Raw genomic sequence first — 57,671 nt, forward strand, 5'->3', positions numbered from 1 at the left:
CCCCCCGTAAATAATTGCCGTGCGCCGTCTGAAACCAGCCCGCTCCCGGGCTGCGATAGGAGGGTCTAAGGTAAAAATCCTTGGCATGAACCATCGAGGCATAAGGGATGTTATTTTTCACAGCGCTGACAGGATCTTCATCTACACAGAGGAAATTGCCGATGTCCAGCGTCGTTTTGAAATTATCCCGCGCTGTTTCATGCAATAATCGTTGGATTCGCTCACTGGATTGTACATAATACCCATGATTCTCTACGCTTGTTGTAATGCCGAAGCCTGCTGCATAATCAGCAATGGTGCGGCATGCCTCTGCAAGAATCGGCAGATCCGCCTCATACTGGGCGATCGTTCCCTCATGCGCGGGGCGGAAGGCGACGTCATGGCGCATTTTGGTGACACCCAGCGCTCTGGCTACATCGACATGCTTCTTGACGGCTTGAATTTCGTTCTCCAGCGCTTCGGGGCCGTCATTTGCAACAAAATTAGCTCCGATGGCATAATTGGAAATATCGATGCCCACTTCCTTGGCTGTCTGCACAATTTGATCAACCAACTCCGGATTGTCGATTAGGCTGTAGCCAATAGGAACGATTTCCACATGTTCCCCGCCTTGCTCGGCGATAAAACGAATCGCATCCGGTACGGTCATTTCTTTTTTATCCAAAGCTTGCTGAAGACTATATGTGCTGAGTCCCACCTTCATCTTTTCCCTCATCCTCTCCCGCATGTTTGTATCCTCACACCAACGTATACCCTTTTCCCGGTATTACACAATTCGCAATAATCGTCTACTACTCTATTTTCCAGTCTAGCCGCTCAAATCTGGGGCATCTACAATTGATTGCTCAAATAGACGCCCATCCAAGATAAAGTCGGACACCATCTCGATTCTTGTACGGTGAGACGGATTTTCCTCGCGGTTACCGGATCAAAGCAGCAAATGCGCTTATAGCCCACTATCGTCCCTTCATATAAAGGCTTCCAGCCATCCTCTTCAAAATATTCCAGCTGGAAACGTTCGATTCGTTGCCCCGTCTTAATATGTTCCTGGAGCACGATTCGGTCAAAGCGCTGTTCTTCCTGCAAATCCAGCTCGACCCAAGCCTGCTCCGTTCCTTCGCGAGGACACCAGAACGTATCCAAATCATCATTTAACAGCTGTGACACTGCGTGAGCGGCCCCAGCAGCATCCATCGTTTCCGACGCTTGTATTTCCACTTGAGGTTGTGCCGCTAAATTATGAGCAAAGGTGCTTCGCAAGGCGTCGCCCAGCTGCTGTAAGCGCTCTATATCATTTTCGTGAACGAGCCCGCGCTTATCCGGCGGAAGATTCAGCAGAAAAGTGGCATTGCCGCCGACCGAGCCATTATAAATGCTGAGAAGCTCTTCCAGCGATTTTACTTGATCATCCTCAGCTTCATGATAAAACCAGCCCGGACGGATCGATGTATTCACTTCCGCTGGGTACCAGATTAATTCGTCGTACTGTTTAGCAATCTCTCTGCTGCCTAGATCACTTTCCTGCGAGTTGATTCTATTCGCAAACTCACGATCATCCGCCTGTTGGGATTGCTCTTGGATTTTTTCATTATCCTGCAAATGGGCTGGCACGACACTCCACTCTGAAGCTCTTGTATGTCCCGCTTCATTGCCGCACCAGCGCACATCGGGGCCGCAAACGGAAATAATGGCATTGGGCTGCAGCTCGCGGATGACCGCATAGTAGCCGTCCCAATCATAAACCTGCCGTTTGCCATTAGGCCCTTCCCCGCAAGCCCCGTCAAACCACACGCAAAAAATATCTCCATAATTCGTCAACAGCTCTTTAAGCTGATTTTTGAAAAATTCATTATAACGCTCCGAGTCCCCATAGGAGGCTTCATGGCGATCCCATGGCGACAAATACACACCGAACTGGATTCCACCTTTTCGGCATGCCTCGGCTACTTCCCGCACCAAATCGCCGGAGCCATTTTTCCAAGGGCTTGCCGCTACCGTATGATCCGTATATTCACTAGGCCACAGGCAGAAACCGTCGTGATGCTTGCATGTCAAAATTAGCCCCCTCATCCCAGCCGATTTGCACGCCTCTACCCATTGATCAGCACTTAGCTCCGTCGGGTTAAAAACAGCGGGGTCTTCATTGCCTAAGCCCCATTCCTGATCTGTAAAGGTGTTTACCGTAAAATGAATAAAGGCATAAAACTCCAGTGACTGCCATTTAAGTTGACGTTCTGATGGCGACACGCTTGCCGCCGATTTTACCCATTGCGCTTGGATCATTGGGACCGCCTTCCTTCCTCGGTTCTATTCAGTTTAAATACCGCTTTATTGGTACCTACAACAAGACCGCCGTCGTTCTTGAGCTCCCGCGACGCAAGCTGGTACATCAGGTCAATTGTAACCCGATTGCTATAGTTTATCTGCTCCAAAACGGATGCAATAATCAGTGCCCATTCCTCTTCAGAGCCGTCCAGCACCTTCAATGCGAATGCCACTCTTTCCTTGCGAAGCGCAAACCCATAAATGCCTTTGGCACCGCCCTTCGCCACGATATTGCTATCCTTTAATAGGTTCGAGCATATGAACCAGGGAGCCGAAACCATATTATGATTTTCGTTCATCAGCCTTCCTATTTGTGAGGCCGCCTCTCGCACGCGATGATTCTCCAGCAAATCCGGGCAAGCAAGCTTTAGAAACATATTCGCTATTTGCCGCAGCGGCAATGCAAATACCGGAAAGCCGCAACCGTCCGTGCCTAACTGGATCTCTTCCGCTTTCGCCCCCGAAAATTCAGCAATTGTCCGTAAAATCTCTCTCTGCGCCGGGTGCTCAGGGTCCGCATATCCCTCTAATGGATATTCTTTTGCTTGGCATAACGCTAGCACGCCTAAGTGCTTGCCTGAACAATTATGATACAGACGACGCGGCGGCTGACTGCCCTGCAGGAGTGCATCCCGCGCCTGCATACTTAAAGGATACGACTCGGAGCATACTAGACACCGCTCCTCTACGCCTATTTTGGCAAGCATTGATTCCAGCGCTTCTACTTGATAGGACTCAGCGCGGTGCGAGGCTGTCATCAGGGTTTGTTCCTGATCCGTTAGGCTGTAAGTTTCTGGAACGCCATGCACAAAAGCTGGAATCGCCTGAAACGGCTTGGCCGCAGAGCGCATATAGGACACCCATTCCGGGTCACCCACACTATAGATGACTTCACCCTTATCATCGATTCCGCAAATATGACCGTGATGAATATTTTCAAGCGTGCCGCCTCTATATTCCTCTACCAAATGTGGGGCCATAACCTGCATAACTGAATCACCTCTTGTTATAGGATTAGGGGATTAACAATTTTAAAGTTCATTTGCCGCGTTCATTAAGTGCTGCTTTGCCCTTGCTACTAAATTTAGATTAACGGGCGAATGAAAACTGCCCTCGTGGCGTACTCCTGAGCCAAAATGCAGCTCCGTAATACCCGTATGCAAGACGAAAGAATGGATTTTATCTATGCTCAACCCAGCCCCGGCCATTACTGCAACGTTTCGTTCCTCGCCTCGTTTGTACAGCTCCTTTAATTCGTCTTTTGCCTCCAAAGCGGTACTCTTGCCACCCGATGTGAGTACCCGTTCAATCTGAGAGAACGCGCTTATGGCGTCTAACGTTCGGGTTAGGCTAGCACTCTCATCAATCGCTCGGTGAAAAGTAACGCCTAACCCTTGAGTCTCAGCCAAGCACTCCTGCAGCATCGAGAGATCCGCTTCACGCTTATCCGTCAAAGCACCTATAACGATTCCGGAGGCTCCCAGCCTACGGGCCGTATGAATATCTTTTTTCATTGCCTTCCTATCATCCTCGTTGTAGCAGAATGAGCGACTATGCGGCCGGATCATGACATACACTGGAATTGAAACGCTGGAAACCACCTGCTCGATGATACCAAAGCTAGGTGTGAGCCCGCCTTCTGACATAGCGCAAACCAGCTCGATGCGATCCGCGCCGCCCGTTTCTGCCGCTCTCGCGTCGGCCGCATTCACTGCGATTACCTCTAATAAGGGCTGCTTACTGGTCATAAAAAACACCGCCTTTGCTTTCCTGCGAACCATGCTGCCAGCACATCTCCATTCGGCAGCACCGCCACCGTAGAGGCATGGCTGCTCTGGAACGGCTGCCCTTCCCGGAAAATATATGGCTTGATCGCTTCGATCCGCATGATTTAGCGTATCCTCCTTCGTTAAAATAAGGCTTGCCAGCATGATTCATTTTTTGTTATTTTTGTTATGTAATATATAAGTGTCGTTATGTACCATCAGTCTAATAGGTTAGGCAGTAAACGTCAATTAGAAGTCATTAATGGTTTGCGGTACCGGAGTGAATTTCATGGGAAGGCTTTTTTATTGTTCCTCTTTTTTTATATGTATGGGTAAATACAAATAGTGCGCACCCAAAAGGATGCGCACTCGAACTTCATTTTTCATGTTGAATTAGGCTCAAAATCTCAAAGTAGGCAAACGCCCTTTAAGAACAGTCTTTATTTATTTTTTCAGATCGGCAATTTCCTGCTCCGTTAGCCCGGTGGCTTTAGATATCGTTGCTAGGTCCAGATTTAGGCTTAACATATTCTCCGCCACTTCTCTTATACCTGTCTTCATGCCTTCCTGTAGGCCTTCCTGTAGGCCTACCTCCTTACCCGCCTTTATACCTTCCTTCATACCTTCCTCCATGCCTGCCTTCATACCCGCTTTCATACCTGCTTGCATACCTGCTTGCATCGCGCTATCCATCATGGATGCTTCATCATGCAGATACTTCTGCCTGGCATCGTACAATCGTCTGGCGTCTGAATCTTGGCTCAAATATTGCAGTGTATCCATCGCCTTCTCTAAGCTCGGCTCATTCATTCTCAGTACCTCCCATTGTGATGTATTGGCCCCTTTTAAAAACAGCAGCCAGTTGATCAACCCACCCTCTGATGGAACAATACGTTCATCCAGCTTAGGAAGCTCCAAGAAATGAACCTCAATATCATCATTTAAGGATATTCCTGTCCGATCCTCACGCAGATGAAACACATTGTGATATTGATCGTTCTTCAAGAACGAATAGTTTAAAATGTTGATCGTCACGCATTTTTTAAGCTCCAGATATTTGTCGCCCTCACTAAGTTGGCTCGCATATCGTTTGCTCCAATAAAACAGCGTTCGTTTCTCTATGTCATACTTATTGAAAAGCTGCATCTCAATATCAATCAGCTTGCCTTCCGCAGTCTTGGCATAAACATCAAAAATAGACTGTTTATCAAGTGGATCGTCTTTATCCGTATAGGGATTCATAAGAATAATCTCAGTCAGCGGAGGTTCTCCAGCTTCAATAAAAATACTGTTCAAAAACGCTAACAACACATCTTTATTGTTTTCGCTTCCAAATATCCGTTTGAATACAAAATCCACACGCGGGTCCAACAAATCCATCGGCATCAGCTCCATTCGTTATTATTATATCATTTTTCCGTTTATTTGAACCTCGTAAAGATGTGTAGAGTTACTCTCACACCTAGTTAAAAAATAATGTTCAAATGAAAAAGGCACCCTTTAGGGCGCCTTCACTGATTCTAATTATGGAGTCTAGAGGTGGTCGATAATCGCCGTTTGCTCAAAAAGCTCCCAATGACAGCAGCTGTCATCCAGCTTATCCCCCGTTTGCTGAAAACAATAAAACTCTACAACCTCAAGGAGGCTATAGAGTTTCTATTGGTGGAGGCAAGCGAAAAAAATTCCACGGTGCCTACCGTTTTTTTATGTTTACTTCCTTGTCACGGTACCCAAACATCCCTTTTGTAAAAGGTTACGCTGTAAGCTGCCGTGTCGCTGTATCGTCCATCTTTGCTTATTACTTTAAAATATACATTATCGTAGTCGACAAGAACCGTATCTGTTCCTGACGTATTCGTAGAAGAAGCAACCAAATTTCCAGCACTGTCATAGGCGTATAAATCGTAATCATAGCCGGAAGGAGAACCCAGCACGACAGATTTGCCATGCCCTCTGAATGTAAAGTAGTCTACATCTGTTGGGGATGATAAATAGGACCAAGCACTTCCTCCCCAGTATGCCAGACCATAAGGAGTGGACACCGTTTGCGTTGGAATTTTATATGCTGTGCTTAAAGTGTCATTCGACTCGTAATTATCCGCCCAGGCGGCACCTGCAATTGAGCCTGATAACAGTGTTAACATAATAGCAGAATACAATGTTTTCTTCATTTCATTCTCCCTCCATTTCTTTTGATAGATTAGTAAGGCAACGAGACTTCAAGCTTCTCACCTTTCATAGAAACGCCTACTCTTAAAAGGCCACCATCTACCTCCTATCAAAATATGGAATTAATTTGATTATAATGTAAACGGATACATATTGTCCACTTTTTTGTTTTCACTTGGCGGCCATAAATTGACAACGGACATTCGAGATGATAAGTTGGCGTAATACCCATTTTTGTGGGTCATATTATAAGGGGTGTTTGATATGTTTTTACCTGTGCACGAAAGATTCATCCATCAAGCAAAGGAAAAACTCAGCAAGGATCAACGAGTTCGCGGCCTTCTTGCAGGCGGCTCCATGATGACGAATACGATGGATGAGTATAGCGATTTAGACTTAATCATCGTTTATAACTCAGCCTACCAGAATCAAATCATGAATCAACGGATTACCATTGCTGAAGGCTTGGGCGAGCTGCTTTCTGGATTCACAGGTGAACATGTCGGCGAGCCTCGTGTGGTGATTTGCTTATACGGACCAGAACCACTGCATGTCGATCTTAAATTCGTTACATTGGAAGAGCTTGAAATACGAATCGAAAACCCTCTTATTTTATGGGAAAGGGCTCAGGAAATCAGCAGCATTTATGAAAAAACCTCTCCCTCCCATCCTTACCCGGATGCCCAATGGATAGAGGACCGTTTCTGGGTCTGGGTCCATTACGGCGCAACGAAGCTGGGAAGAGGAGAATGGTTTGAATTCATTGACCATCTAACCTTTATTCGCGGCTCTGTCTTAGGCCCGTTGGTATTAATAAAGAATGGCCAGCTGCCTAGAGGCGTCAGAAAACTGGAACAGTACGCCATTAGTGAAATAGAAGAGCTAAAAAAGACAATTCCTTCGCATCATTTCGAGAGCTGCTACCATGCATTAAAAAGCACAATCGATCTATATAAAAGCTTGCGTCAACAATCGGATACACTCGTTTTAAAGGCTCAAGCGGAGCAGGTTTCTATTGCATACCTCGATAAGGTGTATGCTTCTTCGGATCATTAGAAAGCAAAAAGAGCACCTGACACGGTGCTCTTTGCTCTTTTACCGGATAATCGGTTACAACTTCTTTGCGAATTGATTGAGCTGCTCCGACATGCGATGAACCTCTTCGATAAAATCCAAAACCTGTCGGGATGATACGGCCTGCTGATCAACAACGGATGTCATACTTTCGATAGATGCACGCATTCCGCTTATTGCCTCTTCAAATGTTTTCAGAGTATGCTGAATCGCGTTTGTAGAGGTAAGCGTCTCATTGGACAATTTCCGTATTTCACTGGCTACAATGCCAAAGCCTTTGCCTCGATCCCCTGCATGGGCTGCCTCAATCGCCGCATTAATACCTAATAAGTTCGTCTGATCCGCTACTTTTCTGACAATCGACACCACTTTCCCCGCCTCATCTACCTGCTCTACCGTCCGATTGGCGAGTGAAAGAAGCTGCTGGGCAGACGCTGCCAGAGTAGCGGAGCTATCGGCGACTTGTGAGAGTTGATTGTTGGCCTGCGATAGTGAAAACGAAATTTGATCGGCAATTGCTACTAACTCGCTCTGTTTTCGAAGCTGAATGGCTATGCCGCCGATCACATTGCCATTGATGTCATGAAGCGGTGTTGCCGTCCCAATAAATTCAAAACCGTAAAAGGTTGCAGGAACCTCTGCCCTTAGCGTTACATTATTTCGAATTGCATGCATTAACGGTTCCTCATGGTGCAGCGGTTGACCAACACGTATGTGCAAATCAATATTTTCGCCAGCCCAATAAGCAATAAATTTCTCTGTATCACAAATAGCAATCGATAGTTCAGCAGGAACTGCCTCTTTAAAGATCGGAACCAATGCAATCATAGTTTCCAGAGATTCAATACGGTTCATCTTGGATTTTCCCCAATCCGTGTCTATATATAGAAGCTTCAATATTTTAAATATAACGCATAAGCTAAAAATACGCCATTTATTCATAGGTAATGGAGAGTGGAAGCAATCTCACATTTTTCTATGTGGGGAAATATCCCAAATTATATGATATAATCACCATAGATAATGAATTACATATGATTAGGAGGATTCTACTTTAATGAGAAAGTTTGCATTACATATTCAATTGTTAACTCTGATTGCCATTGTGACAACCTTCTTTTCGCATAACGTATCTGCTGCTGACTTTACAGAGCTTCCCGAGCCACGATGGACCATAACGGTTCCAGATCACGCATCAACAACTATTTTAGACAGAAATTACTACTTTCTAGGAAAAAAATATTTTCCTATCGTATCTGATCATAACGGTTCTCGTACTGGATATATGTTTCAGGATTACAGCCCCGGCGGAAAAAGCAAATCCACTTACAGGATGATGGCTTTTGACGATACGACGGGAAAACAAAAATGGATACGCAACTCGCCTCACGTGTACAATGCATTCGATATAGACCGTAACGGGAACTTATATTATGTAGAACAGGTGAAAATTGAAAAGAAAAATGTCAGAAAGCTAGTCGCGCTTGATTCAAACAATAAGCAGCGATGGTCGAAGACTCTTGACTATAGTTTTAATTGGTACGTGCTTGATGATGGACGCATTGCTACTATTGATACAATTCAAGATAAGAGCCATTTAGTTCTTTATTCAACGGAAGGCAAACAGCTTCTTAATCGAGAATATGATGGTGTTATACGCCACATCCAAGGAAATTATGTCGGCTCCGCTAACTATGTAGGGGCTGCAACGATTTTAGATATCTATTCTATTTCGGCTAACAAAAAAATCACGACTGCAAAATACCCGCAGGATTATTTTAGCTATATACATGCTGACTTTGATGTTCTCAGTGGTGGAACGCTACTTGTTCCGCTATTAGATGCAAAGACCGGAATCGAAACTCTATACGGCTATTCACCTGAAGGTAAAAAGAAATGGAGCCGCATTATGCCGACACCTGAGTCTGATCGTAAAGATAGATTGTTCATGTCCCTAGGCAATCACTATCTGGTTCAGGATAAAAACACGCTTACCGTCTACGATACAAATAATAAGCTTATCGCAACGAGAACCTTCGTTGACTTACCTGACCAATACACGCTGCAGCTGCTAGGAAACCAAAGTATCGCCTTCGGTGGTGTCGTGTCCAAAGGCTCTTGGTTTGATTTTGAAAAACCATCAAAAGCAGTCTTCTACGTAGTCGATTCTCGCACGCTCAAAACGCAAAACTCGTTAATACTGGAGCAAGCTCGGTTTGCCGAGAGAAATATTCGATTCTTGAATGCAAATACCTTTTATCTGGATATGGGTACGAGTCTTGCAAAGTATGAGCTGAAGTAAGAATATGAATGTCGCTTTGTAGCTGCGCACTATTGATAAACAAACAGTGACTCTCCACGGAAGAGAGTCACTGTTCGTTTTTTATCTTACCCATCAAGCAGGGTCATCTGTTCTTGCATATATCGAGTACCATGAACGACATGTTTAGGACTAACATCTTCAATACGAAGCAGGTCCTGAGCCGTTAGTTCAATATCCACGGAAGCGGCATTTTCCTCTAAATATTTTATTCTTTTGGTGCCCGGGATCGGTAGCGTACCATTTGCCAAGGTCCATGCGATTGCCAATTGTGATGGAGTACCATTTTTTTCTTGGGCAATTCCCTTAATTTTGTCTGCGACTTCTACATTTTTATTGAAATTATCACCCTGGAAACGCGGCATATATCTACGAAGATCATTAGGTGCTAAATCTTCAAAACTTCGAAGCTCACCTGTAATAAAGCCCCTGCTCAGTGGACTGTAAGCAACATGGGTAATTCCTAATTCTCTTACCGTAGGGAGAATCTCGTCTTCAATATCCCGGCTCCAAAGCGAATATTCACTTTCTAACGCCGAAATGGGATGTACCGCATGTGCACGACGAATGGTGGAAGCCGATGCTTCCGAAAGACCGAGATAACGAACCTTCCCCGCCTTAACCAACTTAGCCATTGCTCCGACTGTCTCCTCGATAGGGATATTGGGATCTACACGATGCTGATAATAAAGATCAATATACTCTGTATTTAATCGGCGCAAGCTATCTTCCACTGCTTTTTTTACATAATCGGGGTGTCCATCAATTTTTTCATAATTCGGCGTATAGGAAAACTTTGTAGCAACAACAGCCTGATCTCGCCGTCCTTTGAGTGCTTGGCCAAGCAGCTCTTCATTATGCCCATTCCCATAAACATCCGCGGTATCGATCAGCGTAACACCTAACTCTAGAGCACGATGTATGGTATTGATGGACAGCTTGTGGTACTTATTCTAGGGCAAAATGTAGATGAAAAGCAAAAATCCACAACCTTAAGCGGTTGTGGATTTACATAGCAGAGACAGGAAGCATTTATTTTTTCATTTATTTGTTACCTTCAACCAGCAAATCAACGATGATATCCAACTGATGTTCGACTGAGATCGGATCACTGAGAAGAAATGTATTGAAATCAATATTGTAGATCTTTCCTGCTTTCCCTGCTGGAGAGTTTTTAATGAGCTTCTCCACTTTCTTCAACTCTTCCTCTGCTCCTTCATTTACAGCTAGAAATAACCGATCGCCTATGAAATCAGGAATGACCTCGGTAGATATTTCCCATGTTTCTCCATTAATAACATCCGTCTTTATTTTTTCGGTTGGCTTCAAGCCCAGGTACCTGTAAAGAATGTTGCCTCCCATATTGGTATCACCGTAAATAAAAACAGCATTAGGACGCACATTCAAAATCGAGAAGGTTTCATCAGCCCCAATAAACGGGGTAATCTTCTCCTTGTAATCGGCTATTTTTGCCGCAAATGCCTCATTCCATTGCTTGGCTTCCCCTTGCTTGCCGAGAATATCCCCAAACATTTCAACATCCTTTATCGGATCGTTGTGCTGCTCTACAACAATGGTTGGTGCGATCTGGCTCAGTGCTTCGTACCCGCCCTCTACTGCCTCTGCGAATGGTACCGTTGTAACAATCAGATCAGGCGCAAGCGAGAGAATCTTCTCCGGATCAGGCGGAATACCAATATCTTCAATACCGGAAGTATCGCTTAACAGCGGGTTACTCAGAATGTAGGTGGTTGCACCTACTGGCTTTACCCCAATTGCCATTAGCTCACCCAAATGAAAGAGGCTGACCACCCGCTGAGGGTTCACAGGAATTTCCGTTTTGCCTTTCAGATGCTCGTAAATACGTGTTTCTGCAGCTGTGCTTTCTGTAGCGACACCTGCTGAAGCAGGCTGGGAGGCTACTGCCCCTGTATTGCTGCCTGTCTGACATGCATTCAGCAGCATGGTTGTGCATAATAGCAACATTGCTCCGAACGCTGGTCTTGAAAATCTGAACATCGATGTGTCCCCTTCCCCATTGCATTGATAACAAATCTCATTCTCATTATGGGAAACAAGCTTCGGGGATACAATAGACGATTTTAATAGACGTAATGGATTATTCTGAACCGCCTGCCGATTGTTCTCTCTAAATTGAAGAGGTGAGCAGCCCGTGTGCTTTTTAAATAAGCGGCTAAAATAATAGACATCCGCATAGCCAACGCTGCTGGCTATTTCCTGAATACGCGCCTCCGATTTGAGCAGAAGCTGCTTCGATTTGTGAATGCGTACATGAATCAGGTATTCAATCGGACCGGTTCCTATCTGGTTTTTGAACAAGCGAGATAAGTAGCTCGCACTGCAGCTGTAGATCCCGGCTAATTCCTCGGCTGTAATCGAATTCCTGTAATGCTCTTGAATGTAATGAATCGCTTCGGTTACCAAGTTCGGCCTGCTGTTTTCCGTTTTTAACGTGCGGATTTGCCGCATAACCTCATATACAAACGGCAGAAAGACAGACTGCGCCTGAAGCTTTTCCATTGGGGTAGCTTGCTGCCACAGGTGATTCATCGTTTTACACTTCTCCTGCAATGGCAGCAACGCATAAGGCGTGAATGCATAAGGCATATGGAAGCTCTCCCGATCCTCCGGCAATTCACAATCAGCTTTGTACAGAATCAAAAAGCATTCAAAATCGTTTCCTAGCGGCATAATACCCAGCTCCGCTTCCTTTCCTCCGTGCAGAATGTGGTGGGATTGGGCTCGATAGACCGCTCCCGATAGGCTCACTCTTGCCTCTCCACGAGTAGTAACTACAAAAAAACTGCTATGCGCCACATAGCGCTCAGGGACATTTCCATGCTCCACACCATATTGTCGAATATCCAGCAGTCTAACAGCGGCTCGGCTCCACCGTTCGATGTGGGCTTCCCAATCCATATGTTTCTCCCCCTTTCACTGTTTGGGTAAATTCAGCCACACCCTCAGCATTGCCCACTTGCCCAATTTCTTTATCTTGAGAGCTTATATTTATTATATTGAAAAAATCATGCTCACCTACTTTTGATGTCACCCTAGCAAACGCCCTGACTATTTGATTAGCCTATCTAATGTTGAAAAATGGGTACTCTCACTTACACTTGTGTCCGCTTGCCAGAATATGATTGTTTAGAAAAGGACCAAAAGTGTAGCGCATGCTTTAAAGGAGATGTGGTTTAATGACACCGCGATTAAGTTCAACGACATATTCCAGAAATTTGCGAAGATTTTCCAGTCACGCAAGCTACTTTATAAAAAAACTAGGCTGTAGACAGAACGAACAACTGTATTTCACTTTAGTCCATGACGATAAAAACAAAAATAAAAGATACAGTACTTCATTAATTCACCCAGCGATGACACTGCATAAACCTCTAAGTCTACTTGAAAGACGCACTTCTCAATTCACACTCTTTACCAAGAGGAATAAACGCATACATGTTCTCAGTCAAAATAAAAAAGGTTATGCCGTATTTATGGAGATCAATTACCGTGAAACAAGGACTAGTGATTTCAAAAAAATCAGAGCACAGTTCATCGATGTAGATCTGAACAAGATTTCCATGCATTTAGACACAAAAGAACAAGTGAAGCAGATGATTGAATCGATTCACTCCGACCCTGAAGAACAGCTTCAATCGATTACAGTTAAAAGAAATAAAAAAGGCCAATACCATCTGTTAGCTCTGCGAACAAAACAGAGAGTAACGCAATTGAAGAAGGCGTTTATAAAAAAATTCAAGCTTCAAATTAAGGATACGATGATCATCGAAACTAAAAACGGATATCACATCTATTGGGTTGTTCAAGGCGCATCCGTAAGCAAATTCGTTCCGATTCAAAAAGCATTAGCCCAAAAATTCAGCTCTGATCCCCTGATAACCAATTTATCAAGAGTCATGCGTATACCTGGCTTTTACCATATGAAAAATCCTAGAAGCCCTTTTATCGTAAAGGTTAGACAACTGGGCAGGAAAAAGCCTTTTTCCCAAGAGGAAATTATTCAGTCTCTAGCATTAAAACCTTTTAATTAACTTATATAAATTGAGCTTAGAAAAGCTGTTAGTATGTCTAAAATAGTAAAAACCCCGACCTTTTGCGGTCGGGGATTGTGTGGATTTCGTTTACGGGAGTACCCTGTACTAAACGGCCCTATTCGCTACAATCTCGTCTATTTCACATTTCAGCAACAGATATCTATGGGCACTTCTCATGATCGGGACTTTTGTTAAGTTATATTTATCCACGAAGATCTTCATTTGGTCTTTGGAGAGACCCATTAATCCTCCTGCCTCCGTTACGGTTAATACAACTAGGTTGCTCGTTGCATTAAACGTCTTTTTCACTTTAAGGTTCCAGTCTTCAAATCCATTCATATTGAGTTCCCTCTCTCGTTCCTAGTCGATCGGAATACTTCATTATAGCATGATTTCAGACAAATACTGATTCTATTCCGTATATCAAATCCAAGACAAAACCCGTCATCACGACAAATTGATCATTGTTCCTAATGCAAGGATGTTGATGAGCCCGTATAAAAACACCCCTATGTGCATGAACACAGATCTTATGCCCCATTGCCTCTTTGTCAAAAACACACCTCTCTATAAATAACGCTTACGCCTCTTTATCATTAGCTAATGGGCATATCCTGGTTTACTAGCTCCATCCTAAAACCAGCAAAACCAACTATTAGCTGAACCTTTCTGCATCTTACAACAAATTCCTCCCATGTATACTAAAATAAAAGGACAGCTAAAATTTTTCTTAACTGTCCTTTTATTCAATACAACCAGGTTGTTACTGAAGATCTCCCAACAACCTTCGGATTCCAAATTATCGATGCAATGGTTGGCAAGTACAGTAAATAAGACGCCCTCCGTTTCGTTAAAATTGTAAAAGAGACGTTCCAGAAGTCATGAACATGACTTTGAAACGTCCCTGCTTGGTGATGACGATCTGCCTACGATTTTAACTCTGACCCATTCGTCAATCAGCTCTGGAGATTCTTTTTCTGTCCTTTAAGGCTCAATTCCCCACACTAGGCTGCCGCCTTTATAGAGGGTCACCTTGTTCCAGTCTTGATAGGATGTTTTGGTTGAATCGTAGGAATAATCATTCGTTTCGTCAAAGTTGGTCCAGTCCGTTTTGTACATGCGGAGCTGGATATCCCCGGATTGTCCACCGGCCTGAATCGCTCCGGCTCCGGAAGTAAAGCTGAGCTCTACATACGTATCGGTAAACATGCGCTGAATGTTGGTACCGCCAACCTGAGCCCAGTCAATGGCCGAGTCCATAGCTGCGGTGCCTTCCTTCGAGAAGTAATAACGGATTTTCAGATCACTCAGATTTACAGCCGTGTTGCCGATGTTTTTGATATTGAAATACGGCTTGATCTGGTTGTCTGTCGCATTGCTATCTCCCGCACGGTATTGCAAAACCAGATTACCGGTCGGAACAACCACGCTTAGCGGAGTTGCGGAAGCAGCGGCAGAATTGGCACTTTCACCCGCAGCGTTCACAGCACTTACAACATAGTGGTAGGTCATGCCGTTGGTCAGACCTGTATTCGTGTAGGATGTGCCGCTCACATTGGCAGCAACCGTAGTGAATGGACCAGCCGCACTCAGCGCACGTTTCACGTTATAACTGGTCGCCCCTGCGGAAGCCGTCCAAGACAAGCTGATCTGTGCATCGCCTGCTGTGGCCGTCAATGCAGTAGGTGCAGCAGGAGCGGTGGCTACAGCTACCGGCACAGCACTTTTTACAGCCGAATTCGCACTTTCACCTGCAGCATTTACGGCACTGACCACATAATAGTAGGTTGTTCCGTTGGTCAAGCCTGTATTGACATACGATGTGCCGCTCACATTGGCGGCAACCGTAGTGAATGGTCCGGCCGCACTCAACGCGCGTTTCACGTTATAACTCGTCGCCCCTGCAGAAGCCGTCCAGGACAAGCTAATCTGCGCATCGCCTGCTGTGGCCGTCAATGCAGTAGGTGCAGCAGGAGCGGTGGCTACAGCTACCGGCACAGCGCTTTTCACAGCCGAATTCGCACTTTCACCTACGGCATTTACGGCGCTGACCACATAATAGTAGGTTGTTCCGTTGGTCAAGCCCGTATTGACATACGATGTGCCGCTCACATTGGCGGCAACCGTAGTGAATGGTCCGGCCGCACTCAACGCGCGTTTCACGTTATAACTCGTCGCTCCTGCGGAAGCCGTCCAGCTCAGTGACACCTGTGCATTGCCTGCTGTCGCAGTCAGTGCTGCCGGAGCCAATGGAGCGGTCGGTTCGCCGACATTAGTAGCTGGAAGAACAGGGAATGCGTTTTGCACCAGCATGACGAATTGATTATGGAACCAGTGGCCGGATACTGGAGCGTTAGGAAGCGCGCCCGTCAATACCCCATCACTAGTTGTAAACGTTGGATCACACATCCGGTCGAACCCTTTGCCTTCATTGTTCGGAATTTCCGAACTGGAGCCGTCAGATTCACCTGGAGGTTTGACCCACACATAGGCATCCAAATGGGCAGGCCCCGGTGCCGCCTTAGGTGCTTCACCTATACCTGCTCCACTGTTGTTGCACCAGTTCCCCCGGTGATTCCGGCGATCCACACGCCCAGAATTTACATAGGTGTTAATATCACTGCCTATAGCCGAGGTCGGACGGTTTACTCCTCCCCAACCATTGCGGCTGGTATCAATCAGGAAGCCTACGCTTGTCGGCCAGCCTGCCTGTACAAATCCGCTATACAATGCAGCCGTAAAATCGGTTTCATCAAAATACGGATTCCACTCATAATACTTGGACGACCTGATCGGTTGTCCTCCAATGTTCAAATCCGGGTTGGACAGATTCGGTTCGTTCAGCGGTGTGCTGTTCGCCGTGTTGGTAATGAAGCCGTCTACGCTATTCAGACCAGCCACTGTCCCTTGGACAACGCTCGTATACAGCGAGATTGTACCTGTCCGGTTGTTATCCCATCCGAGCCAGCCGGAGTGACCGATATCCAGATAGTTGTACACATTCGGAATGGCATGCAGTTTGTCCAATGCATATTTCACGCCAGCTTCGTAGATGCCTGTCGAACTGGCTTGAGCACAGGCTGGCGTATTGAGATTGGTGACCAGGTTAGGCAAACTGTCCGGTTCAATGATGGCAATGATGCGAATATCCTGATACTTGGGTTTGGCAAAAATACCTGCGATGACATCAATATAGTCCGTTTTGTACGTTAGCAATGCGGCCTGCGTCAGTGGTAATTCACCGTTGGACGCCAGCGCATGGCAGTCCCGGCCCGGCAGATTGTAAATGACGAATGAAGCGGTAATCGGAGTACCCGCTATCTTTTGAGCCAGAGCAGCATCCAGATGCTCCTCGATACTTTTGCGTCCGGCATTGTTCGCCCCGCCATTAATGGCGGCAATACGGTCAATCCAAACTGCAGTTGGATAAGATTTGACCGTTTCCATCTTTGCCTTTAGCGACGCATCACTGGTAAGCCCGATGGATGTATCAACAAGGGTGGAATAATCCGGGTTCAGGTATCCTGTAGCTCCGACAAATGGATTGTTCTGATGCGCTTCCGCAGCCTGGATCGTTCCCGGGGCCATACCATGGAAAATACCCCCGACAAGCATCGCTATTACAAGTATTTGCTTAATACCTTCACGGAGAGACCTACCCGCATTAAATTTGGTTTTCAATTTTGTCATTATGGATCCACCTTTCCTTTGGTTAAATTTATTACATATTCGTAATTGATCCTCTGTGTCAGCATGATGTGTATGCATCCTAGAGAACGTACGGATGAGCTGTGGATTTTCACCTCCGGCTGAAAATGATTGCGCTTGCAACAAGGCGAGCAGCTAGCCTTTAAGCTGCAAACAGAGAAACAGAAGTGGGTGACTGAAGATGCAGATCAGTTTCCTTGGTGAGGGGTACCGCTTGTGGGTAAATGCGGGTGATCATCGGTGTAAAAGCTTCAGGACATGTAACCGGGTTTCAAAAGGGAAGCGCTTACTTTTTGAGGTTTTAAAAAAGGCTGGCCCTCGATATAGACTTCACATCGCATGTTCACCTCCTTATGAATCCAATTATACTTTATGGATATATTACTGTAAATTGGATTAATTAAAATTAATGATATTTAATTCCAGAAGATAGGCAGGGATTCAGAGAGTTCGCTCTCTATGCTGATTGCAGCCGTATATTCGCCTTTCATCCTCGTTGTAGAAGACTTATGAAATCTATGAAAGAGCATATACTCTAATATAACACCCATTTTTTCTTAAAAAATCGTATTTTATTTGATAATTAAATTATTATTGTGTATTTCGGTATAATTCAATGTTGACGAGCCTATGATCGGTGTTAATCAACCTAGTTGTCGCGATTATATATATAAGATAGCTGTGTTTGGGCTTTGCTTAGCTTTAATAGCACTCGCTTTTTTCGAATCGATCCCAACCTTCTTCATCCAGGCCTCAATTGCGCGTTGCCCTTGACCAGCGAACAGGATCCCTCCCCTGAAGAACAGCTTCAATCAATTACAGTTAAAAAAGAAGTAAAAAAGGCCAATACCATCTGTTAACTCAGCGCACAAGGCAGAGAATAACGCAGTTGAAGAAGGTGTTTATCAAAAATTCAGCTCCGCTGCCTTGATAACCAATATATCAAGAGTCATGCGTATACCGAGCTTTTACCATATGAACACCATAAAAGACCCTCTATCGTAAAGGTTAGACAACTGGGTAGGAGAAAACCCCGACCTTTTGCGGCTGGGGTTTTAATGGGGAGGCGAATCGCGGCTGTGCAAAACCACAATTCGCCGGGTAGATCTTGGGGGCACAGAACAATAGTCATAAATCAACGCCGCTATAGACAGCACTTCTTATGCTTTTTCCCGCTCCCGCACGAGCACAGATCGTTTCTGCCAATTTTCGAAGATGCCGCCGTGTGTTGAAGCACATTGTCGGCATTCGTGCTCCTACTCCGCTTCTGGCTTAGTTCAGCAGGTGTATAACCGCGATTAGACCACATTCTAGTCGTATTATTCACCTGAATAATTAACGGCACAATCTCATTCAGCTGCTTCTTGTTCAAACGAATTTTGCGACGCTCAAACTCTTCCATGATGACGCTAATTGGCTCTTCCATTGAACAAGCAAGCTGAATATCATCGATGATCGCCTCAGCCATCTGCTCGACTTTGCCCAACTGCTGAATGATATAGTTCTTCAACGCTTCTAGCTGCGGCGTCATCTCGAAATAATTAATCTCCGCATAACGTAGCAGTTCTTCCATAGGAGGAATGTAGTACGGCTTGTCCTTCACGCTTTCCAAGAACTTTTCATATTCGTGCAGATTTTCTTCATCTAATTCATCGTTAAATAGCATCCCATGCTGAACATTCCAAGTCAGCACCTTATCAGAGACAGATAAACGCACATGATTAAACTGCTCCTCCGTCAAGCTGCCTTCATTCTGATCATTAATAATTTCTATGAGCTTCTGCACGGAGATAATGCCATACAAGTTAGACGCAGCTTCTGAATATCGCAGCACTAACTGGCTTACGGTGCGTTCTTGACTGAACGATCTCAGATCCAGCTTCTGATATGAGGCCTTAACTTCCTCCGGCATGACGAAATATAGCTTATCCTGCTCCAGGAAACTGAACACCAAGCCTTTATCCATCAAAAATAAATAAGCATCCGCAAATACAGTATCGTCCTGAATATACGGCTCCTTGAGCAGCCGGCTCATCAGCTCCCATTCCTGCTTCTCCGCTGTAAGGAAAGCCGCACGCACTTGAGTTACATCTGTAATTCGATCGTAAAGTGCATCCACGAGCTCCTGCTTCTTCAGCTTGGAGCGACCCGCTAGCGCGCAATTAGCTGCAATGAAATTTAAACGATCTTTAGTTATCTGTTCAAGAATAACCTTTAAGCTTGTCACAACTGTACCTTTGATCGCATTGTTAACATTCAGCTGCAGCATTTCTTTTTCCAATTCCATTCCTAAACCCCTTTACTATGAAGCTACATAGTTAAATTGTACCCTAACACGGCTCACGATTGAAAGGATTGGCGTCTTGAAACTGGAGCATAGAAGTCACAGCATAAAAAAAGAATATTAAGTGGGAAACATCGAAGCCTATGATGATTATCAGCAAACGCTTCCATCAAGCCAAGTAGAAATGATCATTATCAGTGTTAAGATCATCCGCATTATGACAGGTTGAGTGCTTATTTAACGAAATATGACTCATCACCAAGCATGATTAACAGTCACTGCAACGACTTCAACCTGATATTGAAAGACGACAAACAAGAACCCCCATCGTATGGATCGCACGAGGAGGTTCGTTTTGTTACTTGAAGTGAATGAGTTAGTGGGCTTTTGCCGTGCCTGTAGGAGTCATTTTTCCGCCTCCATCAAGCCTCTTAAATTTGAGTCCTTTACGCAATAGCGGAAGCAGGTAGTAGTCCAATCCATACCGTCCTGCGTTGGTGCCCGCAATGAGTACAATTCCTCCGAGAAGAACAAGCCATGGGTTAGTGTTTAACGTTCCAGCGAACATGAACATGAAGTTCATCAAAAGTCCGAAGAAGGCTGCCGCGGCCGTTAATCCCCCGAGTATCAATCCGGCGCCCACCAGAAATTCACCGATTGGGATGAGAATGTTAAAGAGCTTTACGTTCGGCATCGCGAAGTGTTCGATGAAGTATACAAAGTTCGGATAAACCAATTCATTTGTCGTTTTATCGGCTACCGGGTTATTGATAGCGTTGGTTAAGAACCCTGTGGCATCGAACCCGCCCATTAATTTGTGCCAGCCCCCTACAATCCATTGGTAACCGAGGTAGACACGAACGACAACCATAAGCATTGCAAAATATTTATTATTTCTTAGCCATGCTAACATCATAATCATCTCCAATTATATTGTGATTTTTTTCACATACTATTTTAAAAAGATAGGCTTTCTTCCTTCTTACTCGATAAACTAGGATGTACTGAAAGACTAGATCGCTTGAACCAGGAACGCTTTGGGTTGTGATTTTTCATGGTGCATTCTTCCTCTCTTCTTGCTGCTAAGCATTGCTTTCTTCTTGCACCTTTAATATATCATACTTTGATACATATGAATGTGAAAAATTTCACAACTTTGTGAACTCTCAAAAGAATTTGTACGAAGGCGTAGTCTTTGTTTAGAAATTCCGACCATTAACAGTAAATCCTCTATGGTATATAGTGTCTAGGCTGCTTGAATGCCGATAAAATTATACGTGATACTCATCGATTTTGGCATGGAAGATTTCATTGATATTCTTATTTTCAAAAATAATTCCCATAGACTTATTATGAGTTCTAGAGAGAATTGTAGTCATATCTGTATGGTATTTTTCACAGCACATGGTGCTGAGTAGCGATATTTGTGATCTATGATTACTGGTCATATCTCTTTAATTATATGATTTTTAAACCACCATGTATGCAGCACAAACAAAAAAGACACCTAACACGGTGTCTTTTTTGATAAGGTTGGTGGAGGCGAGGGGATTTGAACCCCTGTCCGAAGATCACGCCACACCGGCTTCTACGGGTGTAGTCACAGTTTTGATGTCACCCAAGCAAACGCCCCGTAACCGGCTTTCGCTAAGGTCAGCCTGATTGTCTTCTTCAGCTCACCGCAGGCGGAGATGAGACAGCGTATTCCACTACTTGTTAGCCCCTAATCCAGTCACATGGGCGATGCTAGGTAGGAGCACGCTCACAGTTTCTTAGGCTGCGAAAGCGTAGTTTGTTTGTTGTTTGCCATTTAATAGGCTTTAGCGTTGATGAAGCAGACGACTCCCTGCTACCCGCTGGCTCATACTTCATTAAGCATAATCCTCATCATACAATCTTATATATATTTCTTTTGATTCATTGAGATCACAACTTGTAATTTCAAGTTTTTCTTCATTTGAAATATCGAAACTTATTTCAAGAGTTACAGGAACCAAGGAATCAGTCTCAACTTCTAACTCAACCTCTTTTTCAAAAATATACTTCCCTTCCTCTTTATCATATACTGAATTCTCATAGTCAGTATATGATATCTCCGCTTCAAAGGTAACTCTCACTTCAAACTGAAGAGTTGCACTAGCTTCTTCAAGTTCAATAATATTTATTTCATCTTCTAACTCAACACTCAAAACATTAATATACTCAACAGAACCATCCTCATTTTCTAATGAAAAGCCATGATCTTCAAAATTCTCACTTATACTATCTTCAATGTTTTCAAAAAGTTTCTCTGCTAAATTCACAACAAAATTATGCCTGTACTTATCGCTACTAGTCACCAAATTAAGAAATGAATTAATGCTATCCAAACAATGTAGACTCACATTATCTTTGCAGTAGTCTACGAGATCGTTATCTGTAGAGATAACGTACATCTGCTCAGAATTAGTAGTACACCAGTTATCGAGTGCTAGCAGATTAATAGCATCAGGAAATTCGGACTTTTTGCCGTTGCTAAATGGTGGTACCACTTGAAAGTAGCCCTCTAAAAGTTTATCAACCGAGACAGCTTGTAGCGGTATTATTAAAGCCTTTGAATTGTCAATAAAATCATTAAACTGTTTCTTGACCACCGAACTAACCAAATTGCTTGTTTCATTGTTAAAGACCACACCATACTGCTTGATATTACGTAGAATCATTCCTTTTTTACGAAGGGATTCAAGGGCAGACCTAGCTTCTTTAGTTCTGTCATCTATATTATTATTCACTTCATTTATTACTATACTTGATATATAAAGTTTTATATGTCTATTCGCAGACAATCTTTCTATTTGACCGAGCAAGTGGTCATTGAAATTGAAATTACGTTGAATGTATATAGATGAATCAATAAACACATTATTCGTTAATAAGCCGGTCAATTTAAATCCCCCCAACTTAATTTACAGTTTAATTCTTGGAATTGTTGCATTAAATACCGACGCAAGCCACAACAGCTCACCAGCACCAAACATGATTTGAGCTAACGGAAGCTTGCCTCCGTAAGATCGTTGATGCAAAGCCACTAAATCCAGATACGCCTTTGCAACAGTTTCAGACAAATCCTTTGACTGTATCAGTGTGCTTGCAACAATCTGATCCACAATTCTAGTATTCTCAGCTATAATCTGTTCATCAGTGAGTTCAATCTCTTCCCAATCAATATCAAGTCCTGAGATGCGAAGAATATTCCTATCCAGTTTCGCTACCCACTGCTACCCATGCTCATTCTCATAATAGAATGTACCGCTTTGATTGCCAGTTGCCCATGATGGCGGATTTTTGCCTTGAATACTGATACGAAGTTCAGCCGACAACTTCAACAACTCCTTCAAGATATTGGAATATGATAAACCTATATTCCCATAACGTGAACTCGCTGTCAAAAGAATTGTCGGCTACTTCCTATTCAATATGGCCTACAATTCAGTTACTATATGCTTCTCATACAAAACCTCATCCCCGATCGCAAAATACACCGTGATATGCACCTGCTTCGTCTCTCTCATTACCCGTGCCTGCGATACAAACTTTCCAATTAACGAATGCAACATCTGCGGATTCTGAACCTCAGCATCCATATGAACAGCGGAGAGGATGCAGTTATCCTTTCCGCTGTTTGCTGTTTATTGTCTATCGCCGCGAGGCTGGGTATCCTGATTAACACATTTACAAATTGCATGTTACAGAATCACCATTTTAAGAATATATAGAATAGCTGACTAAACTGTATAAACCGAATCCTCATTGTTGGCTATAATAACCTGAGCAAATCCCAGCTAAAGCACTGATTAGACAAGGTACTGCGACAAAACTAAGTGTATTGACCAGAAGAACGCCCAATGTAAATTCCAACGTGTTAGGATAGACCATCTGCTTGAATCATTCCTTTGCAATAATTCAGGATTCTTCGCCTGGTGCATTGCTTTTCATAACTTCAATTACATAATCAAACCAATCATGAAATCGCTTCTTAGCTATAAAGGAGTGACTATGAGGTCTTCTAGCATATGCAAGGTAATCATGAAAAGAAATATATCTGTATCTGGAAGAGGCCTTTTGTGAAAATGTATTTACAAGGTTACATCCCTGCTCCATTAAACTCACTAATTCCTCAAATTCATTTACATCGAGAAGATGCCATTCAATCAAGGAGCCCCTATCATATAAGCCCTCATCACGTAGCCTTTGCTCTATTCTCTCATACACAATTTTCACACCTGATAGCGAACCTTGCGTGACTATGACAGCATGAATTTTTCTTGCTTTTGTAAAATCAATCGGCACATTCTCAATAGGTGCCTCGATAAACCTCTGAAGATGAGCATATATTTTCTTAGCAGGTTCAATAATTAATTGAGAAATATCCTTCTCAAACGACTCGATATTACCAGCTACAAGAGTTGTCTGCATGTTTAATCTTTTAGCTTTATAATCGAACACAATCAAATCGTTTTTATACTGAATAAAACCATCAGGCGATAGCAATTTATTTTTTGCATACTTATATTGAAACTCAGGAATATACCTAGCCATTTTTAGTGATGGCTCTGCATTAACTAGTAAATCGTGGCAATACAACTCAAATATGCGACCAACAAATATTCTAAACTTATTTGCTAGTTCTGGACTTAAACCATCAATAATTCTCCAATATAAGCCATCCCATATATTCTCAAGCACTAACTGACTATCAAGTGGATAAAAAACCTCCCCCTGACGTATAACTGGCTTCTTCCTAAAATAATTAAAATCCCATCTATGACATGTCGATTCTGCAAACCTCTGCTTAAATTCCTCCATGGAGATTGTCGTCATTTGAAATAGGTTGTGAATCTCATCCGTGTCTATACCAAGATATTGTACATACTTATTAACATCGTTCACCATTCTATTTGTCCATATAAAATCTCTGACATCGCCACTTGGATGAAATGATGCATTAATTGCAGTCATAAAAAATAAGTAAGCCTTTATGCTAACACCAGTATTGTTATAAAACAATTCTGCAATATCTACATACTCTTTAGTTTGAAATCTGTCCCTTTGAGAAGCTATATTCAAATAACATTCAATGCTTCTTTGTACAGTGTGCAGATAATTAATATTTCGATTAAAGTTCCCATTTTGCACACTTTCAAGTTCAATGATTTTCATGTCTGTAGGAATTTGATAAAAGCTAGAGAGCATGGTGGAAAGATGAAAACAATGCATGAATGCACTAGGGTTATTTATTTCAGGCACATCATTATAAGTTACCTCATCTGCATGAACTAGTAACCACTTGACAGCATTTAATAGCATTTGCCTATTATTAAAAAACACATTAGGTTGCTTATATTGTAATATTCGTTCAATATAATCTTTATGTATTCCTTGTTCCCAGCACCGTATGATGACTTCATTTAAAACAGTATCAGTATCATCCATATGAGACGAGGCTATCAACCGAGAGATCGCAGGCAAGAGGTTTCCTATACTTGCTTTTTTAAATTGAGCAATTATTTCTGTCTCTGTTGGAGAATATTGCATCATCTCATTGAAATCAGCAGATACCATTAAGTTCATACCTGTAGCAGGGACATCTAACCGTCTTTTCTTTTTACTGTGTGCCAAATGATCACCTCCCAAGTAAAGCAAACAATATGCAATACTAATAATAGGTAATTATATATTAAATCTTGTGTTCACGCAGTGGGATACGCCGTCACCTCTCCGCCTGTGGCGAACGGAAGAAGACAAGCAGTCTGGCCTAAGAGAAAGCCGGTTGCAGGGCGTTTGCTCAGGTGACAACAAAACTGCTACATAGATAGGTACCGCCATGTACATCATCAGAAATATATCGTATTCGACGTCAGAGAAGCCCGAAGCCTTAGAGCCGAAGCGGTTTATCCCACCCCTTCGAGTCCGAATGAGCAAAAACGGACACCGAATGGTGTCCGTCACTAGTACTGCATATGGAGGCGAGGGGAGTCGAACCCCTGTCCGAAGATCACGCCACACAGGCATCTACGGGTGTAGTCACGAATTTGATGTCACCCAGGAGGACGCCTCGTAACCAGCTTCTTCCAAGGTCAGCCTGATTGTCTTCTTCAGCTCACCCCAGGCGGAGATGAGACAGCGTATCCCACTACTTGTTAGCCCCTAGTCTAGTCACATGGGCGATGCTAGGTAGGAGCACGCTCACAGTTTCTTAGGCTGCGAAAGCGTAGTTTGTTTGTTGTTTGCCATTTAATAGGCTTTAGCGTTGATGAAGTGGACGCGTCCCCACTACCCGCAACCCGCGCTCGTCCTATCCCCGTCGAATCCAAGAACGCCCCCGAGTTGGCATAAATGACATATCACTGCCGGCTCCGAAAGAAGCTCAACCTGATCATCATTTAGCTTAAGATATTGCTTTGCTACTTGCTTAGTATAACACGATTCAAGGAATAATCCCTAAAATGTTATTGGAACTGCTAGTAAAATTCAACACGCTTTCCTTGAAAATATACAGACGTTCTGACTTGCGCTTACTCGCACAATCTCGCGCTTAACGTATAACCTTCTGCTTCTCGCGCAGCACCCGCTGAATATCACGCTGGGCATCGCGTTTTGCCGCGGAATTGCGTTTGTCGAACTGCTTCTTACCTTTACCTAACCCAATCAGAAGCTTCGCATAGCCATTACGCACATAAATCTTGAGCGGCACAATGGAGTAGCCTTCCTGCTTGGATTGGCCGAGCAGCTTGTGAATCTGAACTTTATGAAGCAGCAGCTTGCGGGCACGCGTCGGATCCGTTGGATTGTGACGATTCCCCTGCTCGAAAGGACTGATATGCAAATTGTGGATGAAAATTTCGCCGTTACGTATCGTCGCAAATGCGTCGCTTATATTGGCTCGTCCGTTGCGGAGCGATTTAATTTCCGTCCCCATTAGCACCATTCCCGCCTCATACGTGTCTTCGATGAAATAATCATGGGAAGCTTTTTTATTTTGTGCAAGCTGCTTGCCGTCGTTTTTCTTGCCCATTCTTATCACCTCGACATCATAATTAGCTTCAGAAACTTGAAAAAGCCGCTAGATATACATTGTAGCAATTTTTGAAAATGAAAGCAAGAAAGCAGCTGCCATATTGTAAAATATGGTTTGATCGTCAAAACCATAAAAAGCCGCTCCAACCTTACGGTCGAAAGCGGCTAAATTTCGCAGTTGATTAAACTACTACAGTTTTACTACGTTTTCAGCTTGTGGTCCGCGGTTGCCTTGAACAACGTTAAATTCTACGCGTTGTCCTTCTTCCAGCGTTTTGAAGCCTTCGCCAGTGATTGCGCTGAAATGTACGAATACATCGTTGCCGCCTTCAACTTCGATGAAGCCAAAGCCTTTCTCAGCGTTAAACCATTTAACTGTACCTTGTTGCATTTGTAAAACCTCCAAAAATAAAATTAATATGCGCCTGTTTCGTTTTGAGAAACAAAAAATTCACACATTGAAAAAGGTCCATGACTGTAATGACACCCTTTTCAATATGTGAATTCAGGTCCATATCATCAATTGCTTTGAGTGTACTATACCCATATTCAAAAAGCAAGCGACAAGCTTAAATAATTTCTAAAGCTTGGCCCGCTGTACCAGCGCTGCCAAGCCTCTGTATGAGGGGCAGCGCCGATGCAAGGGACTTTACAACTATTTTGTTTTATTTACGTTTTTTTCTAACAAAAGCAGCTGTTGAATTGCCGCCTCCGTTTTTCTTCTTGCGCTTCCTCTTAGCCGCGTCTCCGCCTGCTCCAGCAGCGTCTGGGGAAGCCTGCCCACTAGGATTCGCGCCGCTTGGCGCTGAGCCTGGCTGCGCCGCCTGGCGACGCTTGCCGCCTTCAAAGCCACGGCCAGCTCCGTCGCTTCGCTCGCCGCCATCGCTGCGACGGCTGCCTCCTCTAATCGGCAGCCCCCACATATCCGTGCGCGGCGCGCCTTCGCCGCCGCGTCCTTCGCCTCGATCCTGCGGCTCCGCCCGCACGATCCGCTGCGTCTGCTCCGCCGGCGCAAAGCTACCGCCAGCGTCGCCCTTGCGCCCGCGGCGCGGCGCGTTCCCGCCGCCGCTTGCGCCTGGCGCAGCTCCGCGCCCAGCGCCCTTGCGCTGGCGCTTCGCGCCTTGGCCGGCTCCGCCGGCCTGAGCAGCTGAGTTCCACCACAGCTGCTCCTCACCAGCGCCGCCATCCTGGCGCTGGCTCTCTCCTGTCGGACGGCTTAGCGCGTCCGACAACCCCGGCGCGGCGCCTTCAACATCGCGCCGCTTCCACGGGTTCTGCCCATTATCGGCCTGCCCGATACTTTGCTGGCCGCCATCTCTCGCTCTACCGCTGTTAGCTGTTCTACCGCTGTTCCCTGCTCTACCGCCTTGCCCATTTTTCCCAGCTCTTCCGCCTTGCCCTTCATTCCCCGCTCTAGCGCCTCTTACTCCGTTGACCGCTCCAGAGCCTTGCGCTCCATTGCCCGCTTTGGCGCTTTTACCGCCCTTGCCTTTAAAGCCACCGTAGCCGCCATTTGCGCCTTTGCCACCAGCAGCGGTACTATCGCCCTTCGCACTAGTGCCGGTGCCCGCACCGCCACCGCTGCTGCGTCCGCCTTTGTTAAAGCCGCCGCTGCGCCCGCGCCCGCCGCGCGAAGCGCCGAACCCGGCATCAGCGATGCCTTTAAAACCGCCGCGAGGCTTCATATCAACCATTTCAAAATCAATCGTATGGTCATTCATATTCACATTGCCAATGCGGATTTTCACCTCATCGCCAATTCGGTATACCTTGGAGGTACGTTCGCCGATGAGCACCATATGCTGCTCTTGGAAGTGATAATAATCATCCGTCAGATCGCTCAGACGAATAAGCCCCTCCACTGTATTATCCAGCTCGACAAACATCCCAAAGCTCGTAACACTGCTGATGATGCCATCGAATTCCTCGCCGATTTTATCCAGCATGAATTCGCATTTTTTCATCTGCTCGGTGTCACGCTCAGCATCAGCAGCTACCCGCTCGCGCTCAGACGAATGCTGCGCAATATCCGGCATGCGGGCAGTCAGCGCCTCATTGCGCTTCTCGCTGAGCGCTCCGCCGCCTTCCAGCACCTCACGAATGACGCGGTGGATCACCAAATCCGGATACCGGCGAATAGGCGAAGTGAAATGCGAATAAAATTCCGCTGCCAGCCCGAAATGCCCCAAGCTTTGCGCATCATATTTCGCCTGCTTCATCGAGCGAAGCATCACAGTGGAAATAACCGTTTCTTCCTTCGCGCCTTTAATTTCCTCCAGCAGCATTTGCAGTGCACGCGGATGAACCGAGTTGCCTTTGCCCTTCACAACATAACCAAAGTTCGCGGCAAACTGCATGAAATGCATCAGCTTCTCCTGATCCGGATCTTCATGAATCCGATATAGGAAAGGAACACGCAGCCAGTGGAAATGCTCAGCAACCGTCTCGTTCGCCACAAGCATAAATTCCTCAATGATCTGCTCTGCGACGGAACGATCCCTCTTCACAATATCGACAGCCTTGCCCTGCTCATCAACGATAACTTTGGATTCCTGAAAATCAAAATCAATCGCGCCCCGCTTCATCCGCTGCTTGCGAAGCTTCATCGCCAGCTGCTCCATGAGCGTGAACATATCCAGCAAATCGGCGTAGCGCTCCTTCAGCTCGGTCTGCGGCTCCTCTTCGTTTGCAGTGAGCAGCTTGCGCACATTCGTATACGTCATGCGCTCCTTCGTACGAATAACACTCGTAAACACATCATGGCGCACGCGTTTCAGCGTTTTGGCATCAAACTCCATCTCGCAGGATAACGTCAGCCGATCCACCTGTGGATTGAGCGAGCAAATGCCGTTCGACAAGCGATGCGGCAGCATAGGAATAACCCGGTCCACCAAATAAACGCTGCAGCCTCTGCGGAAAGCTTCCTGATCCAGCTCGGAGTTTTCACGAACATAATAGCCCACATCCGCAATATGGACGCCCAACAAATAATTGCCGTTATCCAGCACCTTCACATGTACGGCATCATCGAGATCCTTGGCATCCTCGCCATCAATCGTCACAATGACCTCATCCCTCAGGTCACGACGTCCCTGCTGAATAATTTCTTCCTCCGTTATGGAATCTGGCGCTGCTTCCGCTTCTGCATCTACCTCTTCCGGAAAGCCTTCCGGCAGCTGATGCTTGCGAATAATCGACAAAATATCAATGCCCGGATCATCCTTATGACCGAGAATTTCAATAATTTCCCCTTGCGCCGCTGAACGGCCTTCCGGATAGGTTACGATGCGCACGACAACCTTTTGTCCGGATACGGCACCTTTAAATTCATTTTTGGCGATGAAAATATCACGGTTAATTCGCTTGTCATCCGGTACAACAAAGGCATACACTTCATGGCTTTCAAAAGTGCCGACTACCTGTGTAACCGCTCTCTGCACAATACGGACAACCTCGCCCTCCAAACGGCCACCCGCTTGGCTCTTGGACGTCACACGTGCAAGAACAATGTCGCCATTCATCGCGCTGAGCTGATCATTGGCATGAATGTAAATGTCAGGATGCTCTTTGTCATCAGGCAGCAAGAACGCAAAGCCTTTCGCATGGACCTGCAATTTTCCGCGCAGCAAATTCATCCGTTCCGGAACGCCGTAACGGTCATTGCTCGTACGAAGGATTTTACCGCTATCCTCCAGTTGGGTAAGCAGCTGCAAAAAAGCTTTAAAATCAACAGCCTCCATCACGCCAAAATGCTGCTCCAGCTCCTGATAAGTCATCGGTTTATAAGCGGTCTCCCGCATAAAATCAAGCAATTCCTGCTCTTGTATCATTAGTTTCCTCGTCACCTCATATACCGGAGGCCATTCTATCAGCACTTGCAACCGGTTGATAGATTATTATATATCATTTAGTATACACGAAATTACCCAATCGCATCCGCGAAACAACAAAAAAAGTGGAGGAAACTCCCCCACTTTTCGCATGCAAGACAGAATATTACTGTTGTACAACGTAAGCAACAACGAGCGACAGGACGAAAAATCCAACAGCCAGTGCAATCGTCAAACGCTGCAGGAACAAGTCCAAACCACGCGCTTTCTGTTTGCCGAACAAATGCTCAGCGCCACCACTGATGGCTCCGGACAATCCCGCGCTTTTACCTTTTTGCAGCAATACGACAGCAATTAGGCCAACCGAAAAAATAACCAGTAGTATTTTCAAAGCTATATCCATTCAATCCACCTCCAGCATAGGAGCTCCATTAAAACATATAAAATGATTGTATCACAGCGATTTGCTGAAAACAATACTTTGCTGTTTAACCCTTACATTTCCTGTTAACGGCTACCCTTTTGCTGGCTGCGGATTTTGCATAAGCCTTTGCATAAAATGAAAGCTCAGCTCGGCGCTTTTCAGCGACGTTTCCGTAAACTGCTGCTGCTCGATAATGATATATTTTACTCCCGATTGCTTAACCACCTCATACAGCTCGGAGTAGCCCACATCCCCTCTTCCAAGCTCCGTATCCTTGCGCCCCACCTGAAAATCTTTAAAATGGACAAGCGGCAGCCGATCCGAATAATACCTCACGTATTCAGCAGGATCATAACCCGCCATGTAAATCCAGCCTAAATCCAGCTCTGCTTCCATTAGGTCTTCGGGCACAAGCTCCAGCAGGTGGACATATAGCGGCTTGCCTTCAACCTTTTTCCAATCCGCATCGTGGTTATGCAGGCATAGCTTAATGCCCTGCTGCTTCGTTTGCCAAGCACATCGCTCCAAAATCTCTGCCAAATATTTTATATCGTCCATTTTCGGCACTTCTGGCACAGGAACCCATGGCACGACCATATATTTCAGCCCCAGCTCATTCGCATATTCAACCTGCTTCTCGAAGTCTGAAGGGATTTTTTTCGAATTTTCAAAATTAAGCGGAACATGGGCGGACGGCGCCACAAGCCCCAGTGAATCCAAACGTTCTTTCAGCCTTCTTGCCGGTGCGTGAAAATAACCCCCGAATTCGACCGCCTTATAGCCGATCTCAGCTACCTTGTCCAGCGATCCCAATAGATCGCTTTCTGTAATATCCCGCAATGAGTACATTTGCAGGCTCAGCACTTGTTTTTCCATAAAATAACACCTCCTTTTCTGCTCAAATCCAGCAACCATTTATAAAACAGGCTCGTCATTAGAGGTAACCAAGGTGAAACGGCTGTCGCCGTTCTCTGGCGGCACAGCGCGTTTCAGTCCGGGAAATATAGAGAAAGGATGGCGAAATCATTTCCTTTCCTATATTTCAAAAAACGTGTTTGGATTCGCACATTACTTATGCAGAGGGGGATACTGCTATGTTTATTATCATTTGTTTAGCCGGGATTATCCTAACCATGATTGTTCTCAAAAAAGTGGGCGCCTTATACATTTACTCCAAAGGTGTTTTCATTTCCGTCATCCTTACGCTCATAGCTGCAATAGGTCTTTCACAAAATTATTTGTACAGTCTGGTTCCCACCTTTGAGGACGGTATTGCGGTTTCTAATTTTATTGCTTATTGGATTATAGGGGATAATGGCTGGTCGGTTCGGTTGTTTCAGCAGTATTCGGAAGGTTCGTTATTGCTTGCTATTGGCTTGCTGGTTATCTATATTGTTGTGCATCGTGTGGAGTTGGCTGTTGGACGCAAAACGGCGCAGCGATAGGTGGAAGGCTGCTAAAAAAGGATCTGCGCTGCGTAAAAGGGTTGGGGTTCGATCGCTGTTGCCCTTGGAAATCGCTGAACAATAACTGCTTTAGCGGTAGATTTCCAAAGACAAATGCGAACGCTGCGCTTCTCCACCCCAACCCTTTTACTCCGCTTGCCTTTTCAGCATCCCTCCACCCTCTTACATACCAAAAACCCCTGCTCCACATTATTTGTGGGCAGGGGTTTTTGAAGTGCATTGAAGCCTATTCGCATTGATACTTGCTCACCTTGAAAAGGTCAGAATCAGAGTACTGGCTGATCACCATGAGCAAGTAGTCATTGGTTTAGGCTTATTTGAAGTTTTTAAGGTTGTAGAATGCGGATTTACCAGCGTATTGAGCTGTAGCACCCAGTTGGTCTTCGATGCGAAGCAATTGGTTGTACTTCGCTACGCGGTCCGTACGGGATGGAGCACCTGTTTTGATTTGACCAGCGTTTGTTGCAACTGCGATGTCAGCGATTGTGCTGTCTTCGCTTTCGCCGGAACGGTGGGAGATAACCGCTGTGTAACCAGCGCGTTTCGCCATTTCAATTGCGTCGAAAGTTTCAGTAAGGGAACCGATTTGGTTAACTTTAACCAGGATCGAGTTGCCCACGCCTTTTTCAATACCATCGGACAGACGCTCAGTGTTTGTAACGAACAGATCGTCACCAACAAGTTGAACTTTACCGCCCAATTTTTCAGTAAGCAATTTCCAGCCATCCCAATCGTCTTCGGAGCAACCGTCTTCGATTGTGATGATTGGGTATTTATCAACCCATGAAGCAAGCAGATCAACGAATTCAGCAGGCGTGAAGGATTTGCCTTCGCCTTCCAGGTGGTATTTGCCATCTTTGAAGAATTCAGTCGAAGCTACGTCCATACCGAGGAATACATCAACGCCTGGCTTGTAGCCTGCGCTCTCGATAGCGGAGATGATTGTAGTGATTGCTTCTTCGTTCGAACCAAGGTTAGGAGCAAAGCCGCCTTCGTCGCCTACAGCTGTGTTCAGGCCTTTGTTTTTCAGAACCGATTTCAGGCTGTGGAAAATTTCAGCGCCGATACGAAGAGCTTCTTTAAATGTTGGAGCGCCAACTGGCAGAACCATGAACTCTTGTACGTCGATGTTGTTGTCCGCGTGCTCGCCGCCATTGATGATGTTCATCATTGGAACTGGCAGAACTTTAGCGTTGAATCCGCCCAGGTAAGTGTACAGGGATACGTTCAGTGCATCCGCAGCAGCGCGAGCTACAGCCATCGATACAGCAAGAATCGCATTAGCGCCCAGCTTAGCTTTGTTCGGCGTACCGTCAAGCTCGATCATTTTGCGGTCAATAGCTACTTGATCAAGAGCGTCCAGACCAATGATTTCAGGAGCGATAATCGTGTTAACGTTATCTACTGCTTTTTCTACGCCTTTACCAAGGTAACGGCCTTTGTCGCCATCACGAAGCTCAACAGCTTCGTATGCGCCAGTGGATGCGCCGGATGGAACGATAGCGCGGCCTTGGCCACCGGATTCTAGGGATACTTCTACTTCTACTGTTGGATTACCGCGGGAATCCAATACTTCGCGTGCATATACGTCAACGATAATAGACATGTTTGAACACTCCTCTTAGTTTGATGATTGTTGTTACTTCTGAATCAGGGAAATGCCCGTCATCTCTGCCGGCTTGGGAAGCTGCATCAGATCAAGCACCGTAGGTGCAAGGTCTGCCAAAATTCCGCCTTCACGCAGCGTTGCTCCAGCAACCGTCACAATGCAAGGCACTGGGTTGGTTGTGTGCGCCGTGAACGGACGTCCGTTTGCATCAAATACCATATCGGCATTACCATGGTCAGCTGTAATAATACATACGCCGCCTTTAGCAAGCACCGCCTCAACGACTTGACCCAAGCATGCATCCGTTGCTTCTACCGCTTTGATTGTCGGCTCCAGCATGCCGGAGTGACCCACCATATCCGGATTGGCAAAATTCAAGATAATTGCATCATGCTTGTCTGCTTCAATCTCGCTGACCGCAGCTGCTGCCACCTCATAAGCGCTCATTTCCGGCTGAAGATCATACGTTGCTACTTTAGGCGAATTGATCAAAACGCGAGTCTCGCCCGGAAGTTCATGATCACGACCGCCGCTAAAGAAGAACGTAACATGCGGATACTTCTCAGTTTCCGCAATGCGAAGCTGCTTCTTGCCGTTTTGTACAAGCACTTCACCAAGCGTATTATCGAGGTTTTTCGGCGAATAGGCCACAAAACCGTCAATCGTTTCGCTGAATAGCGTCAAGCATACGAAATACAAATTTTTCGGAGCATGCTCCCCACGTTCAAAACCGCGGAAATCTGCGTTCGTAAACACTTGTCCCAGTTGAATCGCACGGTCTGGACGGAAGTTGAAGAAAATAACCGCATCCTCCGACTCGACGAGACCTACCGGTTTGCCATCCTCACCTACGATAACCGTTGGCATAACAAACTCATCATAAACGGATTTCTCGTACGATTCAACTATCGCCTTAAGAGGGTCCGTATATTGTGGACCTTCGCCATACACCATAGCGCGGTATGACTTCTCTACCCGCTCCCAGCGTTTGTCGCGATCCATCGCATAATAACGTCCTTGTACCGTAGCAATTTTGCCTACGCCTACCTCTTCGATCTTCGCGATTAGCTGCTCCATGTAGCCTTTTGCGCTATCCGGGGCAACGTCGCGGCCATCAAGGAATGCATGGATATAGACATCTTCCAGGCCTTCCTTTTTTGCCAGGTCAAGCAGAGCAAACAAATGCGCAATGTGGCTGTGTACGCCGCCATCGGATAGCAGGCCGTATAAGTGAAGCTTCTTGCTATTTGCTTTTGCATGGCGCACAGCGCCAAGCAGTGTTTCATTGTCGAAAAACTCGCCGTCACGGATCGACTTGCTGATGCGAGTCAAATCCTGATAGACGATGCGGCCTGCTCCGATGTTCAAGTGTCCAACCTCGGAGTTGCCCATTTGTCCATCTGGCAAGCCTACCGCTTCACCGCTCGCTGTCAGCTGCGTATGAGGGTAAGTCGACCAGTAACGGTCGTAGTTAGGCTTTTTCGCTTGGGCAACTGCATTGCCTGTAACGTCATCGCGCAGACCAAAGCCGTCAAGAATAATTAATGCAACTGGAGCAGCCATCTTACTTGGCCCCCTCGATCAGTGCGATATAGGAAGCAGGCTCAAGGCTAGCTCCGCCTACAAGCGCGCCGTCGATATCTTGCTGACCCATATATTCAGCAACATTGTTAGGTTTAACACTGCCGCCGTATTGGATACGAACCGCTGCTGCTGTTGCATCGTCATAAAGACCTGCAATTACGCTGCGGATATAACCGATAACGTCCTGTGCATCTTCAGAAGTCGAGGATTTGCCTGTTCCAATCGCCCAGATTGGCTCATAAGCAACGACTACTTCAGCCGCTTGAGCTGCGGACAAGCCTTGGAATGCCGCTACCGTTTGCACGTTGCACACATTTTTGGTTTCGCCAGCTTCACGCTCTTCAAGCTTCTCGCCTACACATACGATAGGAGTCAGATCATGCTTGAATGCTGCATGTACTTTTTTACCAACGATTTCGTCTGTCTCAGCAAAATAAGCACGACGCTCGGAGTGGCCGATAATAACATATTTTACGCCCAGATCTTTCAGCATCACGCCGCTGATTTCACCAGTGAATGCGCCATTGTCTTCGAAATGAAGATTTTGTGCGCCAATCGCGATAGTCGTTCCTTTAGCTGCTTCAACAAGGGAAGGAAGTGCTGTGAATGGCGCGCAGATAACGCTCTCTACGCCATCAACCTCTGCTTTGCCTTTCACATCTGCGAAGAAGGAAGCTGCTTCAGAAACCGTTTTGAACATTTTCCAGTTGCCTGCAATAATTGGTTTTCTGCTCATATATATACCCTCCTGTACTGTATGGGTTGCTTATTTATCGTTAAGTGCTTCAACGCCCGGCAATACTTTGCCTTCCATGAATTCCAGGGAAGCGCCGCCGCCAGTGGAAATGTGGTCCATTTTGTCAGCAAGACCGAATTTCTCAGCCGCTGCAGCTGAATCGCCGCCACCGATAACGGTGTAGCCAGCTGTTTCTGCACATGCTTTCGCTACTGCTTGTGTACCATGGGAGAAAGGCTCGATTTCGAATACGCCCATAGGTCCGTTCCAAACAACCAGCTTGGAGTTTTTGATCGCTTCAGCGTAGATTTCACGCGTCTTAGGACCAATGTCGATTCCTTCCCACTCAGCTGGAATGCCGTCAACTTCAACGATTTGCGTGTTAGCGTTTTTGCTGAAATCATCAGCGACAACGATATCAACTGGAATGAGGAAGTTTTTGCCGAGCTTTTTAGCTTTTTCGATGAACTCAAGCGCCAGATCAAGCTTCGAGTTATCAACCAGCGATTTGCCGATTTCATGGCCTTGTGCTTTGAAGAACGTGTAGGACAAGCCGCCACCGATAATGATGTTGTCAGCAATTTCAATCATTTTGTTGATAACGTCAATTTTATCCTTAACCTTCGAACCGCCTACGATAGCTGTGAAAGGACGCTCAGGGTTGTTCAGCGCTTTGCCAAGAACATCAAGCTCTCTCTCCATCAATAGACCGGAAACAGCCGGCAGGTGGTGCGCAATGCCTTCAGTCGAAGCGTGTGCACGGTGTGCAGCGCCGAAAGCGTCATTTACGTAAAGATCAGCAAGCTCAGCGAAAGCTTTCGCCAGCTCAGCATCATTTTTCTCTTCGCCCGCATGGAAACGAACGTTTTCAAGCAGCAATACATCGCCAGCATTCAAAGCCGCGATTTGAGCTTTAACATTTTCACCGATCGACTCATCTGCTTTTACTACCGGTTTGCCAAGCAGCTCAGACAGACGCGCTGCCGATGCAGTGTGGCGAAGCTCTTCTACAACTTCACCGTTCGGGCGGCCCAAGTGGCTTGCCAAAATAACTTTCGCGCCTTTTTCGATCAAGAAGTTAATCGTAGGAAGCGTCTCACGGATACGCTTGTCATCGGTAATTTTACCATCTTCGAGCGGTACATTGAAATCGACGCGTACGAATACCCGTTTGCCTGCTACTTCTACGTCACGAACACTTTTTTTAGCCATGAATGTAACCTCCTGATATTAGCGTGCAAAGCTTGTCATCATCTATATTCAAACAAAAAGAAGCGTTCCCTCTTTATCAAAAGAAGGAACGCTCCCTCTTGGCTCGCGGCCAGAAGGCTCGCGAACCTGAAGCCGCGCTTCGTCGTGAAGACAAAATCGCGCCCCCTGTTAAGGTTTCGCTTGAATCGCATACGATGCCCCGGGAGCGCCGCGGATTAAGCGTATCCCGCAGCCGGTGCAAGACCGGCCTGGGACGTAAAGCGTTCCATGTAATTGTGGGGGATATTTCCCTTGTTCTTACAGACCTTTGCTTGCGATATAAGCAGCGAGATCCACTACGCGGTTCGAGTAGCCCCACTCGTTGTCGTACCAAGAAATAACTTTTACCATGTTGCCTTCAACAACCATAGTCGACAGACCGTCGATTGTGGAGGAAGCAGGGTCATGGTTGTAGTCGCTGGAAACAAGCGGAAGCTCGTTGTAGTTCAAGATGCCTTTAAGTGCGCCTTCGGAAGCTTCTTTCAGAGCAGCATTAACTTCTTCAACTGTTACGTTAACTTTCAGCTCAGCTACCAGGTCAGTTACGGAAACGTTAGGTGTAGGAACACGCATAGCCATACCGTTCAGTTTGCCTTTAAGCTCAGGAAGTACAAGCGATACTGCTTTAGCAGCGCCAGTGGATGAAGGAATGATGTTCTCAGCAGCTGCACGAGCACGACGAAGGTCTTTGTGCGGTACATCCAGAACAGATTGGTCATTTGTGTACGAGTGGATCGTTGTCATCATACCTTTAACGATGCCGAATTTATCGTTCAATACTTTTGCAAACGGAGCAAGACAGTTCGTTGTGCAAGAAGCGTTGGAGATGATTGTGTGAGCAGCTGCATCGTATTTATCTTCGTTAACGCCGATAACGACAGTGATATCTTCGTTAGTAGCAGGAGCGGAGATGATAACTTTTTTAGCGCCGCCTTTAAGGTGAAGCTCAGCTTTTTCTTTAGCTGTGAAAATACCAGTGGATTCAACAACGATTTCAGCGCCTACAGAAGCCCAAGCCAGGTTTTCAGGGTTGCGCTCAGCGAAAACTTTGATTTCGCGGCCGTTAACTACGATCGCGCCTTCTTTAGCTTCAACTGTAGCATCAAGAGTACCGTGAGTTGTATCATATTTCAAAAGGTGAGCCAGTGTAGCTGTGTCTGTCAAATCGTTTACTGCTACGATTTCTACATCAGCGTTGTTCAGAGCTGCGCGGAATACGTTACGACCAATACGACCAAATCCGTTAATACCTACTTTAACCATTGTTGTTTCCTCCTAGAGTGTTTTGGGGTGAAAAAATATATTTCAAGACATTTCGCATGCCGGGTGCCATTGTCTCGCACGGCGCGAAGCATCAAGATCACTTGCCAAGGTGAAACGGCTGTCGCCATCCTTTGGTGGCGCGGCGCGTTTCAGTCCGAGAAATATAAGCGGAGTATAAGCGTGAAACTTATACTTTCTTACTATTTCAAGCAAAAACGACTTCAACGTCCTTCTAGGACGAGCGAAGAGCTTTGTCGGAGAAATATAAGTCCTATTTATAAGCTGTAACTTATAAATTCTTATATTTTTATGGAGCTGAGCCTTCAATAATCGCAATGATTTCTAGTGCGGCAGCTTCATCAGTAACTAAAACATCATTGTGTCCAAATCGCATAACTGCTGCGATCGCTTCGCCTTTGCTTTTGCCTCCGGCTACTCCAATAACAACTTCAGTCTTAACAATATCCTCGAGCCGTAGTCCTACCGTCGGCATCTTGTGAACCACTTGCCCGCTGCGATCAAAATAAAAACCGTAGGCTTCCGCAAGTGCCCCCTCCGCTTCAATACCCTGCATCGTCGCCTCATCAAGCTTCCTACGCCGAGCCATCACCATAGCGTCTCCGATGCCGTGCACGACAATACGCGCCCTGCGGATCACTTCTATAATGTCCTGGATATTCGGTTCCTGCATAATGGGAGCATAAGCTTCCTCTCCAAGATGATCAGGAACGTGAAGCAGCCGATAATTGGCACCTGTCCGCTTCGCCATGGTGGAAGCAATCGTATTCGCCTGATAATCGACGCTTTCGCCTAGTCCGCCTCTTGCAGGCACGAACCAATTGGTTTTAAGCGGCGCCACGGCCGAAAGCTGATTTGCCACCTGAGCAGTCGTCGTACCGCCTGTAACGGCAATGACGTCGCCTTGCTCCATCGCTTTGCGCAGTACCTGTCCTCCTGCTCTGCCGAGTTCCCGCTTCGTCTGCGCGGATACATCAGAATCGCCGGCCACAACAACAACCTGGCTCAGCCCAAAATAACTTCTGATCTTCTCCTCAAGCTCCGACAAGCCGAAAATCGTCTGCACAAAAGGCTCAAACTGTTCCAGCAGTTCTTTGCCGGGTTCACTGATCCTCATGCCGGAGGCATGAATTTCAAGCAAGCCCTGTGACTTTAGAAAGTCCGTTTCTGCTCGCAGCACTCTCTCCGTCATACCCAACGTTGTCGCAAGCGTTCTGCGGCCGATTAGATCAGAGAGCATAACCTGGTGCAGTATCCTGTAGCGCTTCCTCATCACGTCGAGCAAATCTGGCAGAAGCTGCTGCTGCAATTCAATCATCTGGCGCATCTTCTAATTATTCACTCCACCCGTACTAAGTTAAGCGAAACTGATACTCATGCATTACGGTGGACACGAAACGTCCCATGCTTTCGTTTTAAGTCCCACCTCTATTTTACCGAACTTGATCTAACATTTCAAGTCAACAATTTCGTATGAAACCGTTTACCGACACGATTTTATCAAATTTATTTTTGATAGCTGGCTTGATTTCTATTCGTATTTAACCTATACTAAATCTTGCTGTTACTTTTATACATGCGCCCGTGGTCCAATGGATATGACGTAGGCCTCCGGAGCCTGAGATCTAGGTTCGATTCCTAGCGGGCGCGTTCTGATTAACCGATAACGATTTGCAGCGAGCAGTAGGCGTTTATGAAGCCTATTATGTGGCCACCCTGATGAAAGGGTGGTTTTTTTATTTCGTTTTTTAGCTATGAAACGGCATGCGTCCGAGAAAAATCTGATTTGTCTGACTATCTTTGACTTTTAACGTTTCATCCGCTATTATGATGTTACGGCAATATCAATCTTGTTATTTTTCGGAGGAGGTTTACAGGATATGAATTTCGTCCCTATGGTTATTGAGCAAACTAATCGCGGAGAGCGCTCCTACGACATCTATTCCCGGTTATTGAAGGATCGTATTATCTTCTTGGGCTCGGGCGTCAATGACGTTGTAGCCAACTCCATCATCGCACAGATGCTGTTTCTGACAGCAGATGACCCTGAGAAAGACATCTCCCTTTACATTAACAGCCCTGGCGGTTCGATCACCTCGGGTATGGCAATCTATGATACGATGCAATACATCAAGCCTGACGTATCCACCATTTGTGTAGGTATGGCAGCATCGATGGGCGCTTTCCTGCTTGCAGCAGGCGCCAAAGGCAAGCGTTACGCGCTTCCGAACAGCGAGGTTATGATTCACCAGCCGCTGGGCGGCGCTGAAGGCCAAGCGAGCGACATCGAAATCCGTGCTCGCCGCATTATCAAAATGCGCGACCACCTTAACGGAATCCTGTCCGAGCGCACAGGCCAACCGCTTGAGCGCGTTGAGAAGGATACCGATCGCGACTATTTCATGAGCGCCCAAGAAGCTTGCGCGTATGGTCTGGTTGATAAGGTTATTGAGAAAATCTAAATCATCCATCATTCATATGGGTGCATAACAAAACAAACCCGGTTCAGGCGAACCGGGTTTGTTTTGTTATGCACTCTTTTTCAATAGGCTTATATTTCAAAAAAACCGCCCTGGATCACTCTGATCCAAAAGGCGGCATGGCCAAAAGATATGGTTATGAGCAGACGAGTCCCTGCTGCATAAGGCTTCTTATTGGTTCTCGAGCTCTTCCTTGCTTACCAATGCAGCTAAAGCGTTTACAGCCTGTTCTGCGTCCGAACCTTCCGCACTTATGAAAACTTCAGTGCCCGAACTGATTGCCAAGCTCATAATTCCCATAATCGATTTGGCATTCACTTTCTTGTCGTCTTTCTCGACGAATACTTCAGATGAAAATTTATTAGCTTCTTGTACGAATAATGCTGCAGGTCTTGCATGAAGACCTGTTTTTAGTCGAACGACAACCGGAAGCCTTGTCATGGAAACCATACCCCCTATATCTTATTCAATCCTTAATTATGCCGATAATTTTAAACTCATTGTATCATTATACCATCGGAAACATGAAGTTAAAAGTTTAGCCGTTGCGTATTTTTTCAGCAAGCTCGTCAATTTTGCGAAGCCTGTGGTTTACGCCTGACTTGCTCACTGACCCTTTGAGCAGTTCTCCAACTTCCTTCAAGTTCAGATCGGGATGCTGCAGGCGAATTTCAGCGACTTCCTTGAGCTTATCCGGCAAATTTTCAAGGCCTAGCTCGCGGTCCAGCAGTTTAATATTATCAATCTGCCGCACGGACGCGCCGATGGTCTTGTTCAGGTTCGCTGTCTCGCAATTGACGATTCGATTGACGGAATTGCGCATATCGCGCATAATTCGCACATCCTCGAATTTAAACAGCGCCTGATGAGCGCCAATAATGTTCAGCAGCTCAATAATTTTCTCGCCTTCCTTAATGTAAAAAATAAAGCCTTTCTTCCGCTCGATGCAGCGTGCATTCAGCTCGAACTTATTGGCTAGCTCCACTAATGAGCCGCAATACTCCTCATACATCGAAGAGATTTCCAAATGGTACGAAGAACCCTCAGGGTTATTCACTGAACCTCCAGCAAGGAAAGCACCACGCAAATATGAACGTTTGCAGCAAGACTTCTTAATCATCGTCTTATCAATTCCAGAGTTGAATACGAAACCCTCAGATACGATATGAAGCTTGCTTAATATAGATTGTACCATTGTTGGAATACGTACGATATACACATTGTTCTTTTTCAGCCGCATTTTTTTCCGAACCAACAGCTCGGTGTGTACCTCAAAGTGCCTTTTGACCAGAGAATAAATACGACGGGCTATTGCAGCATTTTCTGTTGAGATGTCCAAAATGACTTTGCGGCTGGATAAGCTGACAGAACCATTCATCCGAATGAGCGCGGAAAGCTCTGCAAGCTCACAGCAGGAATCCGCTTCAATAAGCGTAAGTTCCTTTTTTGTTTGTGCCGCAAACGACATGGTTTGTCACCTCTTTCTAATCATCCAGTTTTCCACTAGCTTATAAATATGATGGCTTAGACGCTCGGCATCATGCCTTAGAAACGTCTGGAATAAAACAAAACGATCCGCGATAACCTCGCAGCCCTTGCTGCGAATAGCTTCCAAATCAATAGCGACGGGCTTCGCGCCCATCTCTGCGTATTTGGCTTCCACTTGCGGTGAAATTTCACCATTGTTCACAATGACATAATCGAATAATTGCAGGCCGATATGGGCCTCAATCGCATTCATATGATCCGATACCGTATAATTGTCCGTCTCACCCGGCTGCGTCATCACATTGCATACAAACAGCTTGACGGCGCAAGATTCCGTAATCGCTTGAGCCAGCATCGGAACAATCAAATTCGGCATAATACTCGTGTACAAGCTTCCCGGCCCAATTAAGATGGCATCTGCTTGTTCAATCGCTTTGACCGCTTCCGGCAGCGCGTGCGCATTCTCCGTATCAATGAATACACGTTTAATCGCTTGACCCGCCTTTGGAATCATCGACTCGCCAATGACGATCGAGCCATCGGCCATTTCCGCCTTAAGCACAATGGCCTGGGCTGCGGCAGGCAAAACCCGTCCGCGTACCGCCAGTACCCTGCTCAGCTCGCGTACGCCCGTCACAAAATCGCCTGTGATGTCAGCCATAGCAGCCAGCATTAAATTGCCAAGGCTATGCCCCGCTAGTCCTGTACCTGAATTAAATCGGTATTGCAGCACCTCTGCGAGCAGCGGCTCGGTGTCGGCAAGTGCCATCAGCACATTGCGAACATCGCCTGGAGGCGGAATTTGCAGCTCATTGCGCAGCACGCCGGAGCTGCCCCCATCATCAGCAACCGTGACGATGGCTGTAATATCCATAGGCTTTTCCTTAAGCCCGCGCAGCATAACGGATAATCCTGTGCCTCCGCCAATGACCACGATCTTGGGAGGCGCTCCTATTTTGTGCCTGTTCTGCATACGTTCCCTCCGTTAATGCTTGTCGCGGTCGGAATCGCGATGGCTGACGCGTACCCGTTCCGTATCACTGCTTCCCAGCACACGGCCCAAGTATTCCGAAATCGCCACCGAGCGATGTTTTCCTCCGGTGCAGCCAATGCCGATAACGACCTGGCTCTTCCCTTCCTTATGATAAAGCGGAAGAAGGAACTGGAGCATGTCAACCAGCTTAGCCAGAAACGCCTGCGTTTCCGGCCATTTCATCACATATTCATAAACCTCTGGCGTCTGGCCGGTATTTGGGCGCAGATGCTCAATATAATGAGGATTAGGCAAAAAACGCACATCATAAATTAAATCCGCATCAATCGGAATACCATATTTAAAGCCGAAAGAAATGACATTGACTGATAAGCTATTTTGCTCCAGGTTCGTGAACTTGGAAATAATTCGCTCTTTCAGCTGTGCGGGCTTGATGCTGCTCGTATCAATAACCAGCGAAGCAGACCCCTTCAGGTCCTCCAGCATTCTGCGTTCCAGCTTGATGCCGTCCAGCGGCAAGCCGTCGGGCACAAGCGGGTGGCGGCGGCGGCTTTCCTTATAACGTTGAACAAGCACGCCATCCGTCGCATCCAGGAACAGTATCTCACAGCTTATGGTAGAATGGTCTTTAATATAACTTAAAGACTCCGCTAAAGCTGTAAAAAACTCCCTGCCGCGCAAGTCAATAACCAATGCGACCTTGCCGATCTTCCCGTTTGATTGCTCAATCAGCTCAGCAAACTTTGGGATAAGCACCGGGGGCAAATTATCGACGCAGAAGAAGCCAAGATCCTCCAGACTTTGTACAGCAATCGTTTTGCCCGCACCTGACATCCCTGTAATAATAACAAGCTTCGCTAGTGCTGCTGCCGTCTCCATCTTCTTCTCCTCCTCACAAGCGGGGAAAATGTCCCTGTTATCCTATGTTTATCGCTACGAGCGCAAAATCAATCCAGCCGCGCCAACGACACCTGCATTGTTGCCGAGCGTAGCAGGGATGATTTTCACGCCATCCTGCGCTTCTTTCTGTGTATACTTCTCGAATACTTCGCGAATTTGATCGAACAGAAAATCGCCGGCTTTGGATACGCCGCCGCCAATAATGAAGCATTGCGGATTCAGCACGACTGCCATGAGCGCCATCGAGCGTCCCAAATAATACGCAGCACGGCTTACAATGCGTATAGCCACTTCATCTCCAGCTTTCGCTGCATCGATAACGTCCTTCGCCATAATATCTGTCACTTGAGCAAGCGTCGTACGGTCGCCGCGCTCAACGGCATCCTTCGCCATACGGATAATGCCCGTTGCGGAAGATACGGTTTCCAGGCAGCCCATTTTGCCGCAGCCGCACTGGATCGCTTCGAGATCCGGCACAATCGCAATATGTCCAAGCTCGCCAGCCATACCCGCAAAACCTTCAACGATTTTGCCACCGATAATAATACCGCCGCCAACGCCTGTACCAAGCGTATAGCATACGCAGTGATCGATGCCCTTGCCCGCGCCAGCCCAGGCTTCGCCCAGCGCTGCCACGTTTGCATCATTGTTTACCAGCACTTTAGTTGCAAGCTTGGCTTCCAAATAATCTTTCAAATTTACGTCGCGAATCTTCAAATTCGGCGCGAACTTAATATAGCCCGTCGGAATGTCCAAGAAACCGGCTATTCCAACGCCTACGCCGCCAACCTGCTCCCATTCATAGGAAGATTCAGCGACGATGGCACGCGCATAAGCAGCAATATTTTCAAGGATAGCATCCGTACCTTTATTCGTTTCTGTGGGACCTTCATACGTATGAAGCAAATCCCCGTTCTCGTTGCACAATCCGACCTTAATTGCCGTTCCGCCAACATCGATTCCAACGTAAATCTTTTGAGACATTTGCAGTCCACCTCATTAATATGTTAATCTTCTCTGTCCACTATAAGCGAAGCTCCTCCCTCTGGTCAAGGCGGGAAGCTCCTTGCTGCCGCTGGATTTGCACGTTGAGTTCACCCCGTATATCCATTAGACTAGGGTCAAGGTGAAACGGCTGTCGCCGTCCTTTGGCGGCGTGGCGCGTTTCATTCCGAGAAATATAGAGAAGGGATGGGAAAACCATATCCTTTCCTATATTTCAAGCGTAAACGGCTTTGCCGTCCTCTGGCGGCAAGGCTTTCGTTTCGCGATGAAATATAGAGAAGGGATGGGAACATCACATACTTTCCTATATTTCAAGCGTAAACAGCACGATCTCGTCCATCAAAAGGTGAAGTCCGTTTCACATCGGAACCGAAGCAGCCTATACACGCCTAGCTGACCGCATATTATAGATCCATGAATCCACATCCGCGAGAAGGAGGTATTCGTCCTTGCCCTTTCACAACCAGCAAATATTGCCTGCTCCACGAAAAACGAAGGATTTGGAAAAGCTGATGACTTCTGACTTCTCTTATATTGTGCTGCTGGAGACGCATATCAGCCAATTGAAGAGCATTTTCGAGCTGGCGAATGCCCATGGCAAAAAAATTCTGCTCCACGCCGATTTAATCGGCGGTCTCAAAAATGACGAATACGCCGCAGAATATTTGTGCCAGATGATTCGACCGGCCGGGCTTATTTCTACGCGCGGCGCCGTTATTAGTACAGCAAAGAAAAACGGCCTCATTGCGATACAGCGCTTGTTCCTGCTGGACACGCACGCACTGGAGAAAAGCTATGTGCTGCTGGAGCGCACGAAGCCTGACTATATTGAAGTGCTGCCAGGCGTCATGCCGCATATTATTCGTGAAGTTTTTGAACGGACGGGCATCCCGATTTTTGCCGGTGGACTGATCCGTACTGTAGCAGATGTAGAAAATGCGACTGCCGCTGGCGCTTCAGCAGTGACCACCTCGCGCAGCGAGCTGTGGACGCACTTCGCTTCTACGAACAAATAGTTTTATTCAGCAGCTCAATACCGCTCGGCTCCATTTTGCGCTATCAACATATGCTAGGACATCGTTCTCCTGCTCTGGAGTGCGGCCTGGACAAACGGGCACACAACAAATAAAATAACCCTCTGCCTTATTTATCAGGCAAAGGGTTATTTGCTCTATTTTAATCTAAGCTTACAGAGATTGGCTCCAGTCATGCGTCATGCTGCCTTCAAGGAAACGTTCACAGTCAAGCGCCGCCATACAGCCGCTGCCGGCAGCGGTAATCGCTTGGCGATATTTGCTGTCCTGCACGTCGCCACAAGCGAAAATACCCGGAACGTTCGTCTCGGAAGTGCCTGGCTTCACTGTAATGTAACCATGCTCATCCGTATCGATTTGTCCATTAAGGAAGGCCGTGTTCGGCGTGTGGCCAATCGCAATGAAAATACCGTGCGTCTCAATGACTTCTTCACTGCCTGTTTCATTGTTGCGTACTTTAAGGCCAGTAACGCCCATTGGCCCAGCTACAACCTCAACTGGCGTGCGGTTTAGGCTCCAGTCGATTTTTTCATTTTCGCGTGCGCGGTCTTGCATGATCTTGGAAGCGCGCAGCTCATCGCGGCGATTTACAAGCTCTACATTCGTCGCAAAGCGAGTAAGGAAGCTAGCTTCCTCCATAGCGGAGTCTCCGCCGCCAACCACGATGATTTTCTTGCCGCGGAAGAAAAATCCGTCGCAAGTGGCGCAGGTGCTGACACCGCGGCCTACGTTTTCTTTTTCTCCAGGAATGCCTAGATATTTGGCTGAAGCGCCCGTAGAAATGATAAGCGACTCGCCTACGTATTCACCTTTGCCTTCTACTTGCAGCTTGAACGGTCTTGCTGAAGTATCCACGCTGTTTACCCAGCCTGTAATAAACTCTGCGCCGAAACGCTCTGCTTGCTTGCGCATATTAGCCATCAAGTCTGGACCCATAATGCCATCTGGGAAGCCCGGAAAGTTCTCTACCTCTGTCGTCGTCGTCAATTGGCCGCCCGGCTCCGGTCCTTCAATAACTAGCGGCTTCATGTTTGCACGAGCCAAATAAATCGCAGCCGTCAGTCCCGCAGGACCCGTACCGATAATAATCGCTTTATACATCCTGTAACCCTCCTTAAATTTTGCCCTATCCCTATTATATTTTACAGACACGCCTGCTCGCTATTCCAGCGGCTCATCTGGCGCAAATACCGAATTGATCGAACGCATCTTTTCCTTTATGCCGCACACTTGATCGATTCGCTTCGCATTTTTGCTGACCGTTGCAATGGAAGTGCCATAACGAACGGATACCTCATGATACGAAATCGTGCGCCGATGCATCTTGGCCGTCAAATATTCCAGCGCTGCGGCCCAGCCTTCCACCTTGCTGAGCTTCGGAACGTCCGGATATACCCGGCTTAGAAACTCGACCCACAGCGTCATCAGATCATGCTGTTGGATTAGATCATAACGCTTGTTCATTCGCGAAAGTGCAGCCTCGACAACTTCCTGCCACTTGGCTTCCCATACGGGCAGCCTTGAAGGAACACGATTCGGTTCGATGACCGTTTCCTTGCCCTCCAATATGGCCTGCAGCGGCTCCTGTACATCAATCGTACGCAGAACGAAAATCGCAATCCGCTTCAAATAGTCATCTTCGCCCGGTTCGATCAGAAACGCCTTAAGCGCATCCTTTACTTCATTGTCAGCAATCATGCCGAGCGCCTGGATGACCTGCAGCTTCGTGTTGCGATCACCGTGGCGCAGCGCCCAGAAGAAGGAGGAGCGGACGAGCGGGTCGCGCTTCAAATGGTCGGGCAGTCCATCCGAGGAGTTTTCCCAAAGCTTGAACTGCTCCTCAAACGGCAAATGATAATGGTAGCTGACCGCTGATTTGTGCTGCCCTTGCTTCACCAGCTCCAGCTGTTCCATATAATAGCGAGGAATATTCGATTTTGGATCTAGCTTTGCTGTCTGCCGCCAAAGCCGCTCGGCCTCATGGAACCGCCCAATATTGCAGGCCGCTACAGCCGCATAATGGTACAGGCAAGGGTCCTGATTCAGATCAGGGTCCTTCAGCAAGCGAAGGAAGTGGCGGTAAGCCGCCTCATGCTCGCCAAGAATCCCCATCGTCGTAGCCAGCTTAAATACATGCTCCTCATGAAAAGGCGCTGTCTTGCGCAGCAGCTCCACTAGTGGAGCCAAACTTTTCTCGTCCTCTGCATGCTGATAAAAGATCGCCAAATTGCACAAGGCATGCAGGTTGCCCGCATCAATATCCAGCGCTTCATGTATCGTTTCCATCGCCTTATCAAACAGGCCCATATAATAATAAGCGAGCGCCAAATTGTTGCGTGCTGCCAGAAACTCCGGCTGCGCCGCAATAATGTCCTCCAGCAGGCGAACCGCCTCAGTAAACTTGCCTTCCTCCAGAAGCGTGCGTGCCTGATCGTGCTCGAACAGGCCTTCACGCGCCTTAATGCTCGTTACCCGCGTTGGACGCTCCAGCTCATAATCGAGCAATTCCATCATTTCTTCCGCCTCATCGAGGTACTGCCCATCCGCATCCTCTTCGAGATAATGCACCAGTGCCCCTTCAGCGGCTTCATATTGTTCCATGTTGGCATAGTTGTTCGCCATATAGAAATGGCATTCCGTCATCGTAGGATCAAGCTCATCGACGATCCAATGCAAAATTTTATTGGATTCCTCATAGTTGCCCATTTCCGATAAAATGCCTGCCATATTACAATGGTTAACCGGATTTTCCGGCTCATATTCCACAGCACGGCGAAAATATTTGAGTGCCTTGTCATAGTGGTATCGGTCCAACGAGCGGACAGCCCGTTCGAAAAAGAATGTGGCATCCCACTGAACAGGTATGATTTTCGTCTTTGGGTCAGCTGTGGCTGCGCGTTTCTTTCCCTTCATTGGCAAGGCACCTCCCGGAAACTTCATTTTCTACGATTATAACATAGGAACGGTCAACTCGCGCACTCAAACTAAAGGAAACGCTCCGCCGCGGCCGCTACTGCCCGCGCTCCCTTGGGGCAACAGGCAAAAAGCTATGAAAATAGCGGACGTTTTAATAACCGCCCGCGATTTCATATAAGTATTTATGCTGTTTTTGGTAAGGAGTCCATAAGGTGAAACGGCTAGCTACACGCCTGCGTTTTTGAACAGGGTGCTGATCGAACCGCCTTCAATAATGATGCGTGTTGCTTCCGCAAGCAGTGGAGCAACCGACAGCACAGTGAAACGGTCCGGACGATTGTCAGGCAGGAGAATAGAGTCGGTTACGACTACTTCTCTAATACTTGGAATATCCAAACGCTCAATAGCATTGCCGGAAAACAGAGGGTGAGTAGCGCACACGTACACATCTTCCGCGCCACGTTCCTTCAAGCTTTCGACTACATTGACAATCGTTGTGCCGGTATCAATCAGATCCTCGATAATAATCGGTGTCTGGCCTTCAACATCACCAATAACATGGGTAATCGATGATTCATTGTGTGCCGGACGCTTCTTGATCATAATCGCGAACGAAGTGTCCAAGTAGTTGGCAAGCTTCTCGGCAGTTGAAGCGCGTCCTGCATCTGGCGATACGACAACTGGGTTTTTAATATTCTTCGATTTCAAATAATCGCTGAGCAGATCAAGAGCTGTCATATGATCGACCGGAATATTAAAGAAGCCCTGAATCGCTGGTGCATGCAAGTCAATCGTAACGACGCGGGTCGCCCCAACTGTCGTCAATACGTCTGCAACCATTTTTGCGGTAATCGGTTCCCGCGGCGAGGATTTACGCTCCTGACGGGCATAACCGTAATACGGCATAATGATGTTAATGGTTTTCGCCGAAGCCCGTTTCGCCGCATCAATCATTACGAGCAGCTCTACGAAATATTCGTTGATCGGATGCGAAAACGATTGAACCAGAAATACGTCGCAGTTCCGGATGGTTTCTTCATAGTGGACATAAATTTCGCCACTCTTGAATCTAGACATCTTAATGGCGCCGAGCGTCAATCCTAAATCCGAAGCAATCTTCTGAGCTAGTTCCGGATTAGACGATCCCGAGAAAATACGCAACTTGTCGCTTAACATAATACCCTCCTGAGCGTTTAAACCAGATAAGTTTTACCTGACTAGGCTTTCAATGCGCAACGCCTGCTTGCCCTAGCTTGTACTCTGGGCACAGCCCGTTTGCGCTTGGTCAATACCATTATACATCGAATTGCTAATAATTCAAAAATCAATACTGACTAATTTTCGACGATCAAAGGTCGCGAGCTGCGAAAAACCGACTTCTTTCAACATCAGACGCGCTTGATCAAGGTATTGTGCCAGTCTTTCTGGCTGATGCGCGTCCGAGCCGACCGTAATGGGAATGCCCAGCTTATGCGCATATTCCAGCATTCTACGGCTAGGAAACATTTCCTCCGCTGGCGTCCGCAAGCCTGAGGCGTTCAATTCAATCGCAACGCCATGCCGCTTGACAGCTTCAAGTGCTGCATTTTCCAAATGCGTCACATCTTCCTCCGGTTTAAAGCCAAAACGCTTGATTACATCGATATGCCCAATAAAATCATAAAGCCCTGTGGCCGCCGCCTTCTGCACCGCATCATAATACTGCTCATACACCGCCAGCCGGTTTTTGCCTTCCCAGCCATGCGTCTGGCGAAAATCGGTAATATCCCACTCGCCTAGAAAATGCACCGAGCCAATTACGTAATCGAACGGATACGCTTTAAGAATATCCTCGATCTGCCGCTCGTAGCCTTCGATATAATCCCCTTCTAGGCCAACACGTATATCGATTTGATGTCTGTACTTCTCCTTAAGCGTCAAACATTCCTCGACATAACGCGGCAGCTCTTCCATCGGCATAGCCATCTCTGGATAATACGTTGCCGGATCGACATGGATTAGGGGCAGATGGTCGGACAGGCCGAGCTGATCAAGCCCCAGTTCAATGCCCTTCTGAACATATTCCTCCAGCGTGCCCACTGCATGCCCGCAGCGAACATGATGCGTGTGGTAATCGATTAGCATAAGACCGCCCCGCCTTCCCCTTTTACTGATATGAATGAAAACCGCAAAACGCGGCAACCCGCCTAGCTAGGCTTTGGACTGCTCGCGTTTCATTGCATTATTGCTGGCTGGTTTCCCGTGACGCTGCACCAGCTCCTGCATCACATCATCGAGTGGCAGGCCTCGCTGTCTAAGCAGCACCAGCAAGTGAAAAATCAAATCGCTCGCTTCAGAGCGCAGCTCGTCGTTATCCTGATTTTTCGCCGCGATAATCGCTTCGGTTGCTTCCTCGCCAACTTTTTTAAGAATTTTATCGATGCCTTTATCGAATAAATATGTCGTATAAGCACCTTCTGGACGCTCCGCATGACGCTCGGCAATGACGGTTTCCAAACTTCCCAAAATGGCAAAACGATCGCCACCTTGGTGGGCTGCACCTGCAGCTGCCCCAGTTAACGCAGAATCTACGCTGGAATTGGCCTCATTTGCTTGATCCGCCAGTTCGATATCATTGAAAAAGCAGCTATAGCTTCCTGTATGGCAAGCAGGACCGACTTGATGCACACGTACCAACAGCGTGTCGCCGTCGCAGTCATAGGATAAAGACTCAATGCGCTGCGTGTGGCCGCTCGTTGCGCCCTTGTTCCACAGCTCGCTGCGCGAGCGGCTCCAGAACCAGGTCGAACCCGTTTCCACCGACAACTTGAGCGAATCCTCGTTCATATAAGCGAGCATCAGCACTTCCTTGCTCTGCGCATCCTGAACGATCGAAGGCACAAGGCCGTCTTCGCTCCACTTAATCTGCTTTAACCAGTCTGTCATCTGACCTCCACGCCCTTCTGCCGCAAATCATCCTTCACTTCGCGAATCGTCATTTCTTTGTAGTGAAAAATCGTCGCCGCCAGCGCAGCGTCCGCCTTGCCTTGAGCGAAAACATCACTGAAATGCTCAATGCGGCCGGCTCCGCCCGAAGCAATAACCGGAATGCCCAGCTTGCCGGATACAGCAGAGGTCAGCGGCAGATCAAAGCCGTCCTTCGTGCCGTCTGCATCCATGCTCGTCAGCAAAATCTCGCCGGCGCCCAGCTTCTCAACCTCGCTCGCCCACTCCAGCGCTCTAATGCCTGTCGCCTGGCGGCCGCCGTGCGTATAGACTTCCCACTCGCCCCATGCAGCGTTAAATTTTGCGTCAATCGCAACAACGATGCATTGGGAGCCGAATTTGCGCGAGCCATCGCGCACGAGCGAAGGATTTTTAACTGCGGCCGTATTAATGCCGATCTTGTCCGCCCCTGCGCGCAGCAGCCGCTTCATGTCATCCACATGCGAGATGCCTCCACCAACAGTGAACGGAATCGTAATTTCGCCCGCCGTGCGCTTGACGACCTCGATCATCGTAGCCCGGCCTTCAACAGAGGCGGAAATATCGAGAAATACGAGTTCATCCGCGCCTTCGCGGTCATAGGTAGAAGCTAACTCCACCGGATCGCCAGCATCGCGCAGATTAACGAAATTTACGCCTTTAACGACACGGCCGTCTTTGACATCGAGGCATGGAATAATGCGTTTTGCCAGCATTTTGCACGCTCCTTTATATTAAACTCATCTAGTGGTGCGACTGTTACATACAGCCTGTAGATATTCATTTTTTGTGAAAAATAACGTTTTTCGATCGATACATACATGGTGCTGGAAAGTGACCTCCAAGTGATGGAGCCAGCGACTAGGCTAGGCCTTTCCGCTGCCAGTCAATGAGAGGAAGTTTCCAAGCAGCTGCATGCCAAGCTCGCCGCTTTTTTCCGGGTGGAACTGCATGCCGTATACTTGCTCACGCCCAACGATAGCCGTTACCTGCTGATAATAATCGGTCGTAGCCAGCAGATCGCTGCCCTGCTCTGGCTTTGCATGGAAGGAGTGGACGAAATACACATGGCCCTCTTCCAGTCCTGCGAATAGCGGGCTTTGCTCCTGCTCAAAGCTTAGCTTGTTCCAGCCCATATGCGGGATTTTGTAGTCGCCTTGGAAGCGAATGACCTTGCCTGGCAGAAGACCGAGGCCCTCGTTGTCGCCGTATTCCTCGCTCGCGGTGAACAACAGCTGCATGCCGAGGCAAATGCCAAGCAGCGGCTTGCCAGAGTCGGCATATTGCTTCACAACCTCACCCAGCTTCGTCTCGCGCAAATTGCCCATCGCATCACCGAAAGCGCCGACACCTGGCAAAATCGCGCCATCCGCTGCTAAAATTTCCTGCGGATCATCCGTTACAACCGTTTCATAGCCCAGACGCTCAACCGCCTTGCTGACGCTGTGAAGGTTGCCCATGCCGTAATCGATGATCGCAATCATGCTACAGCACTCCTTTCGTCGAAGGCACTCCTTGTACGCGAGGATCAATGCTCGTCGCCTCATCCAGCGCTCGGCCAAGCGCCTTGAATACCGCTTCAATCATATGGTGCGTATTTTGGCCGTAATGTACGATAACATGCAGCGTAATGCGCGCTTCTAGCGCAAGCTTCCATAGAAACTCGTGTACCAGCTCCACAGAGAAGCTGCCTACTTGGCTTGAAGGATACTCCGCGCGGTATTCGAAATGCGGGCGGTTGCTCACATCGATAATAACCTGAGCCAGCGCCTCATCCATCGGCACGAATACGCTTGCGTAACGCTTGATTCCGCGCTTGTCGCCGAGTGCTTCACGCAGCGTTTGCCCGAGGCAAATGCCGATATCCTCCACCGTATGGTGATCGTCGATTTCAATATCGCCTTTCGCATTGACCGTCAGGTCGAACTGGCCGTGCTTCGTGAACAAATCCAGCATATGGTTCAGGAAAGGCACATCCGTCTCAAGGTTGGCCGTTCCGCTTCCATCTACCGAAAACGCCAGCTTGATGTCTGTTTCATTTGTTTTGCGAGCTACTTCCGATACGCGTCCTGTCAATTCCGCCATTACCGATTCCTTCTTTCTTCCCGTAAAATAAATGTTCGCTTTGCTTCACATTTGCTCATCCTAGTCTTGCTCGTTACCGCCCTTCGCGCTCCAAACGAATTTGAATGGCCCGCGCATGAGCTTCAAGCCCTTCCTGCCGGGCCAACGTCATAATTTTGTCGCCATTGGCGAGCAGCGCTTCCTTGCTATAGTAGATCAAGCTTGATTTTTTTAGAAAATCATCCACATTGACCGGCGAGGAAAATCTCGCTGTCCCGTTCGTCGGGATGATGTGGTTCGGTCCGGCAAAATAATCGCCAACCGGCTCCGAGCTGTAAGGGCCGAGGAAGATTGCCCCGGCATTTTCGATCATGCCGAGCAGACTCATTGGATCGGCTGTCAGCACCTCCAGATGCTCAGGCGCCAGCTTATTCACGACGTCGATGCCCGCTTTCAGTGAATCGACCATCAGCACGGCGCCGTAGCTGTCGATAGAGGCACGCGCAATTGCTTGGCGCGGCAGCGTCGCCAGTTGGCGCTCCACCTCAGCAGCTACCGCGCTTGCGAGCTGCTCCGACGGCGTTACGAGGATGGACGACGCCATCTCGTCATGCTCCGCTTGAGACAGCAGGTCAGCGGCAATATAAGCCGGATCAGCAGATTCGTCGGCAAGCACGACGATTTCGCTCGGGCCGGCGATGCTGTCGATATCGACGGCGCCAAATACTTCACGCTTAGCCAGCGCGATATAAATATTGCCCGGCCCGCAAATTTTATCAACAGGCGCAATCGTTTCCGTACCATGGGCGAGTGCGGCAATCGCCTGCGCTCCGCCTACGCGGTACATCTCCTTGACCCCTGATTCCGCAGCGGCCACGAGAATACCTGGATCAATGCCGTCCCGTCCGCCAGTCGACGGCGGCGTGACCATTACGATTTCCGGCACGCCAGCCACCTGGGCCGGAATAACATTCATGAGCACGGACGACGGATACGCCGCCTTGCCTCCGGGCACATAGACGCCGACCCGCTTCAGCGGGCGCAATATTTGCCCGAGCAGCGTCCCGTCCGGCTGCAGATCCATCCACGAGTTGCGCTTCTGCTTCTCGTGGAAAGACCTGATGTTGACAGCGGCCTCGCGGATCGCTGTCAGAAAAGCGGCGTCCACCTGCTCATACGCCGCATCAATTTCCGCCTGCGTCACGCGCAGCTCCGCCGCCGTCAGCTCTGCCCTGTCCAGCTTTGCCGTATAACGCAGCAAAGCGGCATCTCCTTCTTTGCGGACGTCTGCAATAATCGTCCGCACCACTTCATTTTGCTCCGGCGATCCGTATTCCACCTCGCGCTTCAAACCGAACTGCTCTGCTCGCATAATTCTCACAATCGCCAACCCCTTTCCTTTAAAGCTCTGCACCGTCTGCTTTGTGGCTCTGTTTCAACTACTTCTATAGCTTGTGCTTCCGCAATCCTAAAGCTTCGCACCAAGCGTTTCCTGCAATCTATCACAGAGGCTTTGAATCGCCTCGTTCTTCATCCGATAGCTGACGCGGTTCGCAATCAAGCGGCTCGTAATGCCGAAGATGGACTCCATCTCGACCAAGCCGTTTTCACGCAGTGTCTGCCCTGTCTCTACCATATCGACAATGCGGTCAGCGAGGCCAATAAGTGGCGCAAGCTCAATCGAGCCGTTCAGCTTAATCACCTCTACCTGCTGCCCCAACTCGCGAAAATATTGCGAAGCCACATTCGGATATTTCGTCGCTACCCGCGGATTTATAACCGGCTTCCAGTCCGGCAGCCCGATTACCGACATCCGGCACTTGGCAATGCCAAGATCCAGCAGCTCGTAAACATCTTTATTTTCCTCCATCAGCACATCCTTGCCGACGATTCCAATATCTGCGACGCCATATTCCACATAAGTAGGCACATCTACAGGCTTTGCCATTATAAACTCCATGCCTGCTTCCGGCAGCTCAATGATCAGCCTGCGCGTATCGTCAAAATCACTTGGAATCGGCAGTCCCGCTTCGCGAAACAGCTTGGATGCCTGCTTGTAAATCCGGCCTTTTGGCATAGCCACCTTCAAAATCTCTCTGCCTGCTCCGCTCACTTGCCATCCCCTCCAAGCATTCCATTCAATCCTTCGGTAAACAGTAAAAACTCCACATATTCTACGCCTTTGAAAATAAACCGACCAGACGTGTTCTTCGAAAGCTCCGCTGCTTCTTCTTGCCCGATACGCTCTGTCACAACTGCCGCTCCTTGGCTTCTCAGCTGCTGCGCGATTGCCAGCGCCGCTTTGCGCTCCGTCTCATCGTAGCCAATCAGCACGCGCTCTACTTTAGCAGGCTCATCTTCATTGCCGAGCACTTCCAGTATCCGCGTCGTCTTCAGCGCAAAGCCTGTTGCTGGAGCCGGACGGCCGAATTGAGCAAGCAAATTATCGTATCTTCCGCCGCTCACTACAGGGAATCCAAGATCCGCCGCATAACCTTCAAAGGTCATGCCTGTATAATAAGAGAAATCGCCAATCATCGTCAGATCGATCAGCACATGCTCGCTTAGTCCGTAAGCATCGAGCACGTCCCACATCTCGCATAAATGCTGGATAGACGCCTGTGCCGTCTCATCTGCGCTTAATTCAAGCGCCTGCTTGCATACCTCCTGGCCGCCGCGCAGCCTTAAAATCCCTTCCAGCTCGCGCTTTACAGGCTCCTCCAGCGACAGCTGGCGCAGCTGCTCCCGATAGCCGACGTAATCGCGTCCCAGCAGGCACGCTTTAAGCTGCTCCTGCTCTTCCTTGCGTCCAGACAGCGATTCCTCGAACAGTCCGTTCAGGAAGCCGACATGACCAATAGCAATCT

At 47.2% G+C, this 57,671-nt stretch carries 49 protein-coding genes, 1 tRNA gene, 2 other RNA genes and 1 pseudogene (2 of these 53 cut by a window edge); 7 read left to right on the forward strand and 46 right to left on the reverse strand.

Features of this window, described 5'->3' with window-relative positions:
* The 7 genes from ACSR9A_RS10055 to ACSR9A_RS10085 form a co-directional block, all read right to left on the reverse strand.
* A protein-coding gene (locus tag ACSR9A_RS10055; protein WP_473757024.1) for a sugar phosphate isomerase/epimerase family protein crosses the window boundary here: on the reverse strand, window positions 1-703 show its 5' portion. The gene continues 164 nt to the left of window position 1, outside the view; 703 of the gene's 867 nt are visible here — the first part of the coding sequence; it begins with the start codon at window positions 701-703; its stop codon lies off the left edge, out of view.
* Between the two features lie 128 nt (window positions 704-831).
* Window positions 832-2,283, reverse strand: a complete 1,452-nt coding sequence (locus ACSR9A_RS10060; protein WP_473757025.1) for an alpha-L-fucosidase — start codon at window positions 2,281-2,283, stop codon at window positions 832-834.
* Window positions 2,280-3,314, reverse strand: coding sequence for an asparaginase (locus ACSR9A_RS10065; protein ID WP_473757026.1), 1,035 nt, complete (start codon window positions 3,312-3,314; stop codon window positions 2,280-2,282). Before ACSR9A_RS10065 ends, ACSR9A_RS10060 begins: the two co-directional genes overlap by 4 nt.
* 42 nt (window positions 3,315-3,356) lie before the next feature.
* Window positions 3,357-4,073: a copper homeostasis protein CutC gene (locus ACSR9A_RS10070; RefSeq protein ID WP_473757027.1), complete on the reverse strand. Its 717-nt coding sequence runs from the start codon at window positions 4,071-4,073 to the stop codon at window positions 3,357-3,359.
* The gene (locus tag ACSR9A_RS10075) at window positions 4,070-4,213 is read right to left on the reverse strand and encodes a hypothetical protein (protein ID WP_473757028.1); all 144 of its coding nucleotides are present in this window, start codon (window positions 4,211-4,213) and stop codon (window positions 4,070-4,072) included. The genes ACSR9A_RS10070 and ACSR9A_RS10075 overlap by 4 nt, the downstream gene beginning before the upstream one ends.
* A 322-nt stretch (window positions 4,214-4,535) precedes the next feature.
* The gene (locus tag ACSR9A_RS10080) at window positions 4,536-5,471 is read right to left on the reverse strand and encodes an Rpn family recombination-promoting nuclease/putative transposase (RefSeq protein WP_473757029.1); all 936 of its coding nucleotides are present in this window, start codon (window positions 5,469-5,471) and stop codon (window positions 4,536-4,538) included.
* A gap of 341 nt (window positions 5,472-5,812) precedes the next feature.
* Window positions 5,813-6,262 carry a hypothetical protein gene (locus ACSR9A_RS10085; protein ID WP_473757030.1) on the reverse strand — a complete coding sequence of 150 codons (450 nt, stop codon included), beginning with the start codon at window positions 6,260-6,262 and terminating at the stop codon, window positions 5,813-5,815.
* Window positions 6,263-6,524: 262 nt separating this feature from the next.
* Between ACSR9A_RS10085 and ACSR9A_RS10090 the strand changes: the two genes are divergently transcribed.
* Entirely contained in the window at window positions 6,525-7,316 is a 792-nt protein-coding gene (locus tag ACSR9A_RS10090) for a nucleotidyltransferase domain-containing protein (RefSeq protein ID WP_473757031.1), read from the forward strand.
* A 54-nt stretch (window positions 7,317-7,370) separates the two neighbouring features.
* On the opposite strand, the gene ACSR9A_RS10095 is transcribed toward ACSR9A_RS10090, so the two are convergent.
* Window positions 7,371-8,189, reverse strand: a complete 819-nt coding sequence (locus ACSR9A_RS10095) for a methyl-accepting chemotaxis protein (protein ID WP_473757033.1) — start codon at window positions 8,187-8,189, stop codon at window positions 7,371-7,373.
* Window positions 8,190-8,391: 202 nt separating this feature from the next.
* On the opposite strand from ACSR9A_RS10095, the gene ACSR9A_RS10100 reads away from it, so the two are divergent.
* Window positions 8,392-9,636: a hypothetical protein gene (locus ACSR9A_RS10100; RefSeq protein ID WP_473757034.1), complete on the forward strand. Its 1,245-nt coding sequence runs from the start codon at window positions 8,392-8,394 to the stop codon at window positions 9,634-9,636.
* An 86-nt stretch (window positions 9,637-9,722) separates the two neighbouring features.
* Here the strand turns inward: ACSR9A_RS10100 and ACSR9A_RS10105 are convergent.
* Together ACSR9A_RS10105 and ACSR9A_RS10110 are read right to left on the reverse strand one after the other, a co-directional pair.
* A pseudogene (locus ACSR9A_RS10105) lies at window positions 9,723-10,589 on the reverse strand (aldo/keto reductase); the annotation flags it as partial.
* A gap of 109 nt (window positions 10,590-10,698) precedes the next feature.
* Window positions 10,699-12,594: a helix-turn-helix domain-containing protein gene (locus ACSR9A_RS10110; RefSeq protein ID WP_473757035.1), complete on the reverse strand. Its 1,896-nt coding sequence runs from the start codon at window positions 12,592-12,594 to the stop codon at window positions 10,699-10,701.
* A 278-nt stretch (window positions 12,595-12,872) separates the two neighbouring features.
* Between ACSR9A_RS10110 and ACSR9A_RS10115 the strand changes: the two genes are divergently transcribed.
* A complete protein-coding gene (locus ACSR9A_RS10115; RefSeq protein WP_473757036.1) occupies window positions 12,873-13,727 on the forward strand; it encodes a DNA-primase RepB domain-containing protein in 855 nt (284 codons plus the stop codon).
* A gap of 108 nt (window positions 13,728-13,835) precedes the next feature.
* Here the strand turns inward: ACSR9A_RS10115 and ACSR9A_RS10120 are convergent, their stop codons facing one another.
* The 14 genes from ACSR9A_RS10120 to ACSR9A_RS10185 form a co-directional block, all read right to left on the reverse strand.
* A complete protein-coding gene (locus ACSR9A_RS10120; RefSeq protein WP_341280516.1) occupies window positions 13,836-14,069 on the reverse strand; it encodes a DNA-binding protein in 234 nt (77 codons plus the stop codon).
* 645 nt (window positions 14,070-14,714) lie between these two features.
* Window positions 14,715-17,420 carry a glycoside hydrolase family 6 protein gene (locus ACSR9A_RS10125; protein ID WP_473757037.1) on the reverse strand — a complete coding sequence of 902 codons (2,706 nt, stop codon included), beginning with the start codon at window positions 17,418-17,420 and terminating at the stop codon, window positions 14,715-14,717.
* A gap of 1,162 nt (window positions 17,421-18,582) precedes the next feature.
* Complete coding sequence (locus ACSR9A_RS10130) at window positions 18,583-19,725, reverse strand: YecA family protein (protein ID WP_473757038.1); 1,143 nt, start codon at window positions 19,723-19,725, stop codon at window positions 18,583-18,585.
* A gap of 373 nt (window positions 19,726-20,098) precedes the next feature.
* A complete protein-coding gene (locus ACSR9A_RS10135) occupies window positions 20,099-20,638 on the reverse strand; it encodes a DoxX family protein (protein WP_473757039.1) in 540 nt (179 codons plus the stop codon).
* Between the two features lie 618 nt (window positions 20,639-21,256).
* Window positions 21,257-21,611: a transfer-messenger RNA gene (gene ssrA, locus ACSR9A_RS10140) on the reverse strand.
* Window positions 21,594-22,646 carry a PIN domain-containing protein gene (locus ACSR9A_RS10145; protein WP_473757041.1) on the reverse strand — a complete coding sequence of 351 codons (1,053 nt, stop codon included), beginning with the start codon at window positions 22,644-22,646 and terminating at the stop codon, window positions 21,594-21,596. The genes ssrA (ACSR9A_RS10140) and ACSR9A_RS10145 overlap by 18 nt, the downstream gene beginning before the upstream one ends.
* 21 nt (window positions 22,647-22,667) lie before the next feature.
* Window positions 22,668-22,868 carry a hypothetical protein gene (locus tag ACSR9A_RS10150; protein ID WP_473757042.1) on the reverse strand — a complete coding sequence of 67 codons (201 nt, stop codon included), beginning with the start codon at window positions 22,866-22,868 and terminating at the stop codon, window positions 22,668-22,670.
* A 796-nt stretch (window positions 22,869-23,664) separates the two neighbouring features.
* Entirely contained in the window at window positions 23,665-25,380 is a 1,716-nt protein-coding gene (locus ACSR9A_RS10155) for a hypothetical protein (protein ID WP_473757043.1), read from the reverse strand.
* Window positions 25,381-25,719: 339 nt separating this feature from the next.
* Window positions 25,720-26,085: a transfer-messenger RNA gene (ssrA, locus tag ACSR9A_RS10160) on the reverse strand.
* A 211-nt stretch (window positions 26,086-26,296) separates the two neighbouring features.
* Window positions 26,297-26,776, reverse strand: a complete 480-nt coding sequence (smpB, locus tag ACSR9A_RS10165) for an SsrA-binding protein SmpB (protein WP_473757044.1) — start codon at window positions 26,774-26,776, stop codon at window positions 26,297-26,299.
* Between the two features lie 192 nt (window positions 26,777-26,968).
* Window positions 26,969-27,169: a cold-shock protein gene (locus tag ACSR9A_RS10170; RefSeq protein ID WP_028609190.1), complete on the reverse strand. Its 201-nt coding sequence runs from the start codon at window positions 27,167-27,169 to the stop codon at window positions 26,969-26,971.
* Between the two features lie 274 nt (window positions 27,170-27,443).
* The gene (rnr, locus tag ACSR9A_RS10175; protein WP_473757045.1) at window positions 27,444-30,608 is read right to left on the reverse strand and encodes a ribonuclease R; all 3,165 of its coding nucleotides are present in this window, start codon (window positions 30,606-30,608) and stop codon (window positions 27,444-27,446) included.
* A gap of 166 nt (window positions 30,609-30,774) precedes the next feature.
* On the reverse strand, window positions 30,775-31,011 hold the full coding sequence (gene secG / locus ACSR9A_RS10180; protein ID WP_046234099.1) for a preprotein translocase subunit SecG: 237 nt from the start codon (window positions 31,009-31,011) through the stop codon (window positions 30,775-30,777).
* A 111-nt stretch (window positions 31,012-31,122) separates the two neighbouring features.
* Window positions 31,123-31,908, reverse strand: coding sequence for a sugar phosphate isomerase/epimerase family protein (locus ACSR9A_RS10185; RefSeq protein ID WP_473757046.1), 786 nt, complete (start codon window positions 31,906-31,908; stop codon window positions 31,123-31,125).
* 218 nt (window positions 31,909-32,126) lie between these two features.
* Here ACSR9A_RS10185 and ACSR9A_RS10190 point away from each other — a divergent pair, with 218 nt between their 5' ends.
* Complete coding sequence (locus ACSR9A_RS10190) at window positions 32,127-32,477, forward strand: hypothetical protein (protein ID WP_473757047.1); 351 nt, start codon at window positions 32,127-32,129, stop codon at window positions 32,475-32,477.
* Between the two features lie 334 nt (window positions 32,478-32,811).
* Here ACSR9A_RS10190 and eno read toward each other — a convergent pair whose 3' ends face one another.
* The 6 genes from eno to ACSR9A_RS10220 form a co-directional block, all read right to left on the reverse strand.
* Window positions 32,812-34,104 (reverse strand): phosphopyruvate hydratase, encoded by a 1,293-nt coding sequence (gene eno, locus ACSR9A_RS10195; protein ID WP_341280507.1) that lies wholly within the window; start codon window positions 34,102-34,104, stop codon window positions 32,812-32,814.
* Between the two features lie 33 nt (window positions 34,105-34,137).
* Window positions 34,138-35,670, reverse strand: a complete 1,533-nt coding sequence (gene gpmI, locus ACSR9A_RS10200) for a 2,3-bisphosphoglycerate-independent phosphoglycerate mutase (protein WP_473757048.1) — start codon at window positions 35,668-35,670, stop codon at window positions 34,138-34,140.
* 1 nt (window position 35,671) lies between these two features.
* Window positions 35,672-36,427: a triose-phosphate isomerase gene (gene tpiA, locus ACSR9A_RS10205; protein WP_341280505.1), complete on the reverse strand. Its 756-nt coding sequence runs from the start codon at window positions 36,425-36,427 to the stop codon at window positions 35,672-35,674.
* 30 nt (window positions 36,428-36,457) lie between these two features.
* Window positions 36,458-37,639, reverse strand: coding sequence for a phosphoglycerate kinase (locus ACSR9A_RS10210; protein WP_341280504.1), 1,182 nt, complete (start codon window positions 37,637-37,639; stop codon window positions 36,458-36,460).
* Window positions 37,640-37,936: 297 nt separating this feature from the next.
* A complete protein-coding gene (gene gap, locus ACSR9A_RS10215; protein WP_341280503.1) occupies window positions 37,937-38,941 on the reverse strand; it encodes a type I glyceraldehyde-3-phosphate dehydrogenase in 1,005 nt (334 codons plus the stop codon).
* Window positions 38,942-39,248: 307 nt separating this feature from the next.
* Window positions 39,249-40,286, reverse strand: coding sequence for a sugar-binding transcriptional regulator (locus tag ACSR9A_RS10220; RefSeq protein ID WP_056032491.1), 1,038 nt, complete (start codon window positions 40,284-40,286; stop codon window positions 39,249-39,251).
* A gap of 251 nt (window positions 40,287-40,537) precedes the next feature.
* Between ACSR9A_RS10220 and ACSR9A_RS10225 the strand changes: the two genes are divergently transcribed.
* Window positions 40,538-40,609 (forward strand) — tRNA-Arg (locus ACSR9A_RS10225).
* Between the two features lie 230 nt (window positions 40,610-40,839).
* Entirely contained in the window at window positions 40,840-41,421 is a 582-nt protein-coding gene (clpP, locus tag ACSR9A_RS10230) for an ATP-dependent Clp endopeptidase proteolytic subunit ClpP (RefSeq protein WP_341280502.1), read from the forward strand.
* 189 nt (window positions 41,422-41,610) lie between these two features.
* Here clpP and ACSR9A_RS10235 read toward each other — a convergent pair whose 3' ends face one another.
* The 5 genes from ACSR9A_RS10235 to ACSR9A_RS10255 form a co-directional block, all read right to left on the reverse strand.
* Window positions 41,611-41,880, reverse strand: coding sequence for an HPr family phosphocarrier protein (locus ACSR9A_RS10235; RefSeq protein ID WP_046234108.1), 270 nt, complete (start codon window positions 41,878-41,880; stop codon window positions 41,611-41,613).
* Between the two features lie 97 nt (window positions 41,881-41,977).
* A complete protein-coding gene (gene whiA / locus ACSR9A_RS10240) occupies window positions 41,978-42,907 on the reverse strand; it encodes a DNA-binding protein WhiA (protein WP_341280501.1) in 930 nt (309 codons plus the stop codon).
* Window positions 42,908-42,913: 6 nt separating this feature from the next.
* Window positions 42,914-43,900: a gluconeogenesis factor YvcK family protein gene (locus ACSR9A_RS10245; protein WP_473757049.1), complete on the reverse strand. Its 987-nt coding sequence runs from the start codon at window positions 43,898-43,900 to the stop codon at window positions 42,914-42,916.
* Window positions 43,901-43,912: 12 nt separating this feature from the next.
* Window positions 43,913-44,800, reverse strand: a complete 888-nt coding sequence (gene rapZ / locus ACSR9A_RS10250; RefSeq protein ID WP_341280499.1) for an RNase adapter RapZ — start codon at window positions 44,798-44,800, stop codon at window positions 43,913-43,915.
* A gap of 54 nt (window positions 44,801-44,854) precedes the next feature.
* On the reverse strand, window positions 44,855-45,805 hold the full coding sequence (locus tag ACSR9A_RS10255) for an ROK family glucokinase (protein ID WP_341280498.1): 951 nt from the start codon (window positions 45,803-45,805) through the stop codon (window positions 44,855-44,857).
* A 470-nt stretch (window positions 45,806-46,275) separates the two neighbouring features.
* Here ACSR9A_RS10255 and ACSR9A_RS10260 point away from each other — a divergent pair, with 470 nt between their 5' ends.
* Window positions 46,276-46,842 carry a glycerol-3-phosphate responsive antiterminator gene (locus tag ACSR9A_RS10260; RefSeq protein WP_473757050.1) on the forward strand — a complete coding sequence of 189 codons (567 nt, stop codon included), beginning with the start codon at window positions 46,276-46,278 and terminating at the stop codon, window positions 46,840-46,842.
* A gap of 171 nt (window positions 46,843-47,013) precedes the next feature.
* On the opposite strand, the gene trxB is transcribed toward ACSR9A_RS10260, so the two are convergent.
* The 11 genes from trxB to ACSR9A_RS10315 form a co-directional block, all read right to left on the reverse strand.
* Complete coding sequence (gene trxB / locus ACSR9A_RS10265) at window positions 47,014-47,961, reverse strand: thioredoxin-disulfide reductase (RefSeq protein WP_473757051.1); 948 nt, start codon at window positions 47,959-47,961, stop codon at window positions 47,014-47,016.
* 60 nt (window positions 47,962-48,021) lie between these two features.
* Window positions 48,022-49,773: a tetratricopeptide repeat protein gene (locus ACSR9A_RS10270; protein WP_473757052.1), complete on the reverse strand. Its 1,752-nt coding sequence runs from the start codon at window positions 49,771-49,773 to the stop codon at window positions 48,022-48,024.
* 228 nt (window positions 49,774-50,001) lie between these two features.
* Window positions 50,002-50,952: a ribose-phosphate diphosphokinase gene (locus ACSR9A_RS10275; protein WP_338554036.1), complete on the reverse strand. Its 951-nt coding sequence runs from the start codon at window positions 50,950-50,952 to the stop codon at window positions 50,002-50,004.
* A 141-nt stretch (window positions 50,953-51,093) separates the two neighbouring features.
* A complete protein-coding gene (gene hisJ, locus ACSR9A_RS10280) occupies window positions 51,094-51,900 on the reverse strand; it encodes a histidinol-phosphatase HisJ (RefSeq protein WP_473757053.1) in 807 nt (268 codons plus the stop codon).
* Between the two features lie 66 nt (window positions 51,901-51,966).
* Entirely contained in the window at window positions 51,967-52,701 is a 735-nt protein-coding gene (gene hisIE, locus ACSR9A_RS10285) for a bifunctional phosphoribosyl-AMP cyclohydrolase/phosphoribosyl-ATP diphosphatase HisIE (protein WP_473757054.1), read from the reverse strand.
* Complete coding sequence (gene hisF / locus ACSR9A_RS10290) at window positions 52,698-53,456, reverse strand: imidazole glycerol phosphate synthase subunit HisF (protein WP_473757055.1); 759 nt, start codon at window positions 53,454-53,456, stop codon at window positions 52,698-52,700. Before hisF ends, hisIE begins: the two co-directional genes overlap by 4 nt.
* A gap of 150 nt (window positions 53,457-53,606) precedes the next feature.
* Window positions 53,607-54,224: an imidazole glycerol phosphate synthase subunit HisH gene (gene hisH, locus ACSR9A_RS10295; protein ID WP_473757057.1), complete on the reverse strand. Its 618-nt coding sequence runs from the start codon at window positions 54,222-54,224 to the stop codon at window positions 53,607-53,609.
* 1 nt (window position 54,225) lies between these two features.
* A complete protein-coding gene (gene hisB, locus ACSR9A_RS10300; RefSeq protein ID WP_430160547.1) occupies window positions 54,226-54,825 on the reverse strand; it encodes an imidazoleglycerol-phosphate dehydratase HisB in 600 nt (199 codons plus the stop codon).
* A 73-nt stretch (window positions 54,826-54,898) separates the two neighbouring features.
* The gene (hisD, locus tag ACSR9A_RS10305) at window positions 54,899-56,176 is read right to left on the reverse strand and encodes a histidinol dehydrogenase (RefSeq protein WP_473757088.1); all 1,278 of its coding nucleotides are present in this window, start codon (window positions 56,174-56,176) and stop codon (window positions 54,899-54,901) included.
* A gap of 96 nt (window positions 56,177-56,272) precedes the next feature.
* Window positions 56,273-56,881: an ATP phosphoribosyltransferase gene (hisG, locus tag ACSR9A_RS10310; protein WP_341282825.1), complete on the reverse strand. Its 609-nt coding sequence runs from the start codon at window positions 56,879-56,881 to the stop codon at window positions 56,273-56,275.
* A gap of 32 nt (window positions 56,882-56,913) precedes the next feature.
* Window positions 56,914-57,671, reverse strand: partial view of an ATP phosphoribosyltransferase regulatory subunit gene (locus ACSR9A_RS10315; RefSeq protein ID WP_473757058.1) — the 3' portion only. Its footprint extends 475 nt past the window's final position; only the last 758 of its 1,233 coding nucleotides appear in the window; its start codon lies off the right edge, out of view; its stop codon occupies window positions 56,914-56,916.

The sequence above is a fragment of the Paenibacillus sp. R-74696 genome, from assembly GCF_055814915.1.

Coding starts and splice junctions, on each gene's coding strand:
- ACSR9A_RS10060 (WP_473757025.1), bottom strand. CDS start 2,283: ATGATCCAAGCGCAATGGGTAAAATCGGCGGCAAGCGTGTCGCCATCA.
- ACSR9A_RS10065 (WP_473757026.1), bottom strand. CDS start 3,314: ATGCAGGTTATGGCCCCACATTTGGTAGAGGAATATAGAGGCGGCACG.
- ACSR9A_RS10070 (WP_473757027.1), bottom strand. CDS start 4,073: ATGACCAGTAAGCAGCCCTTATTAGAGGTAATCGCAGTGAATGCGGCC.
- ACSR9A_RS10075 (WP_473757028.1), bottom strand. CDS start 4,213: ATGCGGATCGAAGCGATCAAGCCATATATTTTCCGGGAAGGGCAGCCG.
- ACSR9A_RS10080 (WP_473757029.1), bottom strand. CDS start 5,471: ATGGATTTGTTGGACCCGCGTGTGGATTTTGTATTCAAACGGATATTT.
- ACSR9A_RS10085 (WP_473757030.1), bottom strand. CDS start 6,262: ATGAAGAAAACATTGTATTCTGCTATTATGTTAACACTGTTATCAGGC.
- ACSR9A_RS10090 (WP_473757031.1), top strand. CDS start 6,525: ATGTTTTTACCTGTGCACGAAAGATTCATCCATCAAGCAAAGGAAAAA.
- ACSR9A_RS10095 (WP_473757033.1), bottom strand. CDS start 8,189: ATGAACCGTATTGAATCTCTGGAAACTATGATTGCATTGGTTCCGATC.
- ACSR9A_RS10100 (WP_473757034.1), top strand. CDS start 8,392: ATGAGAAAGTTTGCATTACATATTCAATTGTTAACTCTGATTGCCATT.
- ACSR9A_RS10110 (WP_473757035.1), bottom strand. CDS start 12,594: ATGGATTGGGAAGCCCACATCGAACGGTGGAGCCGAGCCGCTGTTAGA.
- ACSR9A_RS10115 (WP_473757036.1), top strand. CDS start 12,873: ATGACACCGCGATTAAGTTCAACGACATATTCCAGAAATTTGCGAAGA.
- ACSR9A_RS10120 (WP_341280516.1), bottom strand. CDS start 14,069: ATGAATGGATTTGAAGACTGGAACCTTAAAGTGAAAAAGACGTTTAAT.
- ACSR9A_RS10125 (WP_473757037.1), bottom strand. CDS start 17,420: ATGACAAAATTGAAAACCAAATTTAATGCGGGTAGGTCTCTCCGTGAA.
- ACSR9A_RS10130 (WP_473757038.1), bottom strand. CDS start 19,725: ATGGAATTGGAAAAAGAAATGCTGCAGCTGAATGTTAACAATGCGATC.
- ACSR9A_RS10135 (WP_473757039.1), bottom strand. CDS start 20,638: ATGATGTTAGCATGGCTAAGAAATAATAAATATTTTGCAATGCTTATG.
- smpB (WP_473757044.1), bottom strand. CDS start 26,776: ATGGGCAAGAAAAACGACGGCAAGCAGCTTGCACAAAATAAAAAAGCT.
- ACSR9A_RS10170 (WP_028609190.1), bottom strand. CDS start 27,169: ATGCAACAAGGTACAGTTAAATGGTTTAACGCTGAGAAAGGCTTTGGC.
- rnr (WP_473757045.1), bottom strand. CDS start 30,608: ATGATACAAGAGCAGGAATTGCTTGATTTTATGCGGGAGACCGCTTAT.
- secG (WP_046234099.1), bottom strand. CDS start 31,011: ATGGATATAGCTTTGAAAATACTACTGGTTATTTTTTCGGTTGGCCTA.
- ACSR9A_RS10185 (WP_473757046.1), bottom strand. CDS start 31,908: ATGGAAAAACAAGTGCTGAGCCTGCAAATGTACTCATTGCGGGATATT.
- ACSR9A_RS10190 (WP_473757047.1), top strand. CDS start 32,127: ATGTTTATTATCATTTGTTTAGCCGGGATTATCCTAACCATGATTGTT.
- eno (WP_341280507.1), bottom strand. CDS start 34,104: ATGTCTATTATCGTTGACGTATATGCACGCGAAGTATTGGATTCCCGC.
- gpmI (WP_473757048.1), bottom strand. CDS start 35,670: ATGGCTGCTCCAGTTGCATTAATTATTCTTGACGGCTTTGGTCTGCGC.
- tpiA (WP_341280505.1), bottom strand. CDS start 36,427: ATGAGCAGAAAACCAATTATTGCAGGCAACTGGAAAATGTTCAAAACG.
- ACSR9A_RS10210 (WP_341280504.1), bottom strand. CDS start 37,639: ATGGCTAAAAAAAGTGTTCGTGACGTAGAAGTAGCAGGCAAACGGGTA.
- gap (WP_341280503.1), bottom strand. CDS start 38,941: ATGGTTAAAGTAGGTATTAACGGATTTGGTCGTATTGGTCGTAACGTA.
- ACSR9A_RS10220 (WP_056032491.1), bottom strand. CDS start 40,286: ATGCGCCAGATGATTGAATTGCAGCAGCAGCTTCTGCCAGATTTGCTC.
- clpP (WP_341280502.1), top strand. CDS start 40,840: ATGAATTTCGTCCCTATGGTTATTGAGCAAACTAATCGCGGAGAGCGC.
- ACSR9A_RS10235 (WP_046234108.1), bottom strand. CDS start 41,880: ATGACAAGGCTTCCGGTTGTCGTTCGACTAAAAACAGGTCTTCATGCA.
- whiA (WP_341280501.1), bottom strand. CDS start 42,907: ATGTCGTTTGCGGCACAAACAAAAAAGGAACTTACGCTTATTGAAGCG.
- ACSR9A_RS10245 (WP_473757049.1), bottom strand. CDS start 43,900: ATGCAGAACAGGCACAAAATAGGAGCGCCTCCCAAGATCGTGGTCATT.
- rapZ (WP_341280499.1), bottom strand. CDS start 44,800: ATGGAGACGGCAGCAGCACTAGCGAAGCTTGTTATTATTACAGGGATG.
- ACSR9A_RS10255 (WP_341280498.1), bottom strand. CDS start 45,805: ATGTCTCAAAAGATTTACGTTGGAATCGATGTTGGCGGAACGGCAATT.
- trxB (WP_473757051.1), bottom strand. CDS start 47,961: ATGTATAAAGCGATTATTATCGGTACGGGTCCTGCGGGACTGACGGCT.
- ACSR9A_RS10270 (WP_473757052.1), bottom strand. CDS start 49,773: ATGAAGGGAAAGAAACGCGCAGCCACAGCTGACCCAAAGACGAAAATC.
- ACSR9A_RS10275 (WP_338554036.1), bottom strand. CDS start 50,952: ATGTTAAGCGACAAGTTGCGTATTTTCTCGGGATCGTCTAATCCGGAA.
- hisJ (WP_473757053.1), bottom strand. CDS start 51,900: ATGCTAATCGATTACCACACGCATCATGTTCGCTGCGGGCATGCAGTG.
- hisIE (WP_473757054.1), bottom strand. CDS start 52,701: ATGACAGACTGGTTAAAGCAGATTAAGTGGAGCGAAGACGGCCTTGTG.
- hisF (WP_473757055.1), bottom strand. CDS start 53,456: ATGCTGGCAAAACGCATTATTCCATGCCTCGATGTCAAAGACGGCCGT.
- hisH (WP_473757057.1), bottom strand. CDS start 54,224: ATGATTGCGATCATCGATTACGGCATGGGCAACCTTCACAGCGTCAGC.
- hisB (WP_430160547.1), bottom strand. CDS start 54,825: ATGGCGGAATTGACAGGACGCGTATCGGAAGTAGCTCGCAAAACAAAT.
- hisD (WP_473757088.1), bottom strand. CDS start 56,176: ATGCGAGCAGAGCAGTTCGGTTTGAAGCGCGAGGTGGAATACGGATCG.
- hisG (WP_341282825.1), bottom strand. CDS start 56,881: ATGCCAAAAGGCCGGATTTACAAGCAGGCATCCAAGCTGTTTCGCGAA.